Raw genomic sequence first — 57,671 nt, 5'->3', positions numbered from 1 at the left:
CAATTATACCAAAAACGGGGGTGTTATTGTTTTTTATTGTAAAAAAACTTGAAACCCCCGATATATAAGACTTTAGAATCTATTTTGGTGTAAATTAATTAACACTACGAATAGAAACTAGGAGGTGATCAATATTAAATCTTTATTATTAGGTATTATTGTTTCAATAGGGGTACTAATTATAGGTAAGGGTTTAAATAAGATGGATTTAGCAATGAATATTCTTATGTTTTTGGGAGTCGGTGGAATGTTAATTGCAGGTATCTTTTCTGGTGCCCATATTACGGGTGACAGAGTCCGAGCTAACAACTATAGTGAAACAAATGAAGATCAAAGAAGAAGTAATATTAGTACAAAGATATTTGCTTTTTCTTTACCATTCCTTTTTTTCTCCTTAATTATGGCGAGGTTTTTAATTTGAGAAACTTGAAACATTAAGCTAGAAAAATGCAGTTTTTTGTACGTTTTCGGTGTTGATACTCACTGTATTTTGTGGCCACTTGATAACGTCAGTGTGGTTGTCATTGGATGCCAAATAGCGTTGCAAGCGGGGAATGGCAGTGGTCATGTGTAAAGTTATTGGAAAGCCCACCTTTATTGGAGGTCGGCTAAATGCGCTACATGCTATGGGGGGCTATATGTTATGTATAGAAAGAATATTTCTAAGTTTGGAAAGGGTTGCTTATGGTAATTGAGGACTTTCACAAATTTTAACATGTTGAGCCCACCACCAACAGAGGTGGGCTATTCAGTACCTTAAAAAAACGACCACCGCCATTGGCGAAAATGTCTAACCTACTGGCAACCTTACTTGGCGTTTCATGAAAACCGCCACTGACGGTTATCAAATGGCTGTCATATAATGTGGGCATCAACATCCACTCTTCAATGCCAAATCCTTTACTTCCCTGTTGCGATAGTCACAACAGGAACAAAGCTGGCTGGAAGGGAAGGTTTTGCCCACAAAAACGATGGCACGCCCATACCATACCGCCTTGTATTCCAACATGGTGCGGAATGCCGACCACGAAGCGTCCGCAATTGCTTTTGCAAGATGGTTGTTCTTTTGCATATTCTGCACTTGCAGGTCCTCCAGGCAGATTACTTGGTTTTCGCGTATCAGCCGGGTGGACAGCTTGTGCAAGAAGTCGTTGCGGCAACTGGCCACCTTCTCATGCAGTCTGGCCACTTTCAGACGGGCTTTCTCCCACCGTCTCCCGCCTTTTTTCCGGCGTTAGAGGATATGTTACCAACGGGTCAGGTGTTTTTCATACTTTTTTAGATACTTGGGATTGACTCCCTATTAAAAGGATACGGCATCATAATCCTTAAATTAAAATTCGCTGTCTGTTAACTATTTTCTTTTCAGCAGGCCCTGCTTTTATTTTTTTGTCCGGCAAATCCAGCACCCACTTTCCGTTTTCCGGCTTATAAAAAACCAGCCCTTCTTTCAGTTTTTCCCTGGTTGCCGCCCTTATGGGGGTATATTCTTCCAAATATTCCAGCAAGCAATTTAGCTGGTCGATGTTTTGGCATATCAGGATTACCCGCTCCTTTGGCGGCGACCAGCGGTAGGTTTCCATGAAACTTACGGCGTTGTCCCACACTACGCCTATATTGTATGTCTTGTCACCGTGTATGAAGGTATATGTGTATGGCTTTTCGCCCGGCTCAACCTTTAAATCGGCTGAAAGGTAGTCGCACAGCCTGATATATAGTTCCAGGGTCAACAACTTCTGAATTGCTTCGCTTTCGCTGTAAGCATACCAATAGTCCGGCCGGTATTCGGCTTTTATGGCAGCTGCGCCAACCGGGCCCAGGGTGTATAATTTATAGTCTTTACTACCTACCGTTAAGGTGTGCTCCGCTATTTTGTTCTCCCTTCTGAGTTTTGCCAGTATTTTGCGGGAAGTTTTGGGCGACTTGTGCAGTATCTGGTGAGCCTGTATCTGCCCACCGGATATTACGCCGATTTTATACAAAAGATAATACAGTTTTTTTCGGTTTCCGGGACTAAAAATGAATGGCCGTTTGTTGTCCTTGACGGCACTCGATACCACCGGACTTTTATGTTACTTGTTCCACTGAGGTTATTTATAAACGCACACCCCCTTTCGGTGAATTGAAAAACCCGCCTAATTAAAATGGCGAGTTTAGTTAGGCGAGCGGGGGTTAGCTCACTTTAAGCGGACGCAGGTACAGGCCGAATATCCGGCGTTTGTCTTTGTCTATATTCAGTATTCTCACCAGGGCCTTGTCGCCTCTGTTTAAAAGTTCATGCCTTGGATGTTTCAGGAAACCGTCAACATAACCGCTCTTTGTTTTGACCCTGAAGAAACAGCCGTTTTCCCTTACGCCCATGATTTCACAGGCATATTCGCATTTCTCCCTGAGTTCAAGGTTCTCCCAGGGGTCAGGGATCAGGGCTTTGCGGCTTATTATCGCTCTCCCCTTTTCTTTGTCAAAGTTAATTATTTTCACCATGATGTGGTCACCAACCTGCACATGCTCGGTAAGGTCGTCGGTCCAGCCGTGCTGGTATTCGGCGGAAAGCATAACGGCTGGAATACCGCCGATGTCCGCTATGGCCCGGTAGGGGTTGACGTTTCTTACGACGGCAATAGTCTTGTCTCCGGCAGCCAGTTCTTCTTCCGCGCGCTTTTTCATCCATTCCAGAGCTTCTTTCCGGCTGGCCGTAAAAAGGTTGTTTTCTTTGTCGTGGCCTTTGATGATAAAGGCAATTTTCTGGCCAGTCATGCTCCTTAAAAACCGGTAGCTGTTATTCAGTTTTTCTTTGTCGGTTAAATCTTCCCTACTATTAACATAATTTTCTTTATTGATGCCAAATTCGTGGACCGGGATTATGCCTTTGATGTTACCCATGTAAACTACGGCGCAGGGCACGTCAAAATGTATTTCGATTCCTTCCAGCGGCTCCTGAACGATGAGCCTGTTCTGCTCGGCCCGGATTACGTCTTGCCAGTAGTCTTTTTCCGTCAAGGTTTCCAGCGCTTTTTGCTCGTCGTAGCCCTCTATGAATTTTTTTAACAGTTCCATTAATCATCTCTCCTTTAGATAAAATTTTCGTTGATTTTTTTGAGTTCTTCTTTAAGTTTTTTTTCTTTGTCATCAGCTTTGATTTTCTGGTTGACCACTATCTTTTTTTGGGCGGACTGGAAGCAGCCCGCTTTTTAGGCTGAGCCTCTGTTTCAGGCTTTGCTGTTAAGTCTGCGGGTCCGGCTGATGCTCTTTTTGAACTGTCGTTTGTTTTGGGCTGTTTTTCTTGCGCGGTTGATACGAAAGATAAAGGACCGTTTGTTTTGTTTTCTGGCAATGAAACTGCTGGGGTTACTTTTTCCTCACTTTTTTCACTTTTTTCTTCACCTCCCTTGTTTGTGATTTTTTTAAGAAAAGAAAAAAGCCGGGTTTATATATCGCGACTTCTCGTCAATGATGAGATAATGGGGTATCCTGGTCTTTTCCGTGCCCGGACGTCTGAATGTGGCCGACTGCAGGTGCATGGCCATGAACTGCCCGAAAGCGTCTCCAGAACGCCGGAGCTTCCCCAAAGCGGTGTTGATGGCGAGCACCCCACCTTCCGCCATGTGCCGGTCCAGGTCTATGCCGCTGTCGCCGGTGATTATGCGCTTCAAACTCTGGTTTGCGACTATGTTTTCAATCTGCGCCCGCAGGCCCAGGGCCAGGTCTCTCCATTTTTCTCCCATCCGGCCGCGCATTTCATGTTCAAAAAAGCTGTGGAGGTCCGGGTCCCTGCCGCTTGCTCCCAGTGTTTTTGTTTCTTTTTTCAGAATATCCTCGTCCCGCAAGGCACGAAGCACGCTTATTATGTCCAGGTTGTCCCCGTGGTTTATTTTTAAAAGCTTGATGAAGTTCCTGGCCGTAAGTTCCTGGACTAACTGAAAAAAGGCCTCCTGCTTGCCGAACATGCCTTTTAAAACAGCGATGGTGGCCTCTGCCACATCGTCTACCGGGCCTTTCATCAGGTTTATCATGTTACTGTCGCTCCGTGTAGGGTCAAGGTGATAGGCCCGTATCCCCAGTTCCCTTGCTAAATCTACAGTGAATTGCGCCACATCACCTTTTGGCTCAATCACGCTCAGCCCGCAAGGAAAACCTTTGGCTTTTGCGATGAGTATTTGGTAGATGATGGGCTTAATGAGGGTTGCCGTCTTGCCGCATCTGGTAGGCCCCACGATAATGGTGTGGGTGAAAGCATCATTTCCACCCCATAATAGCCTGGCTATAGTTATCAGCTCCTTTCTCTGGTCCACAGACTTTCCGCACGACTGAAAGCACCTGCCAGACGAAATGCCGAGTTTGATAACTTGGGCAGTACTGAGCCAATAAGCTTTTCAGTGCTTGCGTAGCCCTCGAATGGCTGAGTCTAGTCAACGTGTTGCCCTTGCCCCCGCCAGGGCAAGCCACTGACTTTAGTCACTTTAGTCAGGGGTTATTGACTTTTCTTTGAGGGAGATATTGATAGTGAATTCTCCAAGAGCTGTCTTACAGAAAACCAACAAAGATTTTGGCGTAGCCAGTGAAATAGTTTTGTTTTCACCCAGAATGATCTGAGGCGGGGCTATGTCGCAGGGATACTTTGCGTTGGCCAGATATGTCATAGCATTACCGCAGATAATGTTACCAACCTCTCCTAAAGCAGAAGTAACGAAAACATCCAATTCGCTTATCTCCATGCCCGCCATGGACTGCACCATAGCCAGGGCCATGGGTTTGGAGAAACTGAAAACAACTGATCCCGTCAGGGCACCCACCACCCCAATCAAAACATTTACCTCTTTGCCAGGTATCCAGTCCTCTTGCAAGGCGATGCGATCTTTTTCAATATCCAAATTCAACATCTGCCTGAAAACATCCTGGGTAGCCTGCAGGAATGGATTGACATATTCAGCCTTCATGACTTAGCCCTCCCATTGCACTTGTGCGCACATATTCGCCGATCCTCTGGTCCTCCTTGGCCACATGGTATATGAGCCATGCCATCAATTTGCCACCAAACTCCAAGGCTACTTCTTCGGCATAGTTTGTGGCTGTGAGCTTTTCAGCATATTTTCCTACGTCTCGTTTGAAATCCTCGTGAATTTGGCAGTGTTTGTCCAGGTCGGGATAATTAATTTCCTTTTGATAAATTTCTTCATCAGCGAAATGTTCAATGACATAGCTCTGCATGAAGCTCAGTGTTTCTTTAACCTTTTCCACTTTGTCAGGCCATTGGCCCGGCCCCTTTAAGGCCTGCAAAAAGTCCGTCACGCGTTGAAAAAGTTCTTTATGTTGGGCATCGACTTTTTCTACACCAATGCAGTAACTTTCTTTCCACATATCCATCCCTCCCAGTATTAAACCCCATCTTTCCCAATTATGACCATTTAATAATTAATTTTTATTATAGTTATTTTTATTATTTAGACAGTGTAACACAGTTTCCATATTTTATGTTAGGTAAATTTGGACATCCTAGGTTTAATTAAGGAATTTTTCCTCTCCTTTAGCAGGTTTGAACTTGCCTGCAGAGAAATTCTAAATAAGTAAAAATTACATGGAGAAATAGGCATGCGTGAATTTTTCTTGCTCAAAGAATTTTTTTGGCAGAACAGGTGGAACTATTTCTGGGGCATTCTGGGACTGGTTTGTGTGGACCTGCTGCAGTTAGTTCCGCCCAGAGTTTTAGGCAACCTGGCCGATGCTTTTCAAAAAAATCAGCTCAATCCGGGGCTAATCCAAAGGTATGCCCTGATTTTGATCGCCGTGGCTGTAGTGATCGCAGTACTCCGCTTTATTTGGCGCTACCTGGTGCAGCAGGCGGCCAGGGGAATGGAAATGCATTTGCGCGATCTGCTCTACAAGCATTTGCAAACATTGGAACCGGAGTATTACGACCGGCACCGCGTGGGAGATTTGATGGCCCACGCCACCAACGACTTAAATGCCATTCGCAGCACTTTCGGCATTGGCCTGGTCATGGTCACCGATGCTCTGGTCTTAACTACTGCTACAATCTTTTTAATGCTCACCACCATCGATGCGCGCCTGGTGTTGGTCTCCCTTTTGCCTCTCCCTGCTGTAGTCTGGCTGGCTACCAGGTTCAGCCGCCTGCTGCACAACCGCTACCTGAAAGTGCAGGAGTCTTTCAGCCGTTTGACCGAGCAGGCTCAGGAAAGCATCGCCGGTATCAGGGTTATTAAATCCTTTGTACAGGAAAAACCGACGTTGGATAAATTCAACCAGGCAAGTGAGCGCAGCATGCAAGCCAATTTGAATTTAGTCAGGGTGGCAGGTTTGCTTTTTCCCCTGGTACAGCTTTTTGCCTCCCTCAGTTTTTTAATTGTGCTGGGCTACGGCGGTTATTTGATTTTGCGCCAAGAAGTTAGTTTGGGGGATTTCGTGGCTTTAAACGGCTACCTGGCCATGCTGATCTGGCCCATGATGGCTATGGGCTGGGTGTTTAGCATTATCGAGCGGGGCAAAGCCTCCATGCAGAGAATTAATACTATCCTGCAAACGGAACCGCAGATTAAAGATGCACCCAATGCCCTAGCCATAAAAAAGGCACAGGGACTGATTGAATTTAAAAGCTTGAGCTTCAGCTATAACAATACTTCCCGGCCGGCGCTGCAAAATATTGAGCTAAAAATTCTCCCAGGCCAGACACTGGGCATAGTTGGTCGTACCGGCAGCGGCAAAAGCACCCTGGTCAATCTCCTGCTGCGCTCGTATGACCCACCCGATGGCAGCATTTGGCTGGACGGCCTGGACATCAAAAAGCTAACACTGCAAAGTTTGAGAGAACAGTTTGGCTATGTGCCCCAAGATTCCTTCTTGTTCTCCGCTTCCATCAGGTCTAACATCCTTTTTGGCCGGCCTGACGCCGATGAACAGAAGCTGGCCGAAGCGGTGCGGATAAGCCGGCTGGAAAACGACCTGGCCTCCTTCCCCCAAGGCCTGGAAACAATTATTGGGGAAAGGGGCGTGACCTTGTCAGGCGGACAGAAACAGCGGGTGGCCATTGCCAGGGCCATACTGGCGGATCCACCTGTTTTAATCCTGGATGACGCCATGTCGGCGGTGGATACCAAAACCGAAGAGGCAATTTTACAAAACCTGAAAAGGATACGCCAAGGTAAAACCACCGTTATGATTGCCCACCGCATTTCTACGGTTCAGCATGCGGACCAGATTATCTTTTTGGATGACGGTAAAATCGTGGAACAAGGCAACCACCAGGAACTGCTGCAAAAAGAAGGGCGCTATTTCCAGCTCTACCAAAAGCAGCTCTTGGAACAAGAATTTTTTGCTGTGGGAAAGGAATAGGCTCAATGAATTACCGAGATTTTCGCCAGGAGGATATTTCGGGAAAACCATTGGATACCAGGTTGATGCGCAGGCTCTTAGGCTACGCCTGGCCGTACCGTGGTTATATCGTCCTCTCAATCTTCTTGCTGCTTCTGATTACAGTCACTGATCTGGCACGGCCCTACCTGATTAAAATAGCCATTGATGAGCACTTGCTAAAAGCAGCGGAAGAAAAAGCAGGCTGGGTCTTCCACGCCCGGGCGCTATATAAACTGGTGGCTTTTTTTCTGCTGACCATTGTGTTGAACTTCGTCTTAAACTACGTTCAAGCCTACCTGCTGCAATTTACAGGGCAAAAAATTCTCTTTGCCCTGCGCCGGGAAGTTTTCAGCCATCTCTTAAAACTATCCCCGGCTTTCTTTGACCGCAACCCGGTAGGCAGGCTTGTAACCCGGGTTACCAACGACATAGAAAGCTTAAATGAGATGTATTCAGGGGTTTTTATAAACCTGTTTAAGGATTTATTTTTAATTGTGGGTATTATTCTAGTAATGTTGAAGCTCCACCTAACGCTGGCTTTTGTAGCCTTCACCGGCATTCCTTTAGTCTTCGGAACTGCCCTGCTCTACCAGCTAAAGGCCCGTAAAGCTTTCCGGGAAGTGAGAATTAAGTTGGCCCAGGTCAACTCTTTTTTGCAGGAGCACCTTTCCGGAATGCGCATTATCCAGCTTTTCCGCCGGGAAAAAGAAAAACTGCAGGAATTTAAGGACTTAAATGCAGAGCTTTACCTGGCCAGTATGCGGGAACTTTTGGCCTTCGCTCTTTTCCGGCCCGCCATGGACTTAATTTACGCCTTGGTGCTGGCGCTTTTAATCTGGTACGGCGGGGGACAGGTCATCCAGGCCAAGCTCTCTTTCGGGGTGCTCTACGCTTTTATCAATTACCTGGAGCAGTTTTTTCGACCAATCAATGACTTGACCGAAAAATACAGCATTGTCCAGTCGGCCATGGCTTCCTCGGAACGGATTTTCCAACTATTGGATGAAGAAATAACGATTAAAGACAGTGAGCAGACAAGAAAATTGCCCGTCATGCGGGGTAAAATAGAGTTTGACCGGGTGTGGTTTGCCTACCAGGACGAGGAATGGGTGTTAAAAGATGTGAGCTTCACCATCGAACCTGGGCAGACATTTGCCCTGGTGGGAGCTACCGGGGCCGGTAAATCCTCGGTCATCAACCTGCTCAACCGGTTTTATGATGTGCAAAAAGGGGAAATACGGATTGACGGCGTGCCGATTAAAGAAATTCGCCTGGCCGATTTGCGCCGCCAGATCGGCGTGGTGATGCAAGACGTCTTTCTCTTTTCCGGCACTATCGCCGGGAACATCAGGCTGGGGAACGACTCCATCCCCATGGAAAAAGTGCGGGAGGTTGCCGACTATGTCCATGCCAGTCGCTTCATCGCAGAACTGCCCGGCAAATTTGGAGAGGAGGTAGTGGAGAGGGGCGCAACCCTCTCCACAGGCCAACGGCAGCTCCTGGCCTTTGCCAGGGCTTTGGCTTTCGACCCGGCAGTGCTGGTGCTTGATGAAGCCACCGCCCATATTGATACGGAAACCGAGCTGTTAATTCAAGATGCATTAAAAAAGCTGACAGCCAACAGGACTACCATCATCGTAGCCCATAGGCTGTCAACCATTCAACACGCCGACTGCATCCTGGTGTTTCACCGCGGCAGGATCCAGGAAGCAGGCACCCACCGGGAACTGCTGGCCAAGCGGGGTCTCTACTATCAGCTGTACTTACTGCAGTATAAGGAGCAGCTGGCAGGAGGTAATTAGTAGCTGTGATACTTGCTTATACCGGGTCACGATGCTCTAAAAAGAGATAAAGTTAAACTAAAGCGGGGGGGATTGAAACTTTGGACAGTAAAGTGGTCTTTGGGGAAAAAAATCCGGAGGACCGCCGAGATCTCGGCGGTCCTGGCGTTTCAAACCGCGTGCCGTTCAGGCAATATCTTGACACCCAAGCAAAAGCGCCGGAGTTGTTTATCCATCTGGCAATAAAATTAGCCGTACTTATCTCCCGGTTGCATCGCAAAGGCGTCATCATCGGGAACCTGAACCCGGATATGTTGTTAATCAGCAGGGAGGACAATACAGTCCACTTAACTGAATTAGGCAGCACAACAAAACCAGGTCCTGATTCCAAGGCTATTTTTTATCTTGCACCGGAACAAACAAAGCGGATGAACAAGCCGTTGGACCTAAGGGCAGACCTGTTTTCTTTGGGGGTGATCTTTTATGAAATGCTGACAGGCCGTTTACCTGTAGAAGGCACTAACAGATTGGAATGGTTCCATAATTTGCTGGCCGGCAATATTAAACCTCCCCACCAGATTGACAAGCAAATCCCGGTTCCTCTTTCAGACATCGTGATGAAATGCTTGGTCAGAGACCCTGACGACAGGTATCAAAGCGCTGAAAGCATTAAAGGAGATTTACGCAGATGCCTTGAGGAATGGAAGCAGAAAAAAAGCATCACCCCTTTTAAACTCGGTCAACGCGATGTCCCCTCAGCATTCCAGCTTTCAACTGAATTTTATGGTAGAGAACAGGAACTGCGCCACCTCCACGCGGCATTGAAGAGGGTTGAGCAAGGCCCGGCTGAAATCGTCTTTGCGGAGGGGATGGCCGGGATTGGTAAAACAAGACTGCTCCAGCAGTTTTTCAAGCAAGTTCAAAAAGAGCAGGGGTTTTTTATCAGCGGAAAGTTCCAGTCCCTTAATAACGAAACCCCCTATGGAGCTCTAATTGAAGCAGTTGAACAATTGTTTATATGGATAATGGGCCAAAGTCGGGAGGAAATAGCTGCCTGGCAAAAGAAGATTCTCGCCAAGCTTAGCACCAATGCTCCGTTGGTTGCCGCATTGACACCATATTTTGAACTGCTGGTCGGCAAACAGCCCAAGGTGGAATTAAGTTCAAGCCTGGGGGTGAGAGAGCGCCTTTTCTATGCTTTTTACCAGTTGCTCCAGTTGTTCGCGAAGAAAAATGCGCCCTTGGTGCTTTTCCTTGATGACCTGCAGTGGGCCGACTCAGGATCTATAAAACTTCTTGAATCAATTTTCCTGGAGCACGAGCCTCACCATATTTTGCTAATAGGGACCTATCGGGAGGAAGAATTGTCCCCCGGTCATGTTTTAAAGGAAACTATGGTGGCAATACAACAAAAAAAGAGGCAATGCACTACTATAAGGTTGTCCCCTTTAGATCCCTGCGAAGTCGAGGAGTTTACTGCAGCCAGTCTTTGCTGCAGCTTGGAAGAGGCAAGGCCCCTAGCCAGGTTCCTTCTGAAAAAAACAGGAGGCAATCCCCTTTTTGTGAAAGAATTGCTGCAGACCATATACAAAAACGGCTATATTTTACCGAGGTCGGACAGCAGCAGCTGGCAATTGCACCTGGAACAACTTGAGCATACGTCGATAGCTGACGACATTGCTGGTTTTCTGGTCAACAAAGTGCAAACGTTGCCGGAAGCAAGCAAAAGGCTAATGCAATTTGCCGCTTGCATCGGTTACTCCTTCAGCATATCCTTGCTGGCCAAAGTATGCGGCCAACCCGTCAGCAAAGCTGAAAAACACTTGCAGCAATGTGCTTTGGAGGGGTTAATCCAGAAAGTTAACGGACAATTTTACTGTTTCGTCCATGACCGGGTGCACCAGGCAGCATATTCCTTAATCCCCGCTGAAGAAAAAAAGGTTATCCACTATCGTTTGGGGTGCTTAATGCTGGAGGAAGACAAGGGAGATTATGCAAATAAGCACAAAGCATCTCTAAAGAATTTTTTTGTCGCAGTCAGCCATCTTAACTTAGCTGCAGAACTGTTGCTGAAAAACAATGAAAACATCAGGGGGATGGAACTGAATTTCTTAGCCGGGAAGAAAGCCAAACAAGCCTCGGACTTTGCCGCCGCCTTGCACTACCTGCAAATGGGACTTAAACTGCTAAAACCGGAATTTTGGGAAACTAATTACTCGTTAACTTTCCGGTTGCATCTTGAATACTTGGAATGCCGGTACCTGTGCGGTCATTATGAGGAAGCTAAAAATTTATACCAACAACTGCTCAGTAAAACCGGAAACAAATTAGACAGGACAAAGCTGCATTTAATTGAGATCATGTTTGCTACCAAACAAGACTTTGACAGAAGGGCAATCGAAGTGGGTTTACAGGGAATGCATGAATTGGGACATGTATTGCCTGCACAACCTTCCATGGTTTACATTATCCGGCAGTTGTTTAAGGTCAAAAGATTAATAAAAAAGACAGGGATTAACCGTATAGCAGACCTTCCCACAGCGCGCGATGAAGAGATTAACGCCGTTTTGGATTTACTCGTGGCCATTTCTCCATGCGCTTATAATAATAATGAAAACCTGTTCTTAGCCATTACCCTAAAAATGTGCGAACTTTCTTTGCGGTACGGGAATTTTGCCCACTCCAGCACGGGTTATATGACAATGTCCATGGTCAACATTATTCGCCTAAAAGACTTTCAAACCGGAGTGGCGCTGGGGAAAACGGCCCTAGCCCTGGCGGAACAGTATGAACACTTAACCGAAAAACATATAGTGGAATTTTTGTACGGAGCTTTTTTTCTTCCCTGGCTGGAACATACTCAGCAAAGCGAATTATACCTGAAAAAAGCACTGGAAGGCAGCATTGTTTTTCAAAATTTTACATATGCCGGTTATGCCTTGACATTTCTCCTTATTTCCATGCACTTCCGAGGTATGCCGCTGAAAAGGCTTGCCATGCAGATCCAGGAAAGTTTTCAGTATTTATCAAAAGTAAAAGACCCGTATTTCCGCTGTTTTCTAACCATTTACCGGCAACTGGTTCGTAACCTGCAAGGTTTGACCCGGAGTTGGGATAGTTTCAGCGACGATACTTTCGATGAAGAAGAATTCATCCACGGGGATACAGGTTACCAAATCAGGGAAAAAGAAATGTTTGATTACTACTTATGCAAGAACCAAGTTTATTACCTCCTGGGTTATTATGACCGGGCACTGCCCTTATTAAGGAAGGCTGAATGGTTGACAAGGCTGTATTTTGGCGAAGTTTATCTGGCCGAGCACTCCTTTTATTATTGTCTGACCATTACAGCAATGTTTGCTTCTTTTTCAATCAAAGAAAAAACAATTTTCGGGCTGCTGCTGCACAAAAAACACCGCCAAATGATGCAGTGGGCTCGGCACTGCCCTGCCAATTTTGAACACAAGCACCTGTTGATAGCCGCAGAAATTGCCCGCATCCGCCGACAAGATAAGAAGGCTGCCCTGATGTACGACCGGGCGATCCAGTCGGCGAGGACCCATTGCTTTATCCAAAATGCTGCCATCGCCGGTGAATGCGCTGCCAGGTTTTACTTTTCCAGGGGATTAACCGACCTGGGTCAAAAATACATTCGGGATGCCTACAAAGATTATTGCACTTGGGGAGCACGGCTTAAAGCGGAGCAACTCCGCTCACAGTACTTGTGGCTGGCAAATGAAGAGCAAGGGGAGATGGACTTTGCTTGGGAAAACTCAACCGTTTATCCGAACCGCAACCTATCACAAATGATCGACGTGGAAGCTATTTTGCGAGCCAGCCAACTTCTGTCCGGTGAAATTATTCTGGAAAATTTGCTCAAAAAAATGATGGAAGTTGTATTGCAAGATGCCGGCGCCAGTCAAGGGGCCTTATTTCTCTCGCAAGATGAAAATTTATACTTGGAAGCCAGGGTAAAAAGCGGCCCAGATCAAATTAATCTCGAAGTCCTGCAGTCTGTTCCCCTGGAGGAATGCGACTTTGTACCGCGCACGATAATAAGTTACGTGGACAGTACAGGGGAAACTGTACTCCTTGATAACACAATAAAAGCTATGATGTTTGTCGATGATCCTTATTTGTCCGGCAAGCCTACTTTTTCGCTACTGTGTCTGCCCATAGCCGGAAAAGGGAGAAAGGTTGGTATCCTTTACCTGGAAAACAGCCTGTCCACAGGTGCCTTTACACGGGAACGGGTGGAAATTCTAAAGCTCCTATCCTCCCAGATAGCTATTTCAATCGAAAACGCCCGTTTATATGCAGATCTGGAACGTTCGCGTGATTATTTGTCCTACTGGAACCAGGTACTGGAACAAACTGTAGCAGAAAGAACCAACAAGCTGCAAGAAATCAATGAACAGCTTAAAAAAGCCATAGAGGATGCTGAGTCAGCCAATCGCGCCAAAAGTGATTTCCTGGCTATCACGAGCCATGAAATACGCACCCCTATACACGCCATCATCGGCATGACCGAACTCCTGCTGGAAACGGCTCTGGACCAGGAACAGTCGGAATATGTGGCGCTCATCCAGGAATCATCGGATTTATTATTGACGATTATTAACGATCTCCTGGATTTCAGCAAAATTGAAAAAGGCAAATTTAAATTGGAAACAGTAAACTTCTCCCTTCAGGCATTGAAAAAAAACATCCTGGTCGCTATGGGGCCGAAAGCAGACAATAAGGGAATTGCTCTCCAATTTGATCTTGCGCCTGAGATCCCCGCTTTGCTTCGTGGTGATCCCATGCGCCTTAACCAAGTGCTTTTAAATTTAGTGAGCAATGCTATTAAGTTTTCGGAAGAGGGCGAAGTAACCGTCCGGGCTCTCCTGGAAAGCGAAAAACCTGATTTTGTAACCGTCCGTTTTGAAGTACAAGACACCGGCATCGGGATACCGGAGCAGTTTCAGCAATTTTTATTCCAGCCTTTTTACCAGGTTGATCAAGCGACAACCCGCAGGCACGGTGGCACAGGCCTTGGTCTTGCCATTTGCAAGCACCTGGTAAAACTTATGAACGGGCAAATAGGCTTTGAAAGTGCTGCCGGGCGGGGATCTCTTTTCTGGTTTACCATTCCATTCCAAAGAGGCAGTGTGGAAAGCGAAACTCAGGACAAAAATATTCACGTTCATGCTGTTGCAAATCAATTGCAAAGGAAAGACAAATCCGGTGCCGTCCTAATAGTGGAGGACAATATAATCAATCAGAAATTAATTGTTTCTCAATTCAAAAAGCTGGGCCTGTCTACGGTAATTGCCGGCAATGGGCTGGAGGCAATAGAAGCTTATTCCCGAGCTCCTTTTACACTTATTTTTATGGACTGCCAGATGCCTGTTATGGACGGTTACGAAACGGCCAAGGCAATACGCAGGCTGGAGGCTAAAAAAGAACGAAGAACTCCCATCATTGCCACTACGGCAGGAGCCACGCCAGGGGAAAGAGAAAAGTGCATACAAGCCGGAATGGACGATTATTTAAGCAAACCGATCCGAATAATTGATTTGCAAAAAACGCTGGCACGCTGGTTACCCGATTACATTGAAAATTCACATGATTGTGCACAGAGCGATAAAAGAATACACAACCGGACCGTGGATTCCTTCATTGATCAATTTGTTCATCCAAGCAGACGTCTGGAATTAAGAGAAATCATAGAAGGAAAGAGTGATTTTCTTTTTGATTTAATAGAAACCTTTTTAGCGGATATGCCAACAAAGCTGACCAAGCTCCGGGAAGCTTTTGAGCAACAAGAGGCTGCAACCGTTCGCTTACAGTCGCACGGGATGAAATCCAGCAGCCATTTGTTGGGCCTAAACGAATTCGCAGATTTAAGCCGACAATTGGAGCGCATGGCCACGACCGGTGAATTACACGCAACGGAAAAGCTCATCAATACCATCACAGAAAAATACCGACAGCTTGAAGAGGAAATGCTGGCCTTTCTTCAGAACGCCAAAAACGAGCTTGTTTAAATTATGGGTGATTAAACTTATACCCTACCCCTCTTACGGTCATGATATAACGGGGCTTGGAAGGGTCCCGTTCTATTTTTTTACGCAGCCGGTTAATGTGAACCAATACAGTCCGATAGTCCACATTGTCTTTAAACTGCCAGACCAGTTCCAACAACTGGTGGTAAGAATAAACGCGGCTTGGGTTTTGCGCCAGAAGGACCAGAAGCTCAAACTCTTTATTGGTCAGGACTACCGGTGACCCGTCCACCAAAACTGTACGGCTGGGGATATCTATATCTATGCCAGGATAGCTGAGAATTTGTTGCTGCTCTGAAGATGGAGTTGTTTTGCTTTTTTGCAATCGACGCAAGTTTGCTTTTACCCTGGCAACCAGCACTTTAGGGTTAAATGGTTTGACTACATAGTCATCCCCGCCAACCCCTAAACCGAGAATGATATCTGAAGCATCATTTTTGGAGGTTAAAAAGATAATAGGTACATTATTACTTTTGCGTATTTCATAACAGACCTCTAAACCATCAAGGTCAGGTAGCAATATATCGAGGATAATCAAGTCGGGCTTCTGGAGGCGAACCAGTTCTAAAACGCTGCCACCATCCCCGGCAGTGAGCACCCGGAAACCTTCCCTAACCAGGTGATATTCGACCACTTTCCTGACCACAGCTTCATCGTCAACCACTAAAATCTTCTCGCCTGCCATCAATTATTCCCTACCCATTTGTGATTTCAAATTAAATTCTCCATAAAAAAAAGTTCTCCTCTTCGATCAGATCCTATTTTTTAACTTAAAATTCATTTATATATCTGTTTGGAGTTCTATTTGAACATAGCTCTTTTCAGAGTTATAAAAAGTTAACAGAAACATTAACTAAAATTTAGGTTAGTTTAAAAGTAATTTATCTGAAGTTGTTATAATTAAAATTAAATTGTCGAAGAAAGTAAATTAATTTAAAAACCTAAGGAACTGGAGGTTTGGGGATGACAAAAATAGTCGGCCTGGATGTAGGGTATGGTTTTGTAAAAATTACGGACGGGGAATCTGGCTATTCTTTTCCCAGCGTGGTAGGTGAAGGCCATACCAAGCCAACGTTTAATTCAAGGGGCAATTATAAGCCCGCTATCGATGATTTGAAAATCGGGATGGGTCAAAAGTTATATTTCGTTGGCAAATCGGCAATAAGGCATTCAAAGTTTGTCTACCGCGACCTTTCCTACACGCGCTCGGTGGGAGACGATTTCGAAATTCTATTCTACAGCGCCTTGAGTTTGTTCTGCCCTAATCGCACTAATGAGTTTAAGGTAGTGACAGGACTTCCTGTGGAAAGAATACATTTAAGTAAGGACCTGGAAACACGGGTTAGGGGTGAAAGGACTATCAATATTTCTCGCGGCGGTGAAATGCAGGAAATCAGGATTTATGTTTCCGAAGTGGAAATCGTCCCCCAGCCGCTGGGAACCTACTGGTCCCAATTTCTTAGCCTTGACGGTGAAGAAAATTCGTTTCCCCTGGAGGGACTAACCGGAATTATTGATCTTGGTTTCCGTACTACCGATCTGGCTGCAATAGAAGACGGAGAATACATACCGGAAAAAAGTATATCGCTCTCTGTAGGCTTGGCAACAGCCTATAGTGAAGTTAGCGCCAATTTAGCCACGGAATATGGGCTGGAAAAAGAGAGCTACGCCTTGGACAGCGTAATTATTAAGCGCAAAATTAATATTTCGGGGCAAGCATTTGACATTGCTGAAATAGTTGACAAAGCCTTCCAAAAGTTGTCCACAAACGTATTAGTAGAAATCAATTCCCAGTGGAGGGTGTCAGATTTCGACAACTTGATTTTAACAGGCGGCGGCGGACAGGCAATAAGTTCTTATTTGTTGTCTCAATTGCAACATGCAAAACTGGCAGTTGACCCGATTACTGCCAACTGTCGCGGCTATCTGTCCTGGGGAAACAGGTTATGGCAAACTAGACCGCATGAAGAAACAGTGCTTACTCCGCAACAAAGTTTATAAGGTGATATTTTAATGAAAGTAGGGAAATTACTGACCAACTTTTTTAGGACACCTTACGATGAACACGGTTTGATTGAAATCAACGGCGTCCTGAAAGGGACAATTCATAAAGGACGTGAAGTGATAATTGCTCCCTCCGGTCGTTTTTTCGGCAATATTCAAGCTAGAAGCGTTGAGATAGCCGGCTTGGTGCATGGTGACGTGGAAGCAGAAAGTTTGGTAATATATTCATCCGGCCAACTGTATTACGGTAAACTAAAATGTCAGCGCTTATCGGTTAAGGACGGAGGCACAATGGTTGACGAAAGTGAAAAGGAGAAAAAGCAGTCAAATGAGGTTGCTGACAATGGGCTGCCAATGAATCCCTCCAATTTAGATTTTACCAGAGAGGATACAATTAAAAGCTGTATTGAATCCAAACCCGAACTAAGCAATAAAGTACCAAAACCAAATGAAGCCGACGGCATATTGAAAGACAATTGTATTCATAATGTTAACAACACGCAACAAGACTGTGAAAAAACAATACCACTCCAAAATGGGACACTCGCTTCTCAGACAAAGGACGAAAAGCCGCTTAACGATCATAAACAGCTGCGCTTTTATAGTAGCTACTAACTAGAGAAAGCAGTACCATGGTGGCAACCCTTTGTATTGTTCAAGGGAGGAACTGATGAAAAAATCTAAATCTAAACATAATAAGCACTGGACAGTGCTTATTATTCCCACTTATTATGGTAGGTCAACCAACTTTAAAATCACCGGTTGGCAGATCAAATTGGCCGCCGGAGTTACAATTGCCATACTAACAATAAGTATCTACTTACTTAGCAATAACTTGCAGTTGCGTTCTGAGGCCAAACACTATGCAGAGCTTAAGGTTATTAACCTTAAGCAGCAACAAGAGATTATGCGACTCAAAGAAAAAGAGGAGTCGATAAGGGAAAAAATAGAAGCTGTGGAGGAATTGGACAGGCAAATACGGGAACTGGTAGGATTGACAAGGAAAAATAGCAAAAACAACATAGATGAAGGAACGGGCTCCATGGGCGGCGGCATTCCCCTTGACAGTTTTTCCGATGAAATGAACAGTTCACCCCAAGAAAGGTCGTGGAAAGATCAGCAGATACCTGCTATAACTTCCGGTTCAGAGGGATATGACTGGCTGGAAACAACGCAAAAAATTGCTGCTGGATTTGAGACACTCAACCCGCTCTTGGAAAACAAGGTGGACAAACTCAAGCAGTTAAAAAAGGACGTCACGGCACGCCAACATTATTTGGCAGCTATACCCACTAAATGGCCTCTAAAAGGCTACATCACCTCCAGGTTTGGCTACCGCCAGTCTCCCTTCGGCGGGGGAAAAGAGTTTCACGATGGACTGGACATTGCCGCCAATAAGGGCGAACCGATTAGGGCGGCAGGTAATGGTAAGGTTGTATTTGCAGGCTCGCTTTCCGGGTACGGTCGTACTGTAATCATTGAACACGGATACGGCTACCGGACTCAATACTCTCACGCCTCCTCCCTTCTGGTTAAACGAGGACAAACTGTTAAAAAAGGAGATGTTATTGCAAAGGTGGGCTCTACCGGCAGAAGCACCGGGCCCCACCTTCATTTTATGGTTTTTGTAAACAAAAAGCTGGTGGACCCGCTGGATATACTGCCCTAGATTTAGAACTTCTTATCTTGCATGTGTTTTTTCCACCGAAAAGTGTTTCAATTCAAAGTGATTAGCCTGAATAGAAACACCAATTTATCTCTTTCTCTTCAGTCGTTATGCCATATTCACGTAAAGTGTTGCTGCCCATATCTACAGCCTCCGCAGTCTGGGAAATATTCCCGGAAAACTTGTCGTAAGCTTCCAAAATAGCCAAACTTTCATCTTTGGCCAAAGGTAGGCTGGAGGAATTTAGCGTAACTGGCGAAGTACCCCCCTTACGCTTCTCAGCCAACCGCAACTGCAGTAGCTCTTCAACTGCCATAAAAAGACCCTCAGTTTGCGGTCCCAGTCTGCCTAAAGGTCCCACCACACAAAGCCCCAGATTCAGCTCCGGCAGCCTTAAGTTTACCGCCAGCGAATGGTAATCATGGAAGCAGGCCAAAAAATGTTCAGGACCTATAACTTGGCAGCTACTGATGTCCGGTTGGAGCAAAACAGGGGCTATAGTACCGTATTTTTCTTCCCTCAAGGTTTCCCCAACCTGCCAGTAACTTGGCCCCATGGGCCTGACTTGGCCCCAGCGGGCTAAAACAGTGTGATTGTGGAGCAGCACCAGTAAAACTTCTTCTAGCCCTAACCATGCATATACACGTTCCAATACAGAAATTATTGTTTCCCATTGCACTGGGGTCTTATTTACGCCTTCTTTTTTATTAATAGGTATTTCTTTTTCATCAGGCAGCAGTTTTTCTCCTTCTATCAGTTCTGCGCCCGAATTACTTGCAGGAAATTCTGCTCCTTTATCTAAGGCGGTAAACGGTTTGAGCCCGTAATTTTTGCAACGGAACCAGGAGCGGGCGATTACAGGCCTTACTCCCGGCATCAACTCCCCCACCTCTGTAAAACGCTGCCAGGCCTTTTTATTTAAATCTAATTTCTCTACCGGAATCAAAGTGATTCACTCCACTATTTAATCTTATCAATTGTTATGTTATTAAAAATTCTGTTCTATTCAGCATAATTCCTGCAAAATGGTTTCACAAAAAAACCCGGCAAAGGGCCAATCGGCTCATGGCCTTTTTCGCCCCCCCGGGATTTGCACTAAACAGGTTGTTTTTGTTTCCTCTCTTTCAGCATAGTATTTATCAGATTCTCCTTATAATTAATTATCGTACAAAACCTCGGTAACCGTTCCGAAATCGTACCCCATGCTTCTAATTCCTTCAATGATTTGGGGCAGGGCTTCCAGGGTTTGTTTCCTGTTTTCATGCATAACAATGATGTCCCCTGGTTTTACATCCTTTAAGATCCGGGCTGTTATTGCGGCTGCTCCGGGATTCCTCCAATCTTTAGGGTCCACGCTCCAGAGGATATTTTGCTGTCCCAATTCTTTGGCAACATCCAAAACCTCTTTATTAAATGCGCCATAGGGAGGCCGAAAATAGACCGGATATTCTCCTGTAAGTTTTTCAACAACAGCGGCGCTACCCTGCATTTCAGCTTTAATCTCTTTTAAAGTAAGCTTGTTAAGCTGCCTGTGGCTCATGGAATGGACACCCACTTCATGCCCGGCCTGTTTAATGGCCAAAAGCTCATTGGGATATTCCTCTGCGTGTCTGCCAATTACAAAAAATGTTGCCTTCACTCCGTATTCCCCTAGCATTGCTAAGTATTCGCCCGTAAGTTGACCCGGCCCGTCATCAAAGGTAAGGGCTATTAATTTTAAAGCCTCGGGGTTGGAATTGACTGTTATAGCAAAATCCTGTTTATCTGTCTTGTTTTCCTCTTGCCCTTCTTGCGGCTGAACTGTCTTAACGGGAGCAGCCTCTGCAGCTGTTTGAAGAATTTTAGAACCGGCGGTTTCTCCCTGGGTTACAGGAGTTTCCCCGTCGATTGTTTCGGCTTCCTGCACAGGCGCCGACTCCATAATTGCTGCAGCTTCCAGGTTTTGAGCTGCCCTGGCTTCGGCAAACAAAGCGCAGGATTCTCCAAATGACAGGTAGAAGAGCAATGAAAACAGTTCCAAAAACACTACTAGCACCAGAACATGTCCTCCATGAGCATATTCGGCGAATAGCTTCCGCACTGCTCGCCCTCCCTTCCCCGGGCCTGTCCCCTGAGCCCTGTATCACCTTACTATCCTATTAGGGCAGCAGTCCATTTAGAACAGGAAGTTTGGGCAAAAAAAAACTTTTATTCTTACCTGTACCAGTCATCAGCCACCAGCAGGCTAACGCCGTCGTTAGTCATTAGCCGTTAGTTTTCAGTTGTCAGCCATCAGCTCTCAGCTTTCAGTGGCTAGTTACTGGGGACTGATGGCTCGGCCGAAGGCCGGTGCTAAGGACTAACGACTAAGGACTAAGGACGCGGCTCTAAGCACCGGTGAAATAACCATTCCGGGAAATATATTTAACCCCCCCTACGAACATAATGGCAAGCGAATCAAACGGAAATAGAGGGGCAGCCCCAGCGCCAGCCCCAAAAGCCCGGCAGCTGTAAATACTGTTCCGTAGCTGCTCCATTCCGCTATAACCCCGAAAATATAACTTGAAGCAGCTATTCCCAGGTCAAATACGGTAGCATACAGCGAAATAGACCGGCCCTTGAATTGAGAGGAGCTTCCCTCAGCAGCAATGGTCAAAAGGCCACAATGTCCCGACCCAAACCCAATCCCAACCAATGCTGTGGCCAGGTAAATGCCGAAGGATGCAGTCCAAAAGGCTAGGAGCATTGCCCCGCTTGCAATCAAAACTACTGCAGGCAGCACCACCTTGTTTCTGCCGTATTTATCAGATAACAAGCCGGTGGTATACCTGCCTATGATAGCAAACAGTGCCAGGATAACAAAAAGCCCGCTTTTAAACCGGACCGTCAACTGTTCGGCATATACAGGCAGAAAAGTAAGTACGGAACCAAAGACAAAAGCTACAGCAAAACCCAACAAGGTAGCCAGGAGCAGTTGCGGCTGCAAGAAAGGACCTGCAATTTCTTGTTCTGTCACCTTTACGTCGCCAATATTATTCCTAGGTTCATCAGTCAACAGAGCCAGGAAAAATCCTACCCCTGCGAGTACAGCAATGCTGATAAACAGCTGATGAAAACCCTGAGCTTCCATCATCCACTGTCCCAAAGGCGGCCCTAACATCAACCCCGAACCGTCGGCAATCCCTTGCAGCGCTAAAGCTTGTCCTTTTTTGCCGGAAGGAGCTAAACCTGCCATCATGGCCTGGGTAGCCAGCACCACAGCTGCTAAGCCCAGGCCATGATAGGCCCTGACCAGGGCCACCAGGCGCAAATCGGAAAAGGCTAAATACAGGAGAGGCGCCGTGGCAGAGGCTATCATTCCAATTAAAAGAATGCCTTTATCACCCCTGGCATCGCTTATTCTGCCAAGCAGCGGTCTGAATAAAATAGCAGAAAAGCTGAATGTCCCGGCAATATAGCCAATCTCCCGGGGCCCTCCTCCCAGCTCAAGCACATATAATGGCAAGGGATAAACAGTCATGTCAAGAGTGGCAAAAAATATAAAAGTAACAAAAAACACCAGAATAACGTTTTTGTTTAATAAGCTATCCTTCTGTTTCATGGAAGACAGTTTAAAATACCCTGTTTTCAGCTACTTTGAGCAGCTCTTTGGCTACTTCCTTAAAATTAAACTGGGGATTAGCCGCACTCACCGTCTCTACCCACCGGCCCTTAAAGCCGTCAATCCCGGCAAAAGCTCCGGCAATGCCGCCGGCAATAGCCCCTAAAGTATCTGCATCACCGCTGGCATTGGCAGCGTAAATTACTGTTTTTACCGGGTCACCTGCAGCCATGGCAAAGATACCCAAAGCGGCGGGCACAATTTCTGCCGCAGCCAGACCGGTACCAATCAGATTATATAAATCCTGAAGTTTTTCCTTCACTTCTTTACCTGAAGCGGCAATTTCCACAGCCAGATCAATGCGCCGGCTGATGGAAGGAGTAATCACCAAGCGGCCGTATTTTTTGCCTTCTTCAGCTCCCTGCTTGGCTGCGGCAATTACTGATTCTACAGTGGGGCAGTCAGTCATGGCTTCAGCAATGGCAGCGGCAGCAGCGGCAGCAGCAGAAACAGCCACTGTAGTAAAATGGGTAGGTGTACAGGAAATCACAGCGTCTTGAATTGCTCGCTCCATATTTCCTCCGTTCACAATACCAACTGGGCTGATGCGCATCACGCAACCGTTGGTTTCACCAAAGAGGCCTGTCTCCCTGGGATTCTTCCCTGCCAAGATTTCTTTCAGGGCCTTGGCTGAACTGGGGCCGATAAACTGATTCTGATCACCGCCGCTCGCCAGATACCATTCCGTTAATTTTTTTGCTACCCCTTCCACCGTAATCCCGTTTCCTTCAATGTAAGCCAGAGCCAAGTAAATAGCCTGCTCCGTATCGTCAGTCACTTTGCCCCTCACATTTCCTTTGTGCACTTCGTGGTCCGGAGGAGCATCCAGCAGGTCATCAATCCAACCCAACCGCTCCCACGTTTTTTCAGGAAAAAAGTAAGCGGGCATACCCATGGCATCGCCAATGGCCGTACCCATCAAAGCACCGTAAGCTTTTGAAAAACTAAGCATTTTTTCTCTCCTCTCCAACTGCATCTAGCCTGCCCACAACAAAACAGGGTTTAGCAGAAATTTTATGCAGCAGTTCATAGTTTTCTGCGGAAAGTGTAACCAACACGCAGGACCCGGGTCCTCCCGATTTATTCCCGTCCAGGGGAAAATAAGGATCAGGGCAAAAGGCAAGACCAGCAGACCGGGCCAGCTGCTGCGCCTCATAGAAGATCCCCCGGGAACCGACAGGCAGTACATCGTGAACACAGGGTAGAGAATTAATCCTTACCATTGCCGGTAAATCCATAATTTCAGGGTCTGCAGAAATAATTTGATCCTCAGGTCCGCTTTTCCGCACGCCCACACAGACTACCATGTCCCGGGGAAGAGATTTACCTGCCCGTAAATCAGCCTCCCGTACAACACCGATAGCCGTTACACCCATTCCGGTAGAAGTTGTGGGTACATTGTCTTCAGTACTGCCCGTCAAAGCCATGGCGGGATCAAGCCCTGCAGCCCTAACTTCATCGGCTACGCCGGCAATTATCTCCTTGCCGGTAGGCTCCATTTCCACTGTCAGGGTATCAACCACCAAAAAAGGCTTGGCCCCGGCAGCCAAGAGTTCCAGCAGTGGAACCCTGGTACCGAACCTGCCCAGCTCATAGGCAGAAATCCGTACCAGATCATGCTCTTTGGGCCCTATCCCCCCATCGGAATCACATGCGATAACTAAAGCTATACCGGGCAGAAGAGGGTAAAGGCTGAGATCCCGCACTTTTTTTGCTTGCTTGACTTCTCCGCTTAACAGCCGGCAGTAGCTGCCCAGCAGCTCTTGCACCAGGCAGGGCAAGGGCAACCTCAGCGTCTTACTTACTCCCTCCAATATTTCCAGTTCCAATCCTTGAACTTCCAATTCTATTTTCATATTTTCACCTTAGGACATGAGAAGTGTAATAAATCGTTCCATAAAACGCCGTTCGTCTATTTCCAGGCAAACTTTGACGTTGGCTTTTTTCAGCATAATCTCCGGGTTAATCAAACCCCGCAGGTCAGCTACCGTCATGCCCCTGGTCAGTTCACCCCTTGTTTCCACGTCCACATACAGTTCGGCTGTTTTTACCAGGCTAGGATCAAGGGCTACCAAAACTGCCATAGGGTCATGCATGGCACATTTGCGCTCACCGATAAACTTCTCGTACGCGTCCAAATAAAAGGGGGTAATTCTATGCACAAAGCGGGCAACGTTACTCGTACTTTCTGCCAATGCCCGGCGATGCTCTTCGGTCATGCAGGCTTTGGTTGTCACATCCAAGCCAACCATGGTAATGGGCCAGCCTGCAGCAAGCACCATTTTGGCCGCTTCCGGGTCATGGCCGATATTGGCTTCCACCATAGGCCCCATGTTTCCGGGAGCACAAACCACTCCGCCCATGAGTACTACTTCCTTGATTAACTCCGGCAGCTGCGGTTCTTTAGTCAAAGCAAGGGCAATATTAGTCAGGGGCCCTACGGGTACCAAAGTAATTTCGCCGGGATATTCTCTGGCCAGGCGAATCAACTGGTCAGCCGCATGTTCGCCGGTTGCTTTTCCTCTGGGTTTAGGCATAAACGTATTGCCCAGCCCGTCCTCACCATGTACAAATTCAGCGGTAACAAAAGGTGCTAAAAGGGGTCTGGCCGCTCCTGCTGCCACAGGCACATCATCAACTCCTGCCACTTCCAGTACCCTGAGGGTATTCTCCGTGGCCAGGGGAACAGGAACGTTTCCCCACACGGTGCCGATTGCCAGCACTTCGGCCTCCGGCGCTTTCAGAGCTGTAAGAATAGCCATGGCATCATCGACGCCTGTATCCACATCAAGGACCAGCTTTTTCTTAACTGACAATGTCATCCCCCCACAGGCCTTGGTTGGTATAACTCTTCAACGCCGCAAACAGCATTTCTTTAAATGCCTGAACGTCAATATCTATTCCCACGTCCACATTGGCCGGTTTTCCAGTAACTCCCCAAATATCGCAAACTGTCCTGCCCGCAGTCAGGGCTCCCTGGGTTTCTACGGCCACGTACATGGGTTTGGTTGTGATAATACCCGGCTTGATTACCTCGGCTACGGCACAGGCATCATGGAGGGGGACGCCGCCAAATCCATAGACTTCATCGTGAAACTTAGCATAAAAGTCCAGAAGTTCAGCTACCATGATAGCCAGCGGCGTCCCAATAGCCCTGATTGTCTGAAAATCATTATAGGTAATTAGGGCTTTATGGGTTACATCAAGACCTACCATGGTAATGGGAATGCCCGACTCAAAAACAAGCTTGGCAGCCTCAGGATCCACATAGATGTTAAATTCAGCAGAAGGTGTAATGTTCCCTTCGGCTATGGAACCGCCCATCAATACTATCCGCTCGATATTTTCCGCAACCCGGGGTTCCTTTAAAAGGGCCATACCTATATTGGACAGGGGACCCACAGGGATAACGGTAATTTTCTCCGGGGAGTTCAACACCTTTTCGATTATTAAATCCACCGCATGCCTCTTGTCCAGCTTAAAAGCCGGTTCAGGCAAATCCGTTCCGTCCAACCCGGTCTCGCCGTGGACATGGGGCGCCACCACCAAATCCCGCACCAGGGGGCGGCTCATCCCCGCAGCCACCGGAATGTCGGTTCTCCCGGCAGCAGTCAGCACCTTTAAAGCGTTCAGAGATGTCTTAGGCAAGGTTTGATTCCCGGCTACTGTGGTAATTGCCTCAACCTTTAATTCAGGAGAACTGAGGGCTAAAAGAATAGCCAGAGCGTCATCATGTCCGGGATCGCAATCCAGGATAATCTTCTTCATTGGACGTTTCCTCCTTATATAAATCAAGAGTGTTCTTCATAAACCCTTAGCTTTTTCTTCTGCTTGCGTACCGCTAAAATAACCATAGCTACTATGGTAAATGCATAGGGCAGCATCAGCACCAGCTGGGAAGGCATATTCAAGGACTGCAGGCGGTTGCCCAGACTGTCGGCAAAACCGAAGAGCAAAGCAGCCAACATTACCCCGAAAGGTTTCCTCCCGCCGAATAGCACCGCAGCCAGTGCAATGAAACCGCGGCCTGCCGTCATATTGCGCACGAAAATAGTCAGGTAGCCTAGGGAGAGATTTGCTCCTGCCAGGCCGGCAAATAAGCCGCTGATGAGAAGGGCAATATACTGTACCCGACGGACGTTAATCCCAACAGATGCTGCTGCCTCCGGATTTTCACCTACCGAGCGCAGGTGCAGGCCAAAAGGCGTTTTATAGATCACATAATGGCTGAGAATTACAAATACCAAACCTGCGTAAACAAGAATATTCTGACCGTCCAGGATAGCTCCCACTACGGGAATTTTACCCAAAAAAGGTATAAAGAGCTCCGGTAGGGGTTTGATATCCGGCGAAAAGAAAGTGCCTTTATCGCCGAACCAATTGCTTAAAAGAAAAATGGACAAACCTTGAGCCAGGATAGTCAAGGCAAAACCGGCAATAATGATATCCGACTTCAGGTTCAAACTAAAAAATGCCAAAAGCAACGCCAGCAGCAAGGATGCAGTCACTCCAGCCAATAACCCCAGCCAGGCGCTACCCGACAAAGCGCTGACAACTACGGCAAAAAAGGCTGAAATCAGCATCAGTCCTTCCAGACCTATATTAACTGCGCCCGCCAGGTCTGAGTACATTCCGCCTATGGCTGCCAGCATAATGGGCGAAGCGACCCTTAATGTTACAAACAGGAGGGAAACATCTATAATCTCACTCAACACCAGGCTCACCTCCCTTTTTGGCCTTCCTGCGCAGGTAAGCAAATAATCCTTCAGCGGTGATAAAGAAGAACAAAACAGCTTGCACGATGCTTACCACTTCCCGGGAAACATCGGTACCACGCTCCATTAAGGCAGCCCCCGCTGACAGATAGGCGTAAAACAAAGCGGCAAAAGGCACTGCCAGAGGATGATTCCTGGCCAGAAGCGCAATATTGATTCCGGCAAAGCCGTAACCGGGTGAAAAAGCATCGATCAAACGCCAGTGAATCCCCAGAATTTCAACGATACCGGCCAGTCCGGCCAAAGCTCCGCTGATGACCATGGCCAAAACCATGTTAAACTGCCTGTTTATTCCGCCATATTCTGCAAAATGAGGGTTTAGACCCACCATCCTAATCTGGTAACCCCTGGGTGTTTTATACAGGAAGTAGTAGAGGAGCACTGCGGTCGCAAGAGCCAGAAAAAGTCCGACGTGGGCTCTGGAGGGCGGCAAAATCCGGCCCAAATGGGCGCTTTCCTGAATAAATACCGTTTGCGAATAACCCGATTCCACATCTTTCATAGGATAATTGATAAGATAAGAGACTCCGAGAGTAGCTACAAAATTCAGCATCAATGTGGTCACAATCTCGTTGGCGTCCCAGTAGGCTTTTAAATAGCCCGGTATGGCCGCAAACAACCCGCCTGCCAACATGGCTGTTAAAAGAGCCAGGGATACATGGAGGACGGGAGGCAGTCCCGTAATATAGATTGCTACCACAGTTCCGGCCAAGGCTCCCATATACAGCTGCCCCTCAGCTCCGATATTGAACATCTGGGCCCGGAAAGCCACAGCCACGGCTAAACCTGTAAACAGAAACGGCACCGTCCTTTCCAAGACATTGCCAAAGTTGTACAGGTTGCTGAAAGGACTGACCAATAATATGCGAAATGCTTCCCAGGGTTTTTCACTGGTTAAAAGGATGATGACCATACCAATCCCTAACGAGATTATAATAGTTAAGAAAAGCCCAAACGCTTCCACCAGCGCATCTCTCACCCTAGTTTGCACTGTCTTCACCCCCCGGCTCTCCCTGCTGCTTTTTAACACCCAGCATATATAAACCCAACTCTTCTTCTGTCACAGCCCGGGCATCCTCAAACAAAGCAACTAGCTGCCCGTTATACATGACACCAATCCGGTCGCTTAAACTCATGACCTCAGAGAGCTCAGCCGATACCAGAAGAACAGCCGTCCCCTGGTCCCTTTGCCTGATTATCTCCTTATGAATAAATTCAATCGCACCGATATCCACTCCCCTGGTAGGCTGGGCAGCAATCAACACTTTTGGTTTTTTAGCCAGTTCCCTGGCTACTACTACTTTTTGCATATTTCCTCCGGAGAGGGAACCAACAGGCGTTTTTTCATCTTTGGCTTTAATCTTGAATTCGGCAATCAAACTTTTGGCCCGCTTGGCAATCTCCCTGGAAGAAAGAAAAACCCTTCCCGCATACGGTTTTTGGTCATAGACATCAAGGAGAATATTCTCCTCTATGGAAGCCCGGGTACTAACCCCCCGTACCAACCTGTCTTCAGGAATATGGGCCAACCCCATCTTCCTCAAAAACTTTGGCTTGTAACCCGTTACTTCCCGGTTGAGCAGCTTGATCCTACCACGGTAAGGCGCCCGCAGACCTGTCAGCACTTCCACCAATTCAGACTGGCCGTTTCCTTCTACCCCTGCCAGACCAAGTATTTCCCCTTGTCTAAGCTGAAAGGAGACATCTTTTAAAACCGGCTTGCCCCGGTCATCAAGGGCGCATAATTCAGATACCTCCAAGACAGTTTCTTTAGGTCGAGCCGGTTCCTTGGTCACTCGCAGGAGCACATCCCTGCCTACCATCATCCTGGATATTTGTTCTTTGGTTGTTTCTTTGGTAGATAATGTCCCGATCCTGGCGCCATCTCGCATCACGGTAACCCTGTCCGAAATTTCCATCACTTCCCGCAGCTTATGAGTAATAAAAATAATCGTATGTCCCTGGTTAACCAAACTTCGCAACGCTAAAAACAATTCATCTGTTTCCTGGGGTGTAAGAACTGCGGTGGGTTCATCCAGGATCAGCAAGCGGGCGCCACGGTAGAGGGTCTTTAGAATTTCCACTCTCTGTCTTTTGCCTACGGATATATTTTCGATTACAGCACCGGGATCCACGTTCAAGCCATATTTTTGGGCTAAAGCAGCGGTTGCATCTTTGGCACGCTGCAGATCAAAGGACAATCCCCTGCGCGGTTCACTGCCCAGCACGATATTCTCCGCCACCGTTAAAGACGGAACTAACATAAAATGCTGGTGGACCATTCCGATCCCCATGGAAATAGCAGCCCTGGGGCTGTTGATTTTGACCGGCTGCCCCTGATATATTATTTGTCCCGAGGTAGGCTGCTCCATGCCATAAAGGATTTTCATCAGCGTGGACTTGCCTGCCCCGTTCTCTCCCACCAGGGCATGGATTTCTCCCTCCGCCACGGAAAAATCCACCCCTTTGTTAGCCGCGACACCGTTGGGATAAACTTTATAGATGGCCTGCATCTGTAGTAATTCGTTCACGATTCCCACTCCCAGCTCTGGCTTTGAAAGTCAGCGGGCGCTGGACCAGCGCCCGCCTCAATAAATTAATTGGAACCAGTCAGTACAGAGTTAACTTTAATTTCCCCGTTCCGGATCTTACCTTCAATTTCTTCCAATTTATCCCTTATTTCCTGAGGCACATACTGCTCATACAAAGAGTCTTTGGCCAGGCCTACAGCACCTTCTTTAATGCCTATAACTTCCGAATCTCCATAGGGCAATTTGCCTTCAAGGTGCAATTGAATGGCCCTTACTAAAGAAACATCCACATTCTTAAGCATGCTGCTCAGGATAAATCCCGGGTAGATGCCGTTCTGATTGGAATCAACGCCGATGGCATATTTGTTGGATACCTTGGCAGCTTCCAATAAACCTAAACCCGCGCCCCCGGCTACGTTAAAAGCAATATCAACCCCCTGGGCATACTGGCTCATGGTCAACTCTTTACCTTTGGCTGCATCGAAGAAATTGCCGACATACCCTTTTAAAACCTGGATCTCAGGGTCAATGTATTTAGCTCCTTGCTCATACCCGGCTAAAAAGTCATTGATGATCGGGATATCCATCCCGCCCAGAAAACCAATTTTCTTTTCAGGGTTAGCCAGCTCCATGTTGCTGGTAGTGACCAGACCGGCCAGCGCCCCGGCCAAAAAAGAGCCTTCGCTCTGGGAGTATAGGATGGAGTATACATTGGGAATTCCTTTAATATCCACGTCAAAAACAATGAATTTTTGGTCTGGAAATTCAGGAGCAATATTTTTGACATGGTCCAGCATCTGGTAAGTACCGGTAATAATCAAATCATACTGGCCTTCGGCAGCAGCAGCCCTTAAGGCCGGCTCCCATTCGGAAGGCTCATTGCCTGCTTCTACTACTTTAGCTTCAATGCCAAATTCTTTTTTAGCCTCTTCAATGCCGCGGTTGGCTGAATCGAAGAACCCCTTGTCGCCCAAGGTACCGTTAATGATAAGCGCTACTTTCAAAGGTTTTTTCTCCTCCGACTGCTGCTTATTACCCTCGTCGGCAGGAGTATCTTTTTGCCCGCAGCCCACAGTCACCAGCGCCAAAATCATAACCATCATCAACAAGCTAACCAGACTTTTTCTTGTCTTCACTTTTTTACCCCCTTTAAATTTTATAAACTACATGCTGCTCTTTTTACACCCTTAGCCTGGCAACCCCCCCTTTTTCAGAAGTTACTGGGCAAACCTCATCATAACTTCATATATGGATGTGGAAAAAAAATTAAGCAAAGTATGCTTCTACTTCCTGCAAAGTAGGCAGTGAAGGCTGAGCGCCTCTTTTTGTAGTAGCCAGCGCCCCCACTTTATTAGCAAATTTCAGAGCTGACAGCATATCTTGTCCTGCCGCCAGACCGGCTGCCAGGCCGCCGCCAAAGGCATCGCCGGCAGCAGTTGTATCAATGGCATTTACCTTTTCTCCGGGCAAATGTTTAGAGCGGTTCTCAGCAGCCCACAGCGCTCCCTTGGCGCCCAGCTTAATTACCACATTTTTAACCCCCTGCGCTAAAAGAACTGCTGCCGCGGCTTTCGCGGATTCCGCATCATGAACTTCCAGCCCGGTCAGGATAAAAGCTTCCGTTTCATTAGGGGTAATTATATCTACCAGTTGCAGCAGGGAAGAAGGAAGCTGCCTGGCGGGAGCCGGATCCAGAATCACAGTCAGCCCATGCTGCTTAGCCAGTTTGGCCGCCGCCTCCACCGTTTGCAATGGAATCTCCAGCTGTAGCATTAAAATTTTAAACTCATCCACAGTTTTGCCCAGCACTTGCAGGTCTTCCGGAGTACAGTGCTTATTTGCTCCGGAAGCTACCACTATGCTGTTTTCTGCTTGCTCATCGATATTAATCAGCGCTACCCCGGTGGGATGGGAACCATCGGTGATGATCAAATCAGTGGATATCCCATTGTTTCTTAAATTTTCAACCAGTTGTTCTCCAAACAGGTCCTTACCAACACGCCCCAGCATTGTGACAGGACAGCCAAGCCTGGCCGCTGCCACCGCCTGATTGGCCCCTTTTCCACCCGGGGCCATAGTGAATTCGTCGCCCAGCACCGTTTCCCCGGCTTTAGGCAGATAGGGCGTCTTAACAGACATATCCATATTCAAACTCCCAATTACCAAGATTTTTTCTCCGTTACTCATTGTTTTAAGCCTCCCACTGTTTCCCTGATTGCTAAAGCTGGTGTAAAGATTATCTGTTGCGGACCGCCCCGTTCTTCCCCGGTAATGCGTTTAATTAATAATTCGGCCGCTGCCGCCCCCATCCGGTAACACGGCTGAATCACAGTAGTAAGAGCAGGTTTAAAAAGAGAAGCCAGCATAATATCGTCATAGCCAACGACTGATATATCATCGGGCACCTGCAAGCCTGCTTTTTCAATAGCCTTTATCGCCCCTATGGCCATCAGGTCATTGCTGGCAAATACAGCAGTAGGAGGCTCTGGCAGAGTCAACAGTTCCTGCATTGCTTCGTATCCCCGTTCATACCGAAAGTCGCCCTCTGCCACATATTCGTTGCGAAACGGTATGCCGTATGTATGCAGGGCCCGTCGGTAACCTTCCAGGCGATCTTTAGCCGGTCCTAAAGCAAGGGGACCGGAAATGAAACTTATATTCCTGTGGCCTAGTTCAAGCAGGCATGTAGTAGCCTTTAATGCTCCTGCAATATTGTCGCAAGCCACCAAATCCACCCCTTCTACCTGCATAGGCCTATCAATCAATAGGATTTTCATACCCTGTTGTAGGAGCTGTTGCACCATTCGATCACATACGTTCGTTCCGGTAATAATAATGCCGTCTACCTGCTTCTGCTGCATTGTTCGTAAATAAGCTTCCTGGTGTTTGGCTTCATTATCTGTATTTCCCAGGATAACCGCAAATCCGTACCTGCGGGCCGCATCTTCCACTCCCCTGGCCAGGGCGGGAAAAAAAGGGTTCATTATATCCGGCAAAATCAGCCCAATAGTTTTGGAATCCTTCCCTACCAAACTCCGGGCTACCTGATTAGGTTCATAGTTCATTTCTTTAACGGCTTCCAAGACCTTTTTCCTGGTACCGGGACTCACATAGCCGCTCCGGTTTAAAACTCTGGAAACGGTGGAAACCGCCACCCCGGCCCGTTTAGCCACATCCCGGATAGTTATAATATTCTCACCTCCTGTTCCAACACCTAAAATTTATGGAAACGTTTCCACAAAAACCTATTAGTGTATTCTATTTTCTGTGTGGCATATTATTTCTATATCCAACCCAAAATTCCTGCCTGCCCGAAGTACATACACTGTAATTTATCACACAAGTTATAAATTTGCATTTTAAAGTACAAATATCGCTTCAGGTATGTTTTTAAAGCTACTTGCCAGGGGCTAGCAAAAATTGCTAAAATAAGCGCAAGAAATAAAAGACCAATGAAAAATTTTCAGCACACAAGAGTGCATGCCATGTTCAAAAATAAGATAAATCAGTGGAGTAACTGAGAAACGAGGTGTGAGGCTATGAGAATGTATGACCTTATCCTGAAAAAACGCAATGGAGGGGAAATGACTAAGGCAGAGATAGAATTTTTTATCGAGGGGTATTTGACAGGCAGAATACCCGATTACCAGGCCTCAGCCCTCTTAATGGCTATCTTCTTTCAAAAAATGACTAAGAGGGAAACTGCCGACTTGACCATGGCCATGGCCCGGTCCGGTGAAATGCTGGACCTGTCGGGGATTGAGGGAATCAAAGTAGACAAACACAGCACCGGAGGTGTGGGCGATAAAGTTTCGCTAATATTGGGCCCTATGGTTGCGGCTGCGGGAGTCAAGGTAGCCAAAATGAGCGGTCGTGGTTTAGGGCATACCGGTGGGACCATTGACAAGTTGGAATCAATCCCCGGCTTTTCCGTGGAACTCTCCAAAGAGCAGTTTATCAATAACGTGAACCGCATCGGCCTGGCCATTGCCGGACAGACAGCCAACCTGGCCCCTGCTGATAAAAAGCTCTACGCTTTGCGGGATACCACCGCCACAGTTGACAATGTTTCTTTAATTGCCGCCAGCGTCATGTCGAAAAAAATTGCCAGCGGCGCAGACAAGATCCTGCTGGATGTAAAAACGGGTTCCGGCGCCTTTATGAAGACTGTAGAAGATTCTTTTGCACTGGCCAGGGAAATGGTCGATATCGGTGCCGGCGTTGGCCGGGAAACGGTAGCAGTAATTTCGGACATGGAACAACCACTGGGTTATGCCGTAGGCAACGCCCTGGAGGTCAAAGAGGCCATAGCCACTTTGCAGGGTAACGGCCCAAAGGACTTATACGAGTTGTGTTTAACCCTAGGCGCCAACATGCTCCTCTTAGCTAAAAAGGCTTCTTCCGCAGAAGAAGCAAGAGCCAGGTTACAAGAGCTGGTGGAAAAAGGAGCAGCTTTTAATAAATTTAAAGAATTCGTTGCAGCCCAGGGTGGGGACATAACTGCAGTTGAAAGTCCTGACAACTGTCTCCCCAAAGCGAGACTAATAACGGAGGTTAAAGCCCCCAAAGCCGGCTTCATAGCTAAAATAAATGCGGAGGAGATCGGTTTCGCCTCCCTTGTATTAGGTGCCGGGCGGGAAACGAAGGAAAGCTCCATCGACCTTGCCGTAGGTCTGGTCTTACACAAAAAATTGGGCGATTACGCCCAGGCAGGCGATGTGCTGGCAGTTATTCACTCCAACGATCCCGAAAAGACAAAGCTGGCGGAGAAAAAAATACTGCAGGCAATCGAATTAAGCGCCAACGCCCCGGGAAAAAGACCTTTGATTTTCGGGGTCGTAACTTCCTCCGGTTCCAAAACATATTAAGGAATTAGTCCAGCTCTTTATCCAGCACGAAAGCATGGGGTAAGAGTCCTGAGATTGGAGCTGTCTTATAATCCCCGTGCTTATTGGCCATGATGACGACAGTATCCATGCCAAACTCAGCAATAAACTGCCGGCACGCACCGCACGGGGAACAATATTCCTCGGTATCGGCAACACAGCAAATGGCGCTAAACTCTTTTTCTCCTTCGGAAACGGCTTTAACAACGGCGGTGCGTTCCGCACAGATGGTGAGCCCAATGGAGCCAATCTCCACATTGCAGCCCGTATAGATCTTGCCCGATTTGGTTAACAAAGCGGCCCCCACAGGGAATTTAGAGTAGGGAACGTAAGCATGTTTCTTGGCATCTAACGCGGCTTGAATTAATTCCTGAGGATTCATACAGAATCACCCTCCCTCTTATTGTCTAATACTGTTATCCTCCTAGCCAACATTAGCAAACTAAATGCCTTGTACCAGTGATGGCCTAACTCTATGATTATGATAAGAAAAAAAACCAGTATTCGAAGGTTCCGATATTGATGCCTTATTCTACCACTACTACTTTGATAAGCTTGAAAATATTAATTTTTTAAGGCCTTCAATTTTGATAGATGATCTTAAAAGTATTTTACATGAAAACGGGATAGTTAAAGCCCTAACAGTATTCTCAAGCGATCCTCTACCATAGCCAAAGTTTTATCAGAGACTGACCCTATCCGCATAGACAAACGCTCTCTCGAAACAGATCTAATATCTTCGCATTTTATATAGCTTATTTCATGTAAACCGGATTCCATTGGGCTAACTTCAACATGTAAAGGAATACTTTTCTTTTTTGTTGTTATTGGTATTACAAGTGCCAGTTCAGCCGGTCCATGATTGAAAAGGTCAACAGATACCACCAGGGCCGGTCTTTTTCCCGCTTGCTCATGTCCCCTAACAGGGTTTAAGTCAACCAGCCAAATTTCACCTCTTGACGGTTTCATTCATTTTCCTCCAAATTATCTTTTAAAGTTTCATCCCATTCCAGCCGTTCCTTTTTTTCGCCTTGCCATGCTTCCGAATCATTTTTAAGAGCAAGGTAAGCCTTGTTCGCCTCTTCCAAAAGAATTTTACGCCGGTAATCTTCTACCGCTTTTTCCAGGATCACTTGCATAGATTCTCCTGCTTGGGTAGCAATTTCCCGCAGTGTTTTCCAGGTATTATCGGTTACCCTAACATTGCTTGGCACAATAAACACTCTCCTTTCTATATTTTAGTATACTAACATGTATACATACCCGTCAACAAAATAGCTGAAAATTACTCTGCGTTGACTAAGGACTCCGCCTAAGCTAAAAAAGCCTTCCCCTCAACGGAGAAGGCTTTTTTAACTGGATCTTAGTAATCCATTTCAGGAGGCATTGGAGGTCCTCCGGCCTTTGGTTTTTCCGGAATCTCAGCAACCACTGCTTCGGTAGTGAGGAGCATGGATGCGATGCTGACCGCATTCTGCAGGGCGCTTCTGGTAACTTTTGCCGGGTCAACGATACCTGCTTTAATCATATCAACGTATTCTTCAGTTACAGCGTTAAAGCCGACGCCTTTTGGCGATTCTTTTACTTTACCCACAACCACGGAACCTTCCAAACCTGCGTTGGAAGCGATCTGGCGCAGAGGCTCTTCCAGAGCACGGCGGATGGTCTGAACACCCACCAGCTCATCGCCGCTGGCTTCAACAGAGTCTAAAGCAGGGATAATATTGATCAGGGTAGTTCCACCGCCAGGAACGATACCTTCTTCCACGGCAGCCCTGGTAGCGGAGAGGGCATCTTCTACCCGGTGCTTCTTCTCTTTCATTTCAGTCTCAGTAGCGGCACCAATCTTAATCACAGCTACGCCGCCAGCCAGTTTAGCCAGTCTTTCTTGCAGTTTTTCGCGGTCATAATCGGATTCGGTTTCCTCGATTTGACGCTTGATCTGATTAACCCTGGCTTGAACGGCTTCCTTAGAGCCGACACCTTCGACAATTGTGGTTTTCTCTTTGTTGATCTTAACTTTCTTGGCTTGACCAAGCATGCCAAGGTCAACGTTTTCCAGCTTAATGCCCATATCTTCGGAGATAAATGTACCGCCGGTTAAGATGGCAATATCCTCCATCATAGCCTTTCTGCGGTCACCAAAACCGGGGGCCTTAACAGCAGCCACATTCAATGTGCCGCGGATCTTGTTGACAACCAAAGTTGCCAGCGCTTCGCCTTCAATATCTTCGGCGATAATAAGGAGAGGTTTACCTGTCCTGACCACTTTTTCCAGGAGCGGTAACAGGTCCTGGATAGCTGAAATCTTTTTCTCGTGGATCAGGATATAAGGCTCTTCCAGGTTAACCTCCATGGTTTCCGCGTTGGTAACGAAGTAAGGGGATACATAGCCGCGGTCAAATTCCATACCCTCAACAACTTCCACAGTGGTGGTCATGCCTTTGGAATCTTCCACGGTGATTACGCCGTCCCGGCCTACTTTTTCCATTGCCTCGGCAATCAATTCGCCAATAGCTTCGTCGTTCGCAGCAATGGAAGCAACGTGAGCGATGCTCTCCCTGGTTTCAACGGGAATGCTGATTTTTTGAATTTCTTTTACTGCTGCCTCCACAGCCTTGTCCATACCTCTCTTGAGGAAAATGGGGTTAGCACCGGCAGCAACATTTTTTAACCCTTCTTTGACGATGGCCTGTGCTAAAACAGTAGCGGTAGTAGTACCGTCACCGGCGATATCATTGGTTTTGGATGCTACTTCTTTGCACAGCTGGGCGCCCATGTTTTCATAAGGATCTTTCAGCTCAATTTCTTTGGCTACAGTAACGCCGTCTTTGGTAATAACCGGCGAACCAAACTTTCTTTCCAGAACAACATTACGGCCTTTTGGACCTAAGGTAACTTTTACTGCGTCGGCAACTGCGTTGACGCCGCGTTCCAAAGCCCGTCTGGCTTGTTCATCAAAAGCTAGTTGTTTACCAGCCATATGTATTCCCTCCTTTTATATTTAATCAAATTACTTTATTGCTAAAATATCACTTTCTCTGAGGATCAGGTATTCAACACCATCTAACTTGACTTCGGTACCGCTGTACTTGGCAAAAATAACCCTATCCCCAACTTTAACCTCAGGAGCCTGCCTGGACCCGTTCTCTAAAATTTTACCAGGACCTACTGCAACAACTTCTGCCTCCTGGGGCTTTTCCTTGGCAGTATCGGGCAGAACGATACCTCCTTGGGTTTTTTCCTCAGCGGAGATTACTTTTACCACGACCCGGTCAGCTAATGGTTTTAACATCTGCATCCCTCCTTCAGTTATTTTTCTGTTAGCACTCACTATCGGCTAGTGCTAACAACCAATTATATGATACAAAGGGTAATTATGGTTTGTCAAGTGCGGCCAGCTAAAAAATTTTCCACAGAGACACGGACAAACATAAAAATACCCGTGATTATTATTGCCCCTGGTACAATTTTCATACCCCCGCCATTGCAAAAACAATCACCCGCGGCCGAGCATTTTGCTCATACCGCCTCAGCATCAAAACCCAAAAAAATCGTGCCCCTAGCAGGCACGCTTACCACAGCTTTTTAATGTTGTTGTTGCTCATCGGCAACGCAGCTTTTTTCTTGTACAGCGTAGGCCGTTCCCTGTCCGTATTCTCTGATCCGGTTCAAAGGAAAAATAGCATAACCTGGTTCCCGAATTTGCTTGACAATATAATAAATTATCAATACAGCAAAAATCAGGATTAAGATCAGTTCCACACTGTTCACCTCCGTTTGCATTCTTAATTTGACAATTCGCCTCGCTGTTTTTTTTTCCTGCTGCTCAACTCATTTTACTGATTATTGTATGCAATTGCCGGCCATCTATTATGAAAGAAAAAAGCAGCACAGGTCTAAGCTGCCTGTACTGCTTTTTTCTTTAACCAACCTCTCCTACAATATCTTCTTCCACTATTCTCTTGGCTACAGCCGGTTTTAATACTTTAATCCTGCTGATCTGCGGGTCTTCCGTCCCCTGCAGGTCAGCATGCTCCTGTTTTAAAATGTTGACGTAATCAATAATCTCCTGGGTGATGATTTCACCTGGGCAAATGAGCGGAATCCCCGGCGGGTAAGCCATAATAGCCTCAGCACTGATTTCTCCGGCTGCATCCTGCAGATCAATAACCTTTGTTGAGCTGTAGAAAGCCTCCCTGGGGGAAACGCTCACCTGGGGAATTTCAGGCACCGGCGGGCAGAACTTGACCACATTTCTCAAGGTACGGCGTCCTGCAATTTGTTTTACGCAGTCCACCAGGTAATGTACGCTTTCCCAAGTATCGCCCAGGGTTATTAAAAAGATCACGTTGTACAGATCAGACAGTTCAACCTGGAGTTTAAATTCAGAGCGCAAAATATTTTCCATTTCATAACCTGACATTCCCAGGCCCTGCACATTAATGGTAACTTTAGTTATATCGAAAGCAAAACAGCCGGGGTGACCGACTAAATTCTCGCCGAAAAGCCTTAAGCCTTGAACTGCCCTTAACTCCTCCCTTACCCACTTGGCCAACTGTATAGTACGGGAAATCAATTCTTCTCCTTTGGTGGCAATCTGCTTCCTTGCCACATCCAGGGAAGAGAGCAGTATATATGAAGGGCTGGTAGTTTGGGTGAGGTTAAGGACTGCTTTCACCCGCTTGGGGTTGACCAAACCTTCCTTTAATAAAAGGATGGAACTCTGAGTCAAAGAACCCACCAGCTTATGGGTGCTGCTGGCTGCCAGGTCAGCACCGGCTTCCATTGCGGAAACAGGTAGCTCCCGGTGGAATTTTAAATGGGCACCGTGAGCCTCATCTACGATTACCGGCACCCCAAAGGAATGGGCAATTGCCACTATCTCCGCCAAATCGGAAGCGGTGCCGTAATAGTTCGGGTTAATAATAAAGACGGCTCTGGCATCGGGATGGTGGTGCAGTGTCCAGGCAATTTTCTCCGGGGTTACCCCCATGGAAATGCCAAAGTCCTCATTCATCTCAGGCTCTATATAGACTGGCCTGGCCCCGCTCATAATCAGCCCTCCGATGGCAGATTTATGAGCATTTCTGGGGATTATAATCTTATCCCCCGGTTCACATACTGACATGATCATGGCCTGAATACCGGAAGTGGTCCCGTTGACCAGGAAAAACGCATGGTCAGCACCATAGGCTTCGGCAGCCAGAGCTTCAGCTTCGGCTATAACACCCCTGGGGTTACAGATATTATCCGTATCGGGAAAACAGGTTAAATCTATGCCTAAAACGTTTTCTCCCACATAATCTCTGAACTCAGGGATTCCCTTACCCAGTTTGTGACCGGGTACATGAAAAGGGACCGTGCCATCAGCAAAGTACTTTTTTACAGCGTCAAATACAGGTGTACGTTCTTGCCGATGTTTCATCCGCTCATACCTCCTTTGGTGCTGACTTATCTGTGCCAATTTTACGCATAGATATATTAGAGCATAAATAAAGGGTGAATTCAAGCAAAAATATTGCACAAAATGATAATTTTTAGGCAGTCGGGTAGACGATCATGACAGCAGGTGGCAAATGGTTCAACCCATACAATTTTTTGAACTATTGGAAACAACAATAGCACTCCCAAGAGTGCTATGAGCCCTATATGTTGGAAAAATATTTTACTGCATACACGATCGCGCTTGCCCGGTCAGTAAGGTGCAGCTTGTTCAGAATACTGCTGATATAATTGCGGACAGTTGAGCAGCTAATAAACAGCTGTTCGGCAATTTGCCTGTTATTTTTTCCTTCAGCCAAACACCGGAGCACCAGAAACTCTTTGTCGGTTAAGAGCGTTTCCACTGCAGCACAGTCAGCATGCATTGGATGCCAATTATTTTTTTTTAGCTCCGGATCAACATAAATTTTACCTTCAGTAATCATATTTACTAATTCCAAAAAATTATCAGCTTGCTTTAAACTTTGTTTGATAATAAAACCGTTAGCTCCTGCGCCGATAATCTCTTTTGCAGCTCTTTTATTTCCCTGTGAGGCCAGAACAAATATTTTAATACCAGGGTATGTAGCTTTAACTGTTTTACACAACGCCAAAATATTATCCCGTTCGGCAAAGGTATAATCAACAAAAAGCAAATCAGGAGCATTTTTGTCTATCAAACGGAGTACATTATTGACTGACGAGGTTTCTCCCACTACTATAAAATTATTGGCGTAATGCCTGAAAATGGCTTTAATGCCTTCTCTACTCAAAAAATCATCACAGATTATGATCCTATATTCCTGTTTGTCGGTTAACATCTCATGTCTCTGTAAAACTCTTTTGAGCGCATTATCCAAATCACTTATGCTTAAAGGCTTGAGCAAGTAGTCATTGGCGCCCTCCCTGAAAGCTTCTATAGCAGTTTTTATATCGTAAGATTCTGTAAAGAGAATTATCTCAAAGGGATTTTTTACCTCTAAAGATTTTAACAGCTTTACCAGTTTCAAACCGTCAATTTGCGATAATTTAACTTCCGACAAAACTAATTGAAAATAACCCCGGCTAAACTTTTTGACAGCCTCAAAGCCATTATCACATTCTTCTACCGTATGTCCCCAGCTTTCCAAAAGGTGTACTAATTTTATCCTACTCTTCAAATCTTCTTCTACTAGCAGAATATGCAAAACTAATCACCCCAGGTTTACGGTAGACTAAGAAGGTTAAGAAGGCTTGGATAATGATCTTTAGTGAGGAATTTAATTGTTATAGCTTTATTTTATAAATTTATGCGCTTTAAAACTTGAGTCAGTTGCTCTGGGGTGAAGGGTTTAACTATCCAACCTGTAGCGCCTGCTTTTTTACCTTCCTCTTTTTTTTCCAGGGTTGATTCGGTAGTGAGCATCATGATAGGGGTAAAGCGGTAATTAGGAATTCTCCTCACTTCTCTGATAAAATTAATCCCGTCCATTTTGGGCATATTTAAATCTGTGAAGATAGCATTGAACTTATTTGAATTTACTTTTTGCAGCGCTTCTACACCGTCTTTTGCCTCTTCCACCGTACAGCCCGCATTTGTTAAAGCAGTTTTTAAAGACAGCCGCACTGTGCTTGAATCATCTACAATCAATACTTTTGCCATACCTATCCCCCTAGAAGAATTCGATATTTGTTCCCAGCTCTCCAGATACTCTGCCCACGATTCCCTCTTGGCCCAGCTGTTTTCCCGTTACTTCCAAATGGTTTTTCCTTTCTGCAAAAGTGCTGTATTTCCGGGCAAGGTTGTTTAACAGATTGGTATCGATGTTCCCAGATTCACTTAAGCCTCCCTTAATCTCTTCCAATGTAACAGCAACATGCTCCAGTTTTTGCCTCGTTATATCCTGAAATTGTACAGCAGTAAGTGCTTCGCTCATTTTTTCCAAAGCTTGGTCGATTAGACCAAGGACCACGCTGATGAGATTTTGTAATTTTTCTTCGGATACAGCGGAGCTGTTTTGCAGTTGAATTTGTTCCCGGTCCACTTGTTCTTTGCTTATTTTTAATTCCTGAGCTATACCTTTTAACGAAGCGGACATTTCTCCTGCAAGTTCTTCCACCTTCTTCACAGTCTTGGCAGTGGTATCGGAAAGCTTTCTGACTTCACCGGCCACTACGGCAAAGCCGCGACCGTATTCCCCAGCTCTGGCAGCCTCGATGGAGGCATTTAGACTCAGCAGGTTTGTCTGGGCTGCTATATCACCGATTCGCTCCACAAATTGGGACAAATCTTTTAATATTTTATCAGAAATTTCTTCACAGTTTTGCGCGCTAGCATTGACTTCGCCGGCAAAGGCAGCAAGTACGGACAGGGATTTTTTGCTAGCCTCCTTAATCATCACAGAGGCTTCCGTTATTGCCTCAGATACGTCTTTTGTTAGCCGCTTGCCTGTCTCTCCCATGTTAGAAATTGAATGACCGAGGGTAAGAAACGCCTCTTCCGTTTCCTTGATGACATCGGCAATGTTTTTTTGGGCTATGGTGAGCACATCGGTTATGACCTCTTTTTCCGACTCTGTTATTAGCTTCCCTTCAGGCCCTTCAACTAACGGCTCGCTCATGATAGGGGTAAGCGCTTCCGGCAATTCTTCCTTCCATGTTTCCGGCACCCTTTCAGGTACTACTGCAGCATTTTTCTTCCCAATCTGAAAACCAATTAGGAAAGCCGCCACCGTCGAAAGCAGCCCGCCGATTATATACAGTGCTGTTATCACTGCTTACGCTCCCCTCTTGATACTTAATGCAGCCACAAGCAGTTCCAACTCCTGTGCCGGTGCAAGGGGCTTTTTCACCTCAATCCCCGGACATTCTCTCAAAAGCATAAGTACTATTTGCCAGCCGGCAAGATCTATTTTCTCGAGACCGGACAAATCCAGTTCAGCAAAATTTTCAATCCCGCGGCCCTTGATTAAATCCCAGCATTCGCTTACTTCCTCTATGCCAAAAGAGCCGGAGAGCGTAACTTTATTCTCTGTCAAGTTAAACGGCATGTCCCAAGCACCCTTTCAAATATCCGGCATCCAAGACCATCAGCACTTTACCATTCCCCCTTAAAGCTGCGCCTTTATACATGGGGAGTTGTCCAATCTCCCCTGCTATCTTCCTCACTACTACATTTTCGTCTCCGTTTATTTTATCTACGATTGCGCCTACACCGTTGTACAAAGTTACAATTCTGTATTCATCGGTTGCGCTGTTTTCTTGACCGCTCACAGCCAGCAATTCCCCTAAATGCACCAGAGGCACCACATTGTTACCTTGGGTTATAAGCTTATGTCCATTATAGTCCCTAAGCTGATCTTTTGAGGCGCTGCTTATTCTCTCTATATCTTCCACCGCTATTCCTACCTCGACCTTACCTGCCTGAATAACTAAAACCCGGCTGGTAGTCACAGTGAGAGGCACCGAGATTTTTACCACCGTGCCTTTTTGTCCTTCACTATCCAGGTCTACCGTCCCCCCCAGACCCTCTACAACTGTTAAGACCGCATCCATGCCCACTCCCCGACCGGAAATGTCAGTAATACTGTCTGCCGTGCTAAAGCCCGGTTTAAAAATCAGCCTAATTATTTCTTTAACGGAAAGCCGCTCAGCTTCTTCGACAGTAATTAACCCTTTGGCAACTGCTTTCTCCAGGACCTTTGCGCAGTCAATTCCCCGCCCGTCATCCTCAACCTCTACAATGACAGAACTTCCCTCCCGGTAAGCATTTAGGGAGATACAACCCGGTACTTTTTTACCTGCCCTCCTTCTATCCTCACTGGTTTCCATGCCGTGATCAATGGAGTTGCGGATTAAATGCAGCAGCGGCTCGTACAAACTCTCCACCACATTTTTATCAAGACAGGTATCTTCTCCCTTAAAAGAAATGCTTACTTCTTTACCTAATTTAAGCGCCGTATCCCTGACAAAACGTGTAAATTTTTGAAAAACTTGCCCGATGGGCACCATGCGCATTGTGGCAATTTCATCCTGGATTTCCCTGGTAACTCTGGTCAGGGCTAAATGCTGTTCTTTTATAGCTTGCGCTTGAGCTTCCTCCGTAATTGCCTTTTGTACGGCATTAAGCCAGTACTCCAAACTGTTTTTGATTATCATCAGTTCTTCCGCCAGTTCCATGAGCTTATCAACTTTTTTACTTTCCACCCTGAGCATTTCCGAACGAGGGGCGTGGTCAGGAGCAGCAATAGAAAACTTATGGACCGCCAATGTACCGGCGCTATCAGGCCGTGCAAGAGTTATTAATTCCAAAATCTCTTCGGCAGCGGCTGCGGGCGAAAGAGTGGGGTAAGCCCCCTCACCGTAGGTAGACAGGTATTCATTTAACAACTCGAGTACATGCTCAACAATAACGTTTAAAGCATCTTCGTAAGTATCGTTTCTTTTTACAAAAATATGCAGCAAATGGGCTAATAATATGGAGTCATTGAGATAACCCGTTTCGCATTGCCACCAGATGAAGGTTGCTTGGACTTCCCTGGCCGCTCGCAGGAACTCATCCAGCTTCGCCAAAATATCGGTCTTACTTCCAGTGGGACCGGTTTTTAGGATGTTCACCAATTCCTCTATTTTAATCAGTTCTTGTTCCGTTCTGTGCAGAGGAAAGATTAGATTTTCGGCAAAAAGCATTTCGGGGGAGAGCGGAAAAGCTTCTATCTCTGCTTCATCAGCGATAAATTCCAGGCTTGCTAAAAAATTGTCCAGGGAACCAAGTTCGGTAATGCCTTCCAGCCTGAGATAGCATTGTTCCGGGTCAAACTCCTGGACCGTTGGCAAATCTTCTGCGGAACAACTAAAATATAAAAAATTCCCGCTGCCTTCCTTGACGGCGCTAATGAATAAACTTAAAGGGTCGATGGCCCGGTAAAATATATCTGGCGGGCAGGTTAAACCCGTGTAATACAGCGGAGCTTTGTCAAGCAGCAGGCTTAAAAGAACGGTGCGTTTTTCCAAAGGGATATGGGATAAGTCCTTGTCCTGCCAGTTCTTCTCTTCCCGTGACATTGTCACGGCTGTGTTTTCGCTTGAATTTTCATTCAGCTCAGCCAAATAACCCGCCAGATGTCCCTTGGGCAGCTTTTCCCCTTCCATTTCCATCTGAATAGCGGCTCTTAAAAGGTCCGAACCCGAAAGTAAAAGATTAATCAGCTTAGTATTAACTGACCTTTTACCTGATCTTATTTCGTCCAACACATCTTCCAAGCCATGGGCGACTACCATTACATCCTGAAATCCCACCAGACCGGCGGAGCCTTTGAGGGTATGAAAAGCCCTGAATAATTTATCCACTATTTCTTTGCTAGCGGGCAACTTTTCTAAAGCAAGCAAGTTTTCGTCTATATCTTCAATCAGCTCTTCTGATTCTGCCAAAAAAGTTTTCAGCAATTCCTCCTGCACAAACTCGCCCCCTAACGCCTGTAAACGGTAGTAGAATTAATCTGTTCAGCCCGAAATAAATTGGAAAATAATCCCATGGACTCGGAATGACCGAGAAATACATACCCGCTTGGGATCAGGGCCCGGTAAAGATTTTCTATAGCAGCAGTCCTGCTCTTGTCATCAAAATAAATTAAGACATTCCTGCAAAAGATTGCATCAAAGTACTGCTCGTAATCCGGCAAACCGTGCTGCAGGTTTCTGTGCAAAAAAGTAACTTTCTCTTTAAGCATTGGTTTTACAGCATAACTGCTGCCGTTTTTTTCAAAATATTTTTCCAGGTAGACACGAGGGACCTCCCTAATCGCTCTTTCTATGTAAATACCGGCCCTGGCATAGTTTAAAACATCGGTATTGATATCCACAGCCACAACCTCATAATTCCAATCGCTGTCCAACATTTCATTCAGTATTATGGCCAGCGTATAGGGTTCATCCCCCGTAGAACAACCTGCAGATAGAACATTGATCTGCCGCTCCCTTTTACGCCTGGTCAAAAGCGGCAGGATATGCTCCGCAAATAGTTTTAGCTGCTCGTATTCGCGGAAAAAATAAGTCTCGTTTACTGTTAAGGAGTTGACCAACGTTTCCAGCTCACGGCTTTCGTAATCATACTTTAGCATCCGGGCGTAACTCTTCAGATCCTCTATGTTATGATATTTCATTCGCTCTTTAATCCTGCGCTCTACATAATAAAGCTTTTTCGTTTCAAAGAGAATACCGGTTTTTTTGTAGATAATCTCCTGAAAGATCTCAAATTCTTCTAAATTCATTATTTAACTCCTTATTGCCAAGGTAGTACTTTCACCTTTGCATTATATGGTTACTGCTTTTATAATTTCTTCGGCAATCTTGTAGGAGGGAGCCACAACTTCTGCCCCCCCGCGGTTTAGCGCTTCTTTAGGCATTCCCCAGACAATTGCCGTCTCACTGGACTCAACTATGGTTTTTCCTCCACTATTTTTAATCTTCACCATGGCGTTTGCCCCGTCATCTCCCATGCCCGTAAGGAGTACCCCAACTAAATCTCTTCCCGCCACTTTCAGCGCTGATTCCATGGTGACATCAACCGATGGGCGAAAAAGGGTCCCGCTCGGTTCTTTGGTGATCCGTGCCATGAGCTTACCGTTCAGCTTCCTTTCAACCTTTAAGTGCAAATCACCCGGGGCAACAAGGATGCAACCCTGATTAATTTCCTGCCTGTCCTTGGCTTCCGCAACCTGTAACCGGCAGATGGAATTTAAGCGACTGGCAAAAGAGGCGGTAAAATTGCTTGGCATGTGCTGTACAACTAAAATTGGGGCGGGAAAATCTCTAGGCAACATGGGAAGTATTTCCGACAGTGTCTTCGGTCCCCCGGTGGAAACACCTATCACTACCAATTTATTCTTTCCGCGGGAGAAACTGTGTGCAGCCTTTGCTTCGGTCTTTTGCAAGGTACGCACGGCGGCCCTGAGATTGGCCTGAGCCGCCGCTTTTACCTTTCTTCTGATTTCATCGGCAATTTTATTAATTTCCAAGGAGACTGTGCCGTCGGGTTTGGCGATATAATCCACCGCTCCCAGCTCCAAAGCCTCAAAAGTCACCAACTCTCCTTTTTTGGCCAGTGACGAGAGTATTACAACAGGGCAGGGGGTGGTGTTCATAATGTACTGCAGGGCAGTGAGGCCGTCCATTTTAGGCATGTTAATATCCATGGTGATCACATCAGGCCGGGTCTCCCTTGCATACCCCACTACTTCTTCTCCATCCCTGGCCAGGGCAACAACCTCCAGCTGAGGGTCTTGCTCCAATATTTCTTTGATATATTTCCTCATCAGCGCCGAATCATCAGCTAACAACACCCGGATTTTCGACTTCACCTTTTTCTCCCTCCCTCGTTAATGAGGAAAGGATTTTTCGTTCGAAACCGCTTAGCAGGCATTTTAGGTCTAATACCATTGCTATCAGTCCCTCTGCGTTAAGTTTTGCTATGCCCACCACATGAGCAAAGTCTAAGCCTACTCCACTCAAGACGTCGGGTGGCTCGATATTAGCCAAAGGAATTTTTTTCACTTCCTTTACCGCATCTACGATAAATCCTGTTAAACTGCCATCTAACTCCACCACGACTATTCTGTTTTGCTCTTCCCGCTCCAAATAGCCTAGGTCAAGGCGCCTCCTCAAATCAACTACAGGAATAATCCTTCCCCTGATATTGATCACACCTTCCACAAAGCCGGGCGCTTGCGGTACGGCAAAGATTTCAGGAACATTGAGGATTTCCCGTACCGAGGATATTTCAGTCATAAACACTTGACCGGCAAGTTTAAAAACTATGAATTGGCCTTCATGATCACTTGCCTCTTGTAGCTTAAAATTTGCCTCCCCATCGTTTTTTTGCGAGACCAGTTTTACATCATTAAGGCTTAACAGAAAATCAGGGTCAAGAAGGTAGACAAGCCTTTTGCCTCCGTCCAGTTTGCACACGCCGGTGAGTTTAATGTTGCCGCTCCCCACAAGGTATTCGGGGAGTTCCCCGATAGAGTCTTCCCGCACCCGCAAAACCTCGGAAACACTGTCAACGCTCATACCCAGGCCGGCCGAGTTACCGCCGCTGGTCAGCACTACTACCCTGCTTCTTGTCTTATCTTCCGCCTCACCGGCTCCGATAAGTTTTGCCAAACTCACGACAGGAAGCATGCTCTCCCGTAAAACCATTATCCCTTGGGCATAATAAGGAAATGTGGGGACTGTGCTTAAGCTTTCCGGATACCCTACAATTTCCTGCACGTGGGCAATATCCAGGGCGTACTCTTCACTGCCTACGTTAAAACTCACCAGTTGCCGTTCTTCAGACAATTCCTGCTTTTCCCCGGCCAGATTTCTTTTGTCACTAACATTTTCTTCTTTTGTTTTCCATTTTGCCTCATAGCTGCTACCTACCAGCTTCTCGGCATCCAGCAGAAGTATGACCCCTTTTTCGCTGCGGATTAAACCTGAAAGGCATCCATTGTTAGGCAAATCCTCTGGGACATTTTCAATCTCATTTTGGGCAACGGAGATCACCTCCGAGATTGAATCTACTATATAACCGGCGGTCCTGTTATCAAGGGCCAGAATAATTACCCGGGTATCTTCATCATGTTCTTTAGTCAGAAGGTTAAATTTCAGCCTTCCGTTGATTACTGTCACAATCATGCCCCGCAAATTTGCCAGTCCTTCTACGTATTCGGGCGCCTGCGGCACTTTAGTGATCTCAGGAAGCCTGATAATCTCCTGGACCTTGTTTATAGGTATCCCATACCGTTCTCCGGCTAAATGAAATGTCACATACTGCTCTAATCTTTCGACATCAATTGACATTTAGATCATCCTCTCCAGTTTATTAAAGCTGCTGGAGTTCATCAGCCATTGCCGCGATTTCTTCTATGCCTTTGGCAAGCTCCTGCATTCCCTGGGCTTGTTGTTTCGAAGCGGTGAACGCCTGCTCCGAAGCGGCAGAGGCTTCTTGGGCGGCAGAGGCAATTTGTTCTACTGCTTTGCGGGCTTGTTCCACAGCGCTTACCGCCTGCAGGGAGTTTTCCTTGATCTCTTCTGAGCCTGCTGCTACCGCAGCCATGTCATCTTTAATCTTCTGCATCTCCCCTACTACTTGCTTAGCAGCCTCCACTTCTTTGGCCGCATTTCCCGCTACTGTTTCAACTTCCCGTTTGACCAGACCAATCTGATCCTGGATATTGCGGACCAATTCTTTAATCTGCTCTGCATTTTTGGCGCTTTCCTGGGCTAAGTTCCTGATGTCTGAAGCAACCACTGCAAATCCCTTGCCGAAATCTCCCGACCTTGCAGCTTCAACGGCCCCTGTTACTGCCAGGAGGTTGGTTTGAATGCCGACAGTCACTATTGAATCCACAATTTTATCAATCTGCCTGGCCTGAAGCTCAAGCTCCTGAACTTTTTTCGCATTCTCCAAACTGGTTGTTAAAGCCGCATTAATGCCTTCAATTAAATTCTCCGTTCCCGCCCTGTTGGTCTCAAGCAGCTCGCTCATGGCATTGACATCGCTTAAACTGGCCTCTGATTTTTCTGTAATAACTGTCATCTGTCTTAAAACTTGTTCCGAGCTGGTCGAAGAGTGTTCCGTTGCTTCGGCCTGGATTTGTGCAGCTTTGGCCATTTGACCTATGGCAGTCATAATTTGACTTGCAGCAGAATCTGCTTCTTCCAGGACGGCAGTCAGTTCCTCCGCCGACGCAGCCAGACTTTCGGAGGATTTGCTGACATCTGTTGCTGTTCTCAACTCATCAGCCTTCGTTACCAGATCATTTACTGTCATAGTAATATCATCAAGGGCTTTGACCTGCTGTTCCAAAGAGGCTAAAGCTTCGTTGGTAGCGCTGGCCTGCTCATCGGCAGCTTGAGCTATGGAGCTTGCTCCTTCTTGAAATTCCTTGACTGCAAGGGAAGCCTGTTCCGCCAGTTCAGCAATCTCCTTGGAGCCTTCCTTTACGGCAGTCATGTCATCGATTATTTTAATTAGCCGCTCTTGAATGGTCCGTCCCTTATTTGCTTCGTCTTTAGCAACTTCTGCCGCTCTGGTGATGTCTGAGGCAATATCTCTTACCTGGTTTTGGATGTTATTGATTAAATTGCGAATGTCTTCCGCCGCTTTTTCTGATGTTTCAGCCAGTGTTCTAACCTCATCGGCAACTACCGCGAAGCCCTTGCCATAGTCCCCGGCTCTGGCGGCTTCGATGGCAGCATTTAAGGCCAGCAGATTTGTTTGGTCTGCAATCCTAACCACGGTACGGACTATTCCCCCGATATTTTCAGCCTGCTTTTCCAGTTTGGCTACGGTCTGAGCCGATTCCTCATTCTTTATGGCAGCCGTTAAAACGCCGTCTACCATTTTATTTATGCTTGCAGCTATTTGTTTCACCAGTTCCTGCAACGCATTAATTTTATCCAGTGATTCATTTGCACGCTGCAGGGCCACCAAGGAGCCTTTTTCTATTTGTTTGATAGCAGCCAATGACTCCTGGGTAGCGCTGGCAGCTTCATCTGCCCCCGAGGCAATTTGTTCCATTGCCTGCCTTAGTTCGCCCGCAGCCTGGGAGGCTTCCTCTACTCCTGCTGACAGCTGTTCGCTGGCTGAGGCTATGCGTTCTGCCAACTGTTGTTTTTTTGCATAAGTCCGGGCTTGACGGCGTTGCAGTTCCATTTTCTTAGTCATTTCATGGCGTGATTCTTGTCCTAAGTCTTTGTGATTATTCTTCTTTTCCGGCGGTGCAGCCAGCTTTTTCTCCATATAAATCTCCCCTTTTATTTATTTTCTCGTTTAATTTTTTAAACTCTTCCAAAAGAAATTCCAGCTCTTCCTCTGTGAGAATTTGCTCTATTTCCAGTTCTTCCAATTAAATTCACCCCCCCCCGGGAAAATATGACATAAGTAAATCATAACATCAAAAAATCTGACAAATAATGTCAGATTGTCACATAAAAATTGCGTTTTTGTCCGTTTTTGTACCCAGTTGTTTCCATAAAAAGAGTGATGCCGCTACCTGCAGCATCACTCTGTAATGTAATAAATATATGGAATCGGAACAAATTCATTCACGCCTCTAAACCAGGATCCTGTCCTGTTCGCTTATCCTTAGAGGAAAATACCGGGCTTCTTCCCTGCCTTTTGAAGAGCGCTCAAGGTTTGACCATTTCCCGCAGCGGCTGCCCCAGCGGCTTACCAATTTGTTTTGGATGTAGAGTTCATTAACTTCGCACATGTTGGAACAGTCTGTGCAGGAAAATGTTCGGGGCAGGCATTCGAAGGAGCTGATACTTTCCACCCCGCGGAACTGGGTTGCTCCATTGGTTCGCTCTTTCCACTGCTTGGCTAGAAGCGCCGCCCCCCATGCGCCCATGACCGCATGGTTTCTGGGTACAACTACGGGCATCTGCAATTTTTGTTCAAAGGCTGCCCTTATCCCTACATTGGCTGCCACTCCCCCCTGGAAGAGGACAACAGGCTCGATCTTTTTCCCCCGGGCCACATTGCTCAGAAAGTTACCCACCAGCGCCAAACAAAGCCCGGCAATCAAGTCCTCTTTTTTGTATCCCATTTGCTGCTTGTGAATCAGATCTGATTCGGCAAAAACGCCGCAGCGCCCGGAGATCTTTACCGGGCTGGTGGATTTGAGCGCGTATTCGCCGAATTCTTCGATGGGAATGCCCAGCCGCGTCGCCTGGTGATCCAAAAAAGAGCCGGTACCGGCAGCACAGATGCTGTTCATATTGAACCCTGTAGAAACCCCGTTTTTGATGAAAATAATTTTGGAGTCCTGTCCCCCGATGTCAATCACGGTCCTCACAAGGGGCTCCACAAATTTAGCAGCTGCCGCATGGGCCGTGATTTCATTTTTTACTGCGTCGGCCCCGACCATGATGGCGGCCAGATGCCGGCCGCTGCCTGTTGTTCCTACCCCAGTTACTTTTTTCCCGTCGTAGCCATCCTTGGCCAGTTGTCCAAAAGCCTTTTGGATGGCCTCAATAGGCCCGCCTGCTGTCCTGAGGTAGGTACTCCACAGTATTTCACCGTTAGCACCGGTTAACGCCAGTTTGGTGGTCACACTGCCCACATCGATGCCAAGATAATGGTCCATTAAACTTCACCTCGTCCTTTCATATCGCCTTTCCAAAAGCAAATCCAAAAATGCTTCAAGCCTTGTTTCGATCCCGGCTTCCCCCGTCTGATCGCTGATAATGAGGGAAAGCACGGGAAGATCGTGCTCTTTACTCACCCTGGTCAAGATACTTTGGGCTACGATTTCCGGCATACAGGTAAATGGCATCAGCTGAATCACCCCATCCAGGCCGCCTCTTGCTGCCAATACAGTAAGCCCCACACTTTCCTGGCCATGGCCCCCCACATGCTCACTGAGATAAGGCCCGGCTGCAGCCGCAACTTCCTTTGCCCGCTCCTTAAGCCGCCGGGTATGCAAAACATTTCCCCGGAACCAGTGGCTTACGCTCGTTTCCTTTTCCACCAGCACCCGTACGCCTTCCCGGCTGCTTAAGAATTTTTCAATCTCCATATTGATAAAAGGTTCCAACAGTACATAAATCTCCCCGATCAAAGCAATCTTTAAGGGAGCTGTTTCCTCTGTTTCAACGGCTGCTGTTTTTTCTAAAAATTCTTTTTGCAGGGCAGCCACCCTTTGATAGGTGTCGGCTTGTTCGATCTGATATTTTAATGTTTTAAAAGCCTTGTCCGCCTGCCCACGCTGCTTTTCAAAAGCACGCAGCCTCCTGGTGAGGATCTCCGCTTCATCAAGGACCTCTAGCTTATGGTACCCAAATAACAGGCTTTTCACGATTTTGTCCCAGCTTGCCCCGCCTGTCACTTTTTTGAGGGCATTTAGGAAGCTCAGGCCGTTTTTCCTCAAGGGAAACGGGGAGTCAACAATTACCATATCGAAGGAAAGCCCTTTTCTTTTGAGAAGCAGTTCTTGTACCTGGGCATACCATCCCAATCGGCAGCGTCCTTTGCCCCCCACCATGAGAAAGCAATTTACTCCTAAGTCCAACATTTGGATCATCTGCCCCAGGGTTGCCGTCAAGGGCAAGCAGACAAACTCAGGCACAAGTTCTTTGCCAAGTTCCATTGCCTGGCGGGATAGAGCAGGAGGTTTGACCGTCTCTATTCCACATTCCCGCAATACTGAATGCACCACAAGGTCCAGGTGCCCCATGGACGGGAAACCAACCACAGGCTTTACCGGCCACTTCGTGGCAACAGTTACCGGTGCATAAGACTCCTTTTCCTGCTCCGCATGGGTCTCCCCGCAGGTGTCCATAAATGCTTCAATCCTGGTGATTAGACCCGCCTCACCGGTTTGCTCATCCATGAAAAGCTTCAGCAGGGGGACGCCCAGCCGCTCCGCTTCTTCCTCTATATAGGCTTCAATAATCGACTCAGGTCCACATTCAAATAATCCTACTAATACTAATCTATCCACCAGGCGGTTGCGCAGCAGGTGCAGGGCGGCCCCCAGCATTTGCGCTTCAAAGCTCCAGAGCTTATGTCCCTCGTAAATTTGCCCCATTTGGGCTTTGATGTTTTCTTTATCCACCATCTCCGGAGTGATTACCTGCCCGTACTGCCGGAAGCGGTGGACTAAACCGTGGCTGACCCATTCGTAGAGCACATAGGGGTGACCTATTACCCCGATCACGCTGTGCTGTCCTGCCGTGCCTATGGGGCTCTCCTCACCGGCAACCTTGCCTTCCACAAACTGCTGGTAAGCTTCTACTGTGGTAATCTGGTTTTTAATGATTAATCGGGAAACATTCTCCTGGACATCCCAGGCTTTGCGAATAATCTGGGCAGCCTTTACTTTCTTCAAGCCTAACTGCCTGGCTATTTCCTCCGTATCTTGCAAAAGCTGCCGGTCTGCCGAGAGATTAACCCTGGGAGAGAGTATTTTCTCATCCAGCTCAAAAGCATTTCTAACCATATCCGCTATCCCGATGAACTTAGGGCAGCAATAGGCTCCCCGCTCTACGCTGATTATTTTTGGCAGGAAAATGTAATCGTGCTTTTGCTCCCGCAATTCCTGAACATGGGCAAAGCACAGCTTCACCGCGAGGCAGGGTTCATCGGTAGGGCATGCTGACATTTTTTCCAAGGTAGTCTTCGTGGTGGGCTTGGAAACGGTTACCTCAGCGCCCATTTCCGTAAGCAATGTTTTAAAAAACGGATAAAGGTAGTAATAGGACATTGCCCTTGGGATTGCAACACTGACCATGAGTACCTCCATTTTATTAAAAAGCTATGACAGTGATATTTTTGCCAACATGCTGTGCGGATAAAACTATTTGCATAAAAAAAGCGCCTATCGGCGCTCATTTCACGGCTTTTATTTTGGCCCCCGTTCAATTACTTGTGGTAAAGCGTCATACCAGTTTTTACCTAAATTTTTCTTCTCGATTTTGCCATCTTCATACTCTATAGTCAACCATGAACGAACAAGATACCCGTCTTGTCCGGGTACAACCACTTTTTCAGTACCTTTAGGTAAATTAAAATTAGTCCGGTAAATACTCCAATATTTTATATGTTTTAAAGTTTCGTGGTGCCAAGTTACCTTGGGAGGCTTGTTTTGTCCATAAATAGCCATATATAGTGTATTACCAACGGTATCAGCCCAAATAACAATGGGCCCGGAGGTATTGTTCAAAAAGCGAAGGTCTTTTACACCATAATAGACGGTAGCATCCTGGCCAGGGGGTACATAAGGAACTGTCATAGAATGATTATGCCGTTCAATTATGCGTAAATTGCTTAATGTGGCTACGTTATACAGTAATGAAGCAATTTTGCATACGCCTCCGCCAGTTGACTTTACGACTGCGGTTCCTTTATACATTGGCCCCTCTTGGTAACCCTTTGCACTGGTATAAGGTCCCAGTTTCCGGTTTTGGGAAAATATTTCACCGGGCATTACCACCGTCCCCGCCAACCGATCAGCTGCCAGCCCCACATTATACATTTCTCCAGGTAAAGGATCATGCAAAGTCGCATGATATTTTGCCATCATTATCGGGGTGTGATGTTTTAGTATAGTCCCTTTAAATTTAGCATCCTCTTCCCAGGGCAGAGGTTCTAATAATTGTTTTCTAGCTTCTACTAGGGGATAGACCATGCCACTGGCATCTTGCTCAGCGGCAATTTTCTGTGGACTAGCTTTTGAAATTTGGTTCAAGTCTACCTCAAAAATATTAAATTGGCTGATTCCAAATACGGAGACAACAATAAAAATAGTTACTAAAAAATACTTAAACAAATTTTGCATAGGTTCCCTCGTCCATATTTTCTAGTGTTCCTAGTTATTTTTATCCTCCTTAGCCTTTATATACTTGCCTCTTTTTTCCAAAATAATTGCAACTTGACCTTCGCCCCCTTTGTATTACGCGCCAAAACCAGGTGCTAAGTTTTTGTCACAAGCTACTACAGAATCCGTATATTATAGCAGATGTCTTTGCATCTTCGCTATTTTATAGCTCGAGGAGGTCGGTCACTTGAGTTGTCATCAAGAGCGGACACCCATTTTCGAAGCGGTGAAAAAATATGTTTCCGAGGGAACAATACCGTTTCATGTACCGGCACATAAACTTGGTAAAGGAATTCCAGAATTCAGAGAATATGTTGGAGACAACGTCTTAAGTATGGATTTAACTTGTTTCCCCGATACAGACAATATTTGCAACCCTCGGGGCGTAATTGCAGAGGCGGAGGCTCTAGCTGCCGAAGCATATGGCGCTGATTACGCTTTCTTTCTTGTGAACGGGACTACTTGCGGCATACAGGCCATGATCATGGCGGTGTGCGAACCTGGCGATAAGATCATAATTCCAAGAAATGCCCATAAATCAGCCATTGGAGGTCTCATTCTAAGTGGAGCCCAGCCCATTTATATTAAACCTGAAATAGATACTGATTTTGGAATTTCCCTAGGGGTTAACCCGCAAAAGGTAGCATGGGCTCTAGAGCAGCATCCCGATGCCAAAGCAGTATTTGTTATTAACCCAAATTATTACGGAATTGCGTCAAATTTGGCGGAAATAGTTGCTACTGCCCATTCTTTCGGCGTTCCTGTATTAGTGGATGAAGCTCATGGGGCTCACTTTAAATTCCATCCTGAATTGCCTATTTCTGCTATGGAAGCAGGTGCTGATTTAGCGGCAAGCAGCACTCATAAATTAATTGGTTCTTTAACTCAAAGTTCCATGTTGCTTTTACAAAAGGGCTTGATTTCACAGCAGAGAGTTAAGGCGGTTTTAAACTTGACCCAAACCACAAGCCCTTCTTATATCTTATTATCTTCCCTGGATTTAGCCAGGAAGCAAATAGCTTTAAAAGGTAAGGAGCTGCTTTCCCATACCTTGAAATTAACTAACTGGTTGAGAAATGAAATTAAAGAGATCCAGGGGTTAAGACTTCTTGGAGAAGAGTTGGTTGGGGGATCCGGTTGTTTTGACTTTGATCCTACTAAGGTGACAATTAATGTTAGCGGCTTGGGGATGTCAGGGTATGAAGTGGAAAACATTTTACGGTCACGATATAAGTTACAAGTAGAACTCTCCGACTTATACAATGTCATCTTTTTGATCACGTTAGCTGATACCTGGGAGACTGTAACCTACCTAAGTGCATGCCTTAGGGAACTAGCAGCCCATCGCCTGACAAAAAAAGTGATAAAATTATATCCACCGGTGCCGGAAATACCTCCGATAATAGTATCTCCCCGTGAAGCTTTTTATAGTCAGGCTAAGGTTGTTAGTCTACAGGATGCAGCAGGTGAAATCAGTGCCGAGTCTATTATGGCTTATCCGCCCGGCATTCCACTTATTTGCCCCGGTGAAAAAATAACCCAGGGAGTTATAGATTACGTCCATATCCTTAAGCAAGAGCATGCAGATCTACAAGGAACTGAAGATCCGGAAATCAACAGCATTAAAGTTCTAAAACGCGCCGCCGTCAAAAGAATTGTGGATCGGAACTTGAACCAGCAATATAGCTAGACTTTGACAGTGATCAAAACTAACCCACAGATTATTAATAGAGCTCCTATGAGCTGTTGAGCATAAATTTTTTGATCAAGCAGTAAGCAACTAAAAATGATAGTGATTAAAGGAGAAGAGGACATAATTAATGTGACATCATTAATATTTCCATATTTTAAAGCTCCAAAATAGGCTAAATCGCCTACTAACGTTGCCAAAATCGCCTCAGTAGCAATAAAAAACCAAAACTTTATTGGGATTTCCCAAAATAGATTATAGCTTTTAGAATATAATAACCATCCCAAAATTAGTGTTGAAGCCATCATAGTTCTAAGCGAAAGCGCTACCAAGGGATGAACCTGGCTTAGACCCAACTTTCCAAATATTGGGGCAAGACCCCAACAAACCATTCCAAAAAATGCCAGCAACACAGCCACTAAAATCCCCCCTAAGAAAATATATGAGGGAAAGAA

49 protein-coding genes and 1 pseudogene are annotated in these 57,671 nt (G+C 46.4%); 9 read left to right on the top strand and 41 right to left on the bottom strand.

Annotated features, from left to right (window positions below; all coding sequences use genetic code 11):
• The first annotated feature begins 202 nt into the window (after window positions 1-202).
• On the top strand, window positions 203-421 hold the full coding sequence (locus EYS13_RS15205; protein ID WP_227764377.1) for a DUF5316 family protein: 219 nt from the start codon (window positions 203-205) through the stop codon (window positions 419-421).
• Between the two features lie 450 nt (window positions 422-871).
• Here EYS13_RS15205 and EYS13_RS15200 read toward each other — a convergent pair.
• The 6 genes and pseudogenes from EYS13_RS15200 to EYS13_RS15175 all read right to left on the bottom strand — a co-directional run.
• Window positions 872-1,222: pseudogene (locus tag EYS13_RS15200) on the bottom strand (RNA-guided endonuclease TnpB family protein); the annotation flags it as partial.
• Window positions 1,223-1,328: 106 nt separating this feature from the next.
• Window positions 1,329-1,982, bottom strand: a complete 654-nt coding sequence (locus tag EYS13_RS15195; RefSeq protein ID WP_227764375.1) for a hypothetical protein — start codon at window positions 1,980-1,982, stop codon at window positions 1,329-1,331.
• Window positions 1,983-2,172: 190 nt separating this feature from the next.
• On the bottom strand, window positions 2,173-3,057 hold the full coding sequence (locus EYS13_RS15190; RefSeq protein WP_227764373.1) for a S1 RNA-binding domain-containing protein: 885 nt from the start codon (window positions 3,055-3,057) through the stop codon (window positions 2,173-2,175).
• Window positions 3,058-3,404: 347 nt separating this feature from the next.
• Window positions 3,405-4,292, bottom strand: a complete 888-nt coding sequence (locus tag EYS13_RS15185) for a type IV secretory system conjugative DNA transfer family protein (RefSeq protein ID WP_227764372.1) — start codon at window positions 4,290-4,292, stop codon at window positions 3,405-3,407.
• 168 nt (window positions 4,293-4,460) lie between these two features.
• Window positions 4,461-4,937, bottom strand: a complete 477-nt coding sequence (locus EYS13_RS15180) for a chemotaxis protein CheX (RefSeq protein ID WP_227764369.1) — start codon at window positions 4,935-4,937, stop codon at window positions 4,461-4,463.
• Window positions 4,927-5,358 carry a bacteriohemerythrin gene (locus EYS13_RS15175; RefSeq protein WP_227764366.1) on the bottom strand — a complete coding sequence of 144 codons (432 nt, stop codon included), beginning with the start codon at window positions 5,356-5,358 and terminating at the stop codon, window positions 4,927-4,929. The genes EYS13_RS15180 and EYS13_RS15175 overlap by 11 nt, the downstream gene beginning before the upstream one ends.
• A 231-nt stretch (window positions 5,359-5,589) precedes the next feature.
• On the opposite strand from EYS13_RS15175, the gene EYS13_RS15170 reads away from it, so the two are divergent.
• The 3 genes from EYS13_RS15170 to EYS13_RS15160 all read left to right on the top strand — a co-directional run bounded on the left by EYS13_RS15170 (window position 5,590) and on the right by EYS13_RS15160 (window position 15,178).
• Window positions 5,590-7,347, top strand: a complete 1,758-nt coding sequence (locus tag EYS13_RS15170; protein ID WP_227764365.1) for an ABC transporter ATP-binding protein — start codon at window positions 5,590-5,592, stop codon at window positions 7,345-7,347.
• Between the two features lie 5 nt (window positions 7,348-7,352).
• Entirely contained in the window at window positions 7,353-9,170 is a 1,818-nt protein-coding gene (locus tag EYS13_RS15165; RefSeq protein WP_227764363.1) for an ABC transporter ATP-binding protein, read from the top strand.
• An 80-nt stretch (window positions 9,171-9,250) separates the two neighbouring features.
• Complete coding sequence (locus EYS13_RS15160; protein WP_227764361.1) at window positions 9,251-15,178, top strand: AAA family ATPase; 5,928 nt, start codon at window positions 9,251-9,253, stop codon at window positions 15,176-15,178.
• A gap of 1 nt (window position 15,179) precedes the next feature.
• On the opposite strand, the gene EYS13_RS15155 is transcribed toward EYS13_RS15160, so the two are convergent.
• Entirely contained in the window at window positions 15,180-15,881 is a 702-nt protein-coding gene (locus EYS13_RS15155; protein ID WP_227764359.1) for a response regulator transcription factor, read from the bottom strand.
• A 278-nt stretch (window positions 15,882-16,159) separates the two neighbouring features.
• Between EYS13_RS15155 and EYS13_RS15150 the strand changes: the two genes are divergently transcribed.
• The 3 genes from EYS13_RS15150 to EYS13_RS15140 are packed head-to-tail and all read left to right on the top strand — an operon-like array spanning window position 16,160 to window position 18,869.
• A complete protein-coding gene (locus tag EYS13_RS15150; protein WP_227764357.1) occupies window positions 16,160-17,197 on the top strand; it encodes a ParM/StbA family protein in 1,038 nt (345 codons plus the stop codon).
• A 12-nt stretch (window positions 17,198-17,209) separates the two neighbouring features.
• Window positions 17,210-17,815 carry a bactofilin family protein gene (locus EYS13_RS15145; RefSeq protein WP_227764356.1) on the top strand — a complete coding sequence of 202 codons (606 nt, stop codon included), beginning with the start codon at window positions 17,210-17,212 and terminating at the stop codon, window positions 17,813-17,815.
• A gap of 55 nt (window positions 17,816-17,870) precedes the next feature.
• The gene (locus EYS13_RS15140; RefSeq protein WP_227764353.1) at window positions 17,871-18,869 is read left to right on the top strand and encodes a M23 family metallopeptidase; all 999 of its coding nucleotides are present in this window, start codon (window positions 17,871-17,873) and stop codon (window positions 18,867-18,869) included.
• A 61-nt stretch (window positions 18,870-18,930) separates the two neighbouring features.
• Here EYS13_RS15140 and EYS13_RS15135 read toward each other — a convergent pair whose 3' ends face one another.
• From EYS13_RS15135 to EYS13_RS15075, 13 genes are all read right to left on the bottom strand, one after another.
• On the bottom strand, window positions 18,931-19,812 hold the full coding sequence (locus tag EYS13_RS15135; RefSeq protein WP_227764352.1) for a hypothetical protein: 882 nt from the start codon (window positions 19,810-19,812) through the stop codon (window positions 18,931-18,933).
• Window positions 19,813-20,022: 210 nt separating this feature from the next.
• The gene (locus EYS13_RS15130) at window positions 20,023-20,946 is read right to left on the bottom strand and encodes a polysaccharide deacetylase family protein (protein WP_227764350.1); all 924 of its coding nucleotides are present in this window, start codon (window positions 20,944-20,946) and stop codon (window positions 20,023-20,025) included.
• Between the two features lie 333 nt (window positions 20,947-21,279).
• A complete protein-coding gene (locus EYS13_RS15125; RefSeq protein WP_227764348.1) occupies window positions 21,280-22,446 on the bottom strand; it encodes an MFS transporter in 1,167 nt (388 codons plus the stop codon).
• 10 nt (window positions 22,447-22,456) lie between these two features.
• Window positions 22,457-23,458, bottom strand: a complete 1,002-nt coding sequence (locus EYS13_RS15120) for an ADP-ribosylglycohydrolase family protein (protein ID WP_227764346.1) — start codon at window positions 23,456-23,458, stop codon at window positions 22,457-22,459.
• Window positions 23,451-24,362, bottom strand: coding sequence for an AIR synthase related protein (locus EYS13_RS15115; protein ID WP_227764344.1), 912 nt, complete (start codon window positions 24,360-24,362; stop codon window positions 23,451-23,453). The genes EYS13_RS15120 and EYS13_RS15115 overlap by 8 nt, the downstream gene beginning before the upstream one ends.
• Window positions 24,363-24,371: 9 nt before the next feature.
• Window positions 24,372-25,322: a nucleoside hydrolase gene (locus tag EYS13_RS15110; protein WP_227764342.1), complete on the bottom strand. Its 951-nt coding sequence runs from the start codon at window positions 25,320-25,322 to the stop codon at window positions 24,372-24,374.
• Entirely contained in the window at window positions 25,312-26,274 is a 963-nt protein-coding gene (locus EYS13_RS15105) for a nucleoside hydrolase (RefSeq protein ID WP_227764341.1), read from the bottom strand. Before EYS13_RS15105 ends, EYS13_RS15110 begins: the two co-directional genes overlap by 11 nt.
• 23 nt (window positions 26,275-26,297) lie before the next feature.
• Window positions 26,298-27,221: an ABC transporter permease gene (locus EYS13_RS15100; protein ID WP_227764338.1), complete on the bottom strand. Its 924-nt coding sequence runs from the start codon at window positions 27,219-27,221 to the stop codon at window positions 26,298-26,300.
• Window positions 27,211-28,272, bottom strand: a complete 1,062-nt coding sequence (locus EYS13_RS15095; protein WP_227764335.1) for an ABC transporter permease — start codon at window positions 28,270-28,272, stop codon at window positions 27,211-27,213. The genes EYS13_RS15100 and EYS13_RS15095 overlap by 11 nt, the downstream gene beginning before the upstream one ends.
• Complete coding sequence (locus tag EYS13_RS15090) at window positions 28,262-29,812, bottom strand: ABC transporter ATP-binding protein (RefSeq protein ID WP_227764334.1); 1,551 nt, start codon at window positions 29,810-29,812, stop codon at window positions 28,262-28,264. The genes EYS13_RS15095 and EYS13_RS15090 overlap by 11 nt, the downstream gene beginning before the upstream one ends.
• A gap of 65 nt (window positions 29,813-29,877) precedes the next feature.
• Window positions 29,878-30,948, bottom strand: a complete 1,071-nt coding sequence (locus tag EYS13_RS15085; protein ID WP_227764328.1) for a BMP family lipoprotein — start codon at window positions 30,946-30,948, stop codon at window positions 29,878-29,880.
• A gap of 130 nt (window positions 30,949-31,078) precedes the next feature.
• A complete protein-coding gene (rbsK, locus tag EYS13_RS15080; protein WP_227764326.1) occupies window positions 31,079-31,999 on the bottom strand; it encodes a ribokinase in 921 nt (306 codons plus the stop codon).
• The gene (locus EYS13_RS15075; RefSeq protein ID WP_227764324.1) at window positions 31,996-32,985 is read right to left on the bottom strand and encodes a LacI family DNA-binding transcriptional regulator; all 990 of its coding nucleotides are present in this window, start codon (window positions 32,983-32,985) and stop codon (window positions 31,996-31,998) included. The genes rbsK and EYS13_RS15075 overlap by 4 nt, the downstream gene beginning before the upstream one ends.
• 366 nt (window positions 32,986-33,351) lie before the next feature.
• On the opposite strand from EYS13_RS15075, the gene EYS13_RS15070 reads away from it, so the two are divergent.
• Window positions 33,352-34,680, top strand: a complete 1,329-nt coding sequence (locus EYS13_RS15070) for a pyrimidine-nucleoside phosphorylase (protein ID WP_423055285.1) — start codon at window positions 33,352-33,354, stop codon at window positions 34,678-34,680.
• 4 nt (window positions 34,681-34,684) lie between these two features.
• Here EYS13_RS15070 and EYS13_RS15065 read toward each other — a convergent pair whose 3' ends face one another.
• From EYS13_RS15065 to EYS13_RS14970, 20 genes are all read right to left on the bottom strand, one after another.
• Window positions 34,685-35,080, bottom strand: coding sequence for a cytidine deaminase (locus EYS13_RS15065; protein WP_227764319.1), 396 nt, complete (start codon window positions 35,078-35,080; stop codon window positions 34,685-34,687).
• 248 nt (window positions 35,081-35,328) lie between these two features.
• Window positions 35,329-35,667, bottom strand: a complete 339-nt coding sequence (locus EYS13_RS15060) for a type II toxin-antitoxin system PemK/MazF family toxin (RefSeq protein ID WP_227764317.1) — start codon at window positions 35,665-35,667, stop codon at window positions 35,329-35,331.
• Entirely contained in the window at window positions 35,664-35,912 is a 249-nt protein-coding gene (locus EYS13_RS15055) for a toxin-antitoxin system protein (protein WP_227764315.1), read from the bottom strand. The genes EYS13_RS15060 and EYS13_RS15055 overlap by 4 nt, the downstream gene beginning before the upstream one ends.
• A 149-nt stretch (window positions 35,913-36,061) precedes the next feature.
• Complete coding sequence (groL, locus tag EYS13_RS15050; protein ID WP_227764313.1) at window positions 36,062-37,681, bottom strand: chaperonin GroEL; 1,620 nt, start codon at window positions 37,679-37,681, stop codon at window positions 36,062-36,064.
• Window positions 37,682-37,711: 30 nt separating this feature from the next.
• On the bottom strand, window positions 37,712-37,993 hold the full coding sequence (gene groES / locus EYS13_RS15045) for a co-chaperone GroES (RefSeq protein WP_227764312.1): 282 nt from the start codon (window positions 37,991-37,993) through the stop codon (window positions 37,712-37,714).
• Window positions 37,994-38,286: 293 nt separating this feature from the next.
• Window positions 38,287-38,463 carry a hypothetical protein gene (locus EYS13_RS15040; RefSeq protein WP_227764310.1) on the bottom strand — a complete coding sequence of 59 codons (177 nt, stop codon included), beginning with the start codon at window positions 38,461-38,463 and terminating at the stop codon, window positions 38,287-38,289.
• 160 nt (window positions 38,464-38,623) lie between these two features.
• Window positions 38,624-40,126, bottom strand: coding sequence for an aminotransferase class I/II-fold pyridoxal phosphate-dependent enzyme (locus EYS13_RS15035; RefSeq protein ID WP_227764308.1), 1,503 nt, complete (start codon window positions 40,124-40,126; stop codon window positions 38,624-38,626).
• Window positions 40,127-40,346: 220 nt separating this feature from the next.
• Window positions 40,347-41,369 (bottom strand): response regulator, encoded by a 1,023-nt coding sequence (locus EYS13_RS15030; protein ID WP_227764306.1) that lies wholly within the window; start codon window positions 41,367-41,369, stop codon window positions 40,347-40,349.
• Window positions 41,370-41,461: 92 nt separating this feature from the next.
• On the bottom strand, window positions 41,462-41,824 hold the full coding sequence (locus tag EYS13_RS15025; RefSeq protein WP_227764304.1) for a response regulator: 363 nt from the start codon (window positions 41,822-41,824) through the stop codon (window positions 41,462-41,464).
• 10 nt (window positions 41,825-41,834) lie between these two features.
• Window positions 41,835-42,935 (bottom strand): methyl-accepting chemotaxis protein, encoded by a 1,101-nt coding sequence (locus EYS13_RS15020; protein WP_227764301.1) that lies wholly within the window; start codon window positions 42,933-42,935, stop codon window positions 41,835-41,837.
• Window positions 42,936-42,938: 3 nt separating this feature from the next.
• Window positions 42,939-43,211, bottom strand: a complete 273-nt coding sequence (locus EYS13_RS15015) for an STAS domain-containing protein (protein ID WP_227764299.1) — start codon at window positions 43,209-43,211, stop codon at window positions 42,939-42,941.
• Window positions 43,201-45,618 (bottom strand): chemotaxis protein CheA, encoded by a 2,418-nt coding sequence (locus EYS13_RS15010; RefSeq protein WP_227764297.1) that lies wholly within the window; start codon window positions 45,616-45,618, stop codon window positions 43,201-43,203. Before EYS13_RS15010 ends, EYS13_RS15015 begins: the two co-directional genes overlap by 11 nt.
• Window positions 45,619-45,629: 11 nt before the next feature.
• On the bottom strand, window positions 45,630-46,430 hold the full coding sequence (locus tag EYS13_RS15005) for a CheR family methyltransferase (RefSeq protein ID WP_227764294.1): 801 nt from the start codon (window positions 46,428-46,430) through the stop codon (window positions 45,630-45,632).
• Between the two features lie 42 nt (window positions 46,431-46,472).
• A complete protein-coding gene (locus EYS13_RS15000) occupies window positions 46,473-47,519 on the bottom strand; it encodes a protein-glutamate methylesterase/protein-glutamine glutaminase (protein WP_227764293.1) in 1,047 nt (348 codons plus the stop codon).
• Complete coding sequence (locus EYS13_RS14995; protein WP_227764291.1) at window positions 47,488-49,002, bottom strand: chemotaxis protein CheW; 1,515 nt, start codon at window positions 49,000-49,002, stop codon at window positions 47,488-47,490. Before EYS13_RS14995 ends, EYS13_RS15000 begins: the two co-directional genes overlap by 32 nt.
• 22 nt (window positions 49,003-49,024) lie before the next feature.
• Window positions 49,025-50,947 (bottom strand): methyl-accepting chemotaxis protein, encoded by a 1,923-nt coding sequence (locus EYS13_RS14990; RefSeq protein ID WP_227764289.1) that lies wholly within the window; start codon window positions 50,945-50,947, stop codon window positions 49,025-49,027.
• Window positions 50,907-51,053 (bottom strand): hypothetical protein, encoded by a 147-nt coding sequence (locus EYS13_RS14985; RefSeq protein WP_227764288.1) that lies wholly within the window; start codon window positions 51,051-51,053, stop codon window positions 50,907-50,909. Before EYS13_RS14985 ends, EYS13_RS14990 begins: the two co-directional genes overlap by 41 nt.
• Window positions 51,054-51,260: 207 nt before the next feature.
• Complete coding sequence (locus EYS13_RS14980) at window positions 51,261-52,295, bottom strand: acyl-CoA dehydratase activase (protein ID WP_227764285.1); 1,035 nt, start codon at window positions 52,293-52,295, stop codon at window positions 51,261-51,263.
• Between the two features lie 6 nt (window positions 52,296-52,301).
• Window positions 52,302-54,440: an acyl-CoA dehydratase activase-related protein gene (locus EYS13_RS14975; protein ID WP_227764284.1), complete on the bottom strand. Its 2,139-nt coding sequence runs from the start codon at window positions 54,438-54,440 to the stop codon at window positions 52,302-52,304.
• Window positions 54,441-54,551: 111 nt separating this feature from the next.
• The gene (locus tag EYS13_RS14970; protein WP_227764281.1) at window positions 54,552-55,487 is read right to left on the bottom strand and encodes a VanW family protein; all 936 of its coding nucleotides are present in this window, start codon (window positions 55,485-55,487) and stop codon (window positions 54,552-54,554) included.
• A gap of 226 nt (window positions 55,488-55,713) precedes the next feature.
• Here EYS13_RS14970 and EYS13_RS14965 point away from each other — a divergent pair, with 226 nt between their 5' ends.
• Complete coding sequence (locus EYS13_RS14965; protein WP_227764279.1) at window positions 55,714-57,216, top strand: aminotransferase class I/II-fold pyridoxal phosphate-dependent enzyme; 1,503 nt, start codon at window positions 55,714-55,716, stop codon at window positions 57,214-57,216.
• On the opposite strand, the gene EYS13_RS14960 is transcribed toward EYS13_RS14965, so the two are convergent.
• Complete coding sequence (locus EYS13_RS14960) at window positions 57,213-57,635, bottom strand: EamA family transporter (RefSeq protein WP_227764278.1); 423 nt, start codon at window positions 57,633-57,635, stop codon at window positions 57,213-57,215. The genes EYS13_RS14965 and EYS13_RS14960 overlap by 4 nt on opposite strands.
• Window positions 57,636-57,671: the final 36 nt, after the last annotated feature.

The organism is Zhaonella formicivorans, from assembly GCF_004353525.1.
Lineage (GTDB): Bacteria > Bacillota > DUOV01 > DUOV01 > Zhaonellaceae > Zhaonella > Zhaonella formicivorans.
The sequence above is the reverse complement of the archived record's forward strand: the minus strand, read 5'-3'. Positions and strand labels throughout refer to the sequence as shown.

Bases quoted from the DNA above. Each gene is read 5' to 3' on its own strand.
- EYS13_RS15205 (WP_227764377.1), top strand. From the start codon at position 203: ATGGATTTAGCAATGAATATTCTTATGTTTTTGGGAGTCGGTGGAATG.
- EYS13_RS15190 (WP_227764373.1), bottom strand. From the start codon at position 3,057: ATGGAACTGTTAAAAAAATTCATAGAGGGCTACGACGAGCAAAAAGCG.
- EYS13_RS15180 (WP_227764369.1), bottom strand. From the start codon at position 4,937: ATGAAGGCTGAATATGTCAATCCATTCCTGCAGGCTACCCAGGATGTT.
- EYS13_RS15175 (WP_227764366.1), bottom strand. From the start codon at position 5,358: ATGTGGAAAGAAAGTTACTGCATTGGTGTAGAAAAAGTCGATGCCCAA.
- EYS13_RS15170 (WP_227764365.1), top strand. From the start codon at position 5,590: ATGCGTGAATTTTTCTTGCTCAAAGAATTTTTTTGGCAGAACAGGTGG.
- EYS13_RS15165 (WP_227764363.1), top strand. From the start codon at position 7,353: ATGAATTACCGAGATTTTCGCCAGGAGGATATTTCGGGAAAACCATTG.
- EYS13_RS15155 (WP_227764359.1), bottom strand. From the start codon at position 15,881: ATGGCAGGCGAGAAGATTTTAGTGGTTGACGATGAAGCTGTGGTCAGG.
- EYS13_RS15150 (WP_227764357.1), top strand. From the start codon at position 16,160: ATGACAAAAATAGTCGGCCTGGATGTAGGGTATGGTTTTGTAAAAATT.
- EYS13_RS15145 (WP_227764356.1), top strand. From the start codon at position 17,210: ATGAAAGTAGGGAAATTACTGACCAACTTTTTTAGGACACCTTACGAT.
- EYS13_RS15140 (WP_227764353.1), top strand. From the start codon at position 17,871: ATGAAAAAATCTAAATCTAAACATAATAAGCACTGGACAGTGCTTATT.
- EYS13_RS15125 (WP_227764348.1), bottom strand. From the start codon at position 22,446: ATGAAACAGAAGGATAGCTTATTAAACAAAAACGTTATTCTGGTGTTT.
- EYS13_RS15120 (WP_227764346.1), bottom strand. From the start codon at position 23,458: ATGCTTAGTTTTTCAAAAGCTTACGGTGCTTTGATGGGTACGGCCATT.
- EYS13_RS15115 (WP_227764344.1), bottom strand. From the start codon at position 24,362: ATGAAAATAGAATTGGAAGTTCAAGGATTGGAACTGGAAATATTGGAG.
- EYS13_RS15105 (WP_227764341.1), bottom strand. From the start codon at position 26,274: ATGAAGAAGATTATCCTGGATTGCGATCCCGGACATGATGACGCTCTG.
- rbsK (WP_227764326.1), bottom strand. From the start codon at position 31,999: ATGAGTAACGGAGAAAAAATCTTGGTAATTGGGAGTTTGAATATGGAT.
- EYS13_RS15070 (WP_423055285.1), top strand. From the start codon at position 33,352: ATGAGAATGTATGACCTTATCCTGAAAAAACGCAATGGAGGGGAAATG.
- EYS13_RS15065 (WP_227764319.1), bottom strand. From the start codon at position 35,080: ATGAATCCTCAGGAATTAATTCAAGCCGCGTTAGATGCCAAGAAACAT.
- EYS13_RS15060 (WP_227764317.1), bottom strand. From the start codon at position 35,667: ATGAAACCGTCAAGAGGTGAAATTTGGCTGGTTGACTTAAACCCTGTT.
- groL (WP_227764313.1), bottom strand. From the start codon at position 37,681: ATGGCTGGTAAACAACTAGCTTTTGATGAACAAGCCAGACGGGCTTTG.
- groES (WP_227764312.1), bottom strand. From the start codon at position 37,993: ATGTTAAAACCATTAGCTGACCGGGTCGTGGTAAAAGTAATCTCCGCT.
- EYS13_RS15035 (WP_227764308.1), bottom strand. From the start codon at position 40,126: ATGAAACATCGGCAAGAACGTACACCTGTATTTGACGCTGTAAAAAAG.
- EYS13_RS15025 (WP_227764304.1), bottom strand. From the start codon at position 41,824: ATGGCAAAAGTATTGATTGTAGATGATTCAAGCACAGTGCGGCTGTCT.
- EYS13_RS15015 (WP_227764299.1), bottom strand. From the start codon at position 43,211: ATGCCGTTTAACTTGACAGAGAATAAAGTTACGCTCTCCGGCTCTTTT.
- EYS13_RS15005 (WP_227764294.1), bottom strand. From the start codon at position 46,430: ATGAATTTAGAAGAATTTGAGATCTTTCAGGAGATTATCTACAAAAAA.
- EYS13_RS14995 (WP_227764291.1), bottom strand. From the start codon at position 49,002: ATGTCAATTGATGTCGAAAGATTAGAGCAGTATGTGACATTTCATTTA.
- EYS13_RS14990 (WP_227764289.1), bottom strand. From the start codon at position 50,947: ATGGAGAAAAAGCTGGCTGCACCGCCGGAAAAGAAGAATAATCACAAA.
- EYS13_RS14980 (WP_227764285.1), bottom strand. From the start codon at position 52,295: ATGGACCATTATCTTGGCATCGATGTGGGCAGTGTGACCACCAAACTG.
- EYS13_RS14975 (WP_227764284.1), bottom strand. From the start codon at position 54,440: ATGGTCAGTGTTGCAATCCCAAGGGCAATGTCCTATTACTACCTTTAT.
- EYS13_RS14970 (WP_227764281.1), bottom strand. From the start codon at position 55,487: ATGCAAAATTTGTTTAAGTATTTTTTAGTAACTATTTTTATTGTTGTC.